Raw genomic sequence first — 56,225 nt, 5'->3', positions numbered from 1 at the left:
CCGTTCTCGAAGATCCGCCGGGCGATGGAAAACATGTATCCGGCCGGGCAGGGCGCGTTGGGCGAGCTGAGCGCCAATCAGCGCCTGGCCCAGCTGGCGCAGGTCGACAAGGCCGCCGGCCCGGTCTTCATGCGCTCCTATGCCAACATGATGATACCGGCCAGCTGCACGCCGGCCAGCGTGCAGCGGCTGCAGGCGGCGGTCGCCAAGTTGAAGGACTTGTCGGCCGGCACCCGGCGCGCGCTGCTGGTGACGCATCAGGAAGACGAACGTTGCGTGGCCATCAAGAAGGCGATGACGGTCAACTAACCTCGACAGCTGAAAAAAACGACCCGCGCGCCGCAAGGCCCGCGGTTTTTTTTTATGGCTGGGCGTTTTCCAGGTTCAACACGCAGTGGCCGGCGCGGCAGACGGCGCCGGGATCCACCGCCAGCATGCAGTTCGACAGCATGTGGCCGCGCTTGTCTTCCTCGACGCGGGCGGCGGCGTGCTGCGCGACCAGCTGCTTGAGTTGTGCGCCATCCTGCGCGCGCTCGGACCAGGCGATGTAGCGCTCCGGTCCGCCGCAAGCCTTGGCGCCGACGGCGATGCTGTGGCATTGGCTGTCGCGGTCGCAGCCGGTGTCGGCGTTCCGGGCCTGGATTTTTTGCCACAGCGATGCGGCGCTTGGGGGGGCGGGCGGCGCGCTGCCGCAGGCGGCGGCGATCAGCATCAGCGCGCCGGCGGCGGCCAGGCGCAGGGGGAGGAGGTTGGTTTTCATGTCCACATCATGATCCTGTCCGCCAGGCTTTACAAGCGCTCGCTCAAGCGGGCCTTGCGCGCCATGCCGTCCGGGCCGAACAGGATGACGAAGTCGGCATAGCGCGCTGCGCCATCCTTGGCCGGCCTGAGCGACGGATAGCGGTAGCGCCAGACCTGGTAGCCGCTGTCGAAGCGGATCACGCTGGCCGGTCCCAGCGCGGCCTGCATCTGCTGCGTGCTGCGGTGGTCGTCGGCCACGGCGATGTCGGCGGCGCCGGGCGGATCGTCCTGGTAGCTCAACTCCAGCAGCGTGTCGTCGGACCAGCCGTGGTCCCACAGCGGCGCGTAGAAGCTGCGGTCCAGCAGCACCTGGCAATCGCAGTAGGGCAGGGTGGCCGGCGTCTGCGTGCCGCCGGCGTACAGCAGGTCGAACGGCAGCGCTGCGCTGCGGGCGCCGTCGTGCAGCGTGATGGCGAACAGGGGACGCTCGCTGAAGAACAGGTAATTGCCTTGCGGCGTAGCGCAGACGCGGTCGGCGTCGGTGAGCAGCTCGCCCAGCCAGGCGAACAGCTGGTCGTTGTTCGACAGCAGCCCGGCCTGCACGCCGACCTTGCATTCCAGCCGCAAATCGCCCAGCCGCCGCATGCCGGCCGGCACGCTGGGACTGCGCACGCGGGCGCGCCAGGTCAGCGTGCTGGTCTTGCTGCTGGCGACCAGGGCGGCGTCTTCCTTCAGCGCCTGGGTGTTGAGTTCCAGCGTGAAGGTGTGGTCGGGCGCCACCGGCACCGGCAGCGACACTGTGTCGCCGGCCACGCGCAGGGTGATGCCGGCTAGCCGGGTGGTGGGCAGGCGCGGCAGCAGTTCGAAGCGCAGCGCGGCCTGCGGCGCCAGCGCATGCTCGCGCTCGAAGCGCTGCATGCCGGCGATCATCTTGCGGTAGGATTTGTCGACCGGGTCGCGCGTGGCCGTGACCGTCACGCGCGGCGGCGCGGCGTCCTGGCCGTGGGCGGCGCCGGCCAGCGCCGCGGCCAGCAGCCATGCAAGGACTGGATTGCGCATCGCCGCTTTCTCCGTCTAAAACCCGATGGTAGGGCGTTGTACGGTTCGGCGGCGCACCGCACGCCTGCTTAGATGTGGTTCAACTGCCAGGTGCCGGCGCCGCCGCCGGGCATGCTCCACGTGCCCTGGATGCTCAACGGCGAGTCGAACTTGCCGCCGAACGAGGGACCCGAAGCGCCGCCCGCGCCCAGCGAGAACGTCACGTTGCCATTGGCGTCGATCAGGCCATGGATGGTGAACTGGCCGCCGCCGCAGGATGCGTCCAGTACGCCGTCGGGAGAGATCTGGCCGGTGCAGCTGCCGCTGTAAGGGCCCGCATAGGAGCCGCTCCAGCCGCCGGCGAAACGCTGGACATTGAGCAGGCTGCGCCCGCTCCCGGCCTGCGCATAGCCTTGCAGTTCCACCACGGTGCTGGACGAACCGACCTTGCCGGTCGCCGAGGTGCTGGTCCTGATGTTGCTGGTTTTGATGAGGCGATGGCTGTTCGTGTCGAGCCAGTTGGTGCTTTCATCGACCAGCGTCGCGCCGTTGGCATACTTGTAGCTGGAGCTGAGGGATACTTTCGCGGTCTGGAAGGTGCCGGCCGCTACCGTCACCGATTCCATCGCGAGCACGGTGGTGTTCGATATGGCGGAGGTCAGCGGGCTGCCGGTGCAATTGCCCGCAACGGCGGCGACCATGGTGCGGGTCCAGCTGGCGCCGGCCACCAGCTCGCGCTGGCTGGTGTTGTAAGTCGACTGGTAGCTGCGCGTACAGCCGCTCTTGGCGCTGCTGTCGGCGTCGCCGTCGGCCAGGACGTGCTCCAGCATGTGCGGCGCGGCCGGGCTTTCCTCGACGTCGGTTTCGGTCCAGGCGCCGTTCGCTTCCACCTCGGTCACGACGGCGGTGTACCAGTAGGGCGTGCTGGTTGGCGTGCTGGCGCCGGTGGTGGTGTAGATCTCTTTGTAGGAATAGAAGTCGCCCAGCGATGGCGTCAGGCGCGCCGGCGTGCGGGTGTCGAGCGCCGGAGCGGTGGAGGCGCCGCCGCCGCAGGCGCTCAGCAAGGCGGCGATGCCCAGGATGGAAATGGTGCGTAACATGATGCCCTTTTGTAGAAAGGGCGCCATCTTAAAGGCTGGCCTGCGGATTGTCTAGTTTGCAACCTGCTGCTCGATCCAGCGCAGCAGCTCGCGGCCGAACACGCGGGTGCGGGCGGTGTCGAGCTGGCGTTTCTTGTAGGCGTCGTGGCTGGCCGGGCCGGTCAGGCTGCGCTGGTAGCTGGCCTCGTCCATCAGCTGGATCTCGTACTCGAAGAAGAAACCGACGTCGTAGTCCTGCTCCGGCCCGGCGTCGAGCTGCTGCACGTGGATCATCTTGCGCACCGTGACCTGGATGCTGTTGAAGCCGCTGCCGCTGTGCGGATTGTCGCAACGGGTCTGCGGCTGCGCCAGTTCGGCCAGTTCGGCGTCCATGGTTTGCAGCAGTTCGGCCGGATACTGGTCGCTGTGCTCGAGCTGGGCGCGGTATTTGTTGAAGATCAGCTTGGCCGCCTCCAGGTCCAGCAGGGTGTTGCGGGTGCGCTCGGCGTCGACGTTGGTGACCGACAGCAGGTGCGCCCGCTGCAGCGTGCGCAGCGCCAGCAGGCATTCGAAGCGGGTGGCGAACACCAGCCGCACGCCCAGGTGGTCGAAGATGTCGGCCGCCAGGTAGGCGGCTTTTTGCAGCAGCTTGAGCAGGATGCTGCTGCGGCCCTTGTTGTCCTTGCGGTCGTAGTGCAGCATCGGCAGGCAGACTTCGCCGTCGGTCAGGTAGTGGCGGTCGCCGTCATGGCGTATCACCTCGTCCAGCGAGCCGAACACCTGGGCGCGGATGGCGTGGAAGTGGCGCAGCTTGAGGTTGTTGTCGATGTAGAAGATGCCGTGCATGACCTTCAGCACCGCGCACGACCACATGCGCCGCACGTCCACATGCTGGCCGCGCAGCGAGGCATACACCAGCAGCTCCAGCGGGTCGTCGGGGTGGCTGACGTCGGCCGGAATCAACGCCGCCTGCTCGGGCGTGAGGAAGCTGCCGGTGATGAAATCGATGGCCTCGCGGTGGGCGCGCTGGATCAGCGCGGTCGCGGCCGGCTGGTCCAGGTCGAAGCCGTACTCGCGCACGAACTGGTGGGCGTCGTGCAGGTTGCGCAACGCCAGCGCCCCCAGGTCGATTGCCGACACCCCGTTGGCAATCGCGTTGAGATAACTCCAGTTGAGCGAGAACTTGCCCCCGCTCTTGAGCGAGGCTTTGAGTGCGGTCATGGCATCAGGCAAGGGCTGCGATGATTCAGTATCGCAGTCCGCTTGATCAGCGTCAATGCTGCACCGCCGCACGGTCCCTTACAGCGCCGGCCGCTTTTCCCAGTTGACGAATTCCTGCGTGAACAGGATTTTCGCGGTGTGGAAGAACACCGTGATCGAATAGTCCACCGTGAGCTTGGCCGGCAGGCTGCGGCCTTCGCTGTCGGTATGGTAGAGCACGGTGAAATTGATTGCTTTGATGCCTGGCATGGGAATATTGGCCAGGACGCCGGCCACCTTGACCAGCGCGCCGCTGGCCGGGTCCAGCCAGATCTTCGCGGTGATCGGCGCCTTGCCGTTGATGAAACGGCTGTGGACTTCATACAGGTTCAGCGCACGATTGTCGATGGACGCCGCTCCCAGCGAGACGATGGATTCGGGCGTCTGCAGCAGTTCCTCGGGATGGTTGGCGAAGCGTTCGGCCAGCGCCAGCCCCATCGAGGATTTTTTAGGCGGCTCGCTGCCGTCGAGTGCCATACGGGCTGGCGTGCCATTTTTTTCCCAGCGCTGGATGTGGGTCCGGTAGGAACCGGTTTCCGGCACATCGTCGCCGGGCAGTTCGTAATTGGTGGCGATCTCGTTGCCCACCAGGCCGGTGTTTTTGTGCAGCTGGGTTTGCACCAGCGTCCACGGATCGGCGGCGCAGGCGCTGCGCATGGCCAAGGCGCAGAGAAAAAGCAGGGATATTTGCACGCAGCGTCGGTTCATTTTCATGCAAGCAAGTCTATCAGCAAAGATGTGTGAGTTGTGAAAAAATAAACCCGCGTTCCGCTGCCGCGCCAGCGCCGCCGACGCCGGTTTATCTCTACAATGTGCCGATCCCATTGAACGAAAGGAGTCCGCATGTCCTTCCTGATTGTGCTAGCCGCACTGGTGTTCCTGATGCTGGCCGCGTATCGCGGCTACAGCGTCATCTTGTTCGCGCCGGTGGCGGCGCTGGGGGCGGTGCTGCTGACCGATCCGGGCGCGGTGGCGCCGGTGTTCAGCGGCATCTTCATGGAAAAAATGGTCGGCTTCGTCAAGCTGTACTTCCCGGTGTTCCTGCTGGGCGCCGTGTTCGGCAAGCTGATCGAGTTGTCCGGCTTTTCCGAAGCCATCGTGGTGGCGGCGATCAAGTACATCGGCCGCTCGCGCGCCAACGCCGTCATCGTCGCCGTGTGCGCCTTGTTGACGTATGGCGGCGTGTCGCTGTTCGTGGTGGTGTTCGCGGTCTATCCGTTTGCCGCCGAGCTCTATCGCCAGAGCAACATCCCCAAGCGCCTGATGCCGGGCGCGATCGCGCTGGGCGCGTTCTCGTTCACCATGGACTCGCTGCCGGGCACGCCGCAAATCCAGAACATCATTCCCACCACCTTCTTCAAGACCACCGGCTGGGCGGCGCCGTGGCTGGGCGTGATCGGCTCGCTGTTCATCCTGGTGGTCGGCCTGAGCTTCCTGGAATGGCGGCGCCGCGCGGCCATGGCCAAGGGCGAAGGCTACGGCGCCAGCGCCGCCAAGGACGCCGTGCGCGCCGCCAGCACCGGCCTGCCGCACCCGCTGCTGTCGGTGGCGCCGCTGCTGCTGGTGGGCGTGGCCAACTTCATGCTGACCAAGCTGATCCCCGGCTGGTACGGCGACAGCTACGCGCTGACCATCGAAGCGCTGCCCGGCCTGCACGCGCCGGTGGCGGTGCCGATCAAGACCGTCATCGGCATCTGGGCGGTGGAGGGCGCGCTGTTGCTGGGCATCCTGCTGGTGGTGGCGACCGCCTTCGGCCGCATCCGCGGCACCTTCGCCGAGGGCACCAAGGCGGCGGTCGGCGGCGCGCTGCTGGCGGCGATGAACACCGCCTCCGAGTACGGCTTCGGCGGCGTCATCGCTTCGCTGCCGGGCTTCCTGGTGGTCAGCGACGCCCTGCGCAGCGTGCCCAATCCGCTGGTCAACGCGGCGGTGTCGGTCAGCTCGCTGGCCGGCATCACCGGCTCGGCCTCGGGCGGCATGAGCATCGCGCTGGCGGCCATGGCGGACGCCTTCGTCAAGGGCGCGCAGGCGGCCCATATCCCGCTGGAGGTGCTGCACCGGGTGGTGGCGATGGCCAGCGGCGGCATGGACACCTTGCCGCACAACGGTGCCGTCATCACGCTGCTGGCGGTCACCGGCCTGACCCACCGCGAATCCTACAGGGAGATCTTCGCCATCACGCTGATCAAGACCACGGCGGTGTTCTTCGTCATCGCGGTGTACTACCTGACCGGGCTGGTGTGACGCGCTAGCCGTCGAGCATGCCGTGCACGCTGTAGCTCATCATGGCGAGGAAGGCCACCAGCCCGAGGTAGAGCACGCCGTAGTTGATGCGGGTCTCGCGCGCCACCTCGTAGTACTGCGCGGGTTTGCCGGGATCGCCCCAGATCGCCGTCTTGATCTGCGGGTAGGCCAGCACGGCCACCAGGATCAGCATCGGGCTGGGACTGTAGAAGAACAGCGCCGCCAGCAGCGGCACGCCGGCCAGCCATACCTTGGGCGAGATGATGGCCGTGATGCGGCCGCCGTCCAACGGCGAGATCGGGATCAGGTTGAACAGGTTCAGCATGCAGCCCGAGTATGCCAGGGCCAGCAGCAGGCGGCTGTCGGTCTCGCGCGCCAGGAAATAGCAGGCCAGCGCGGCGGCGGTGCCGGCCAGCGGTCCGGCGAAGCCGATATAGGCCTCGGTCTCGACGTCGTGCGGCAGCTCCTTCAAGGCGATCCAGGCGCCGACGAAGGGAATGAAGGTGGGGGCGCCGACGTCCAGCCCGCGTTGTCGCGCCGCCACGTAATGCCCCATCTCATGGATGAAAATCAGCAGCACGAAGCCGACCGCGTAGCGCCATCCGAACACCCAGCTGTACACCACCATCGACACCAGCATGGTGCCGCAGGTGGTCAGCAGCTTGCCCATTTTGCCGGCGGCCAGCAGCCACACGATCAGCTTGCCCATCGCTTCAATCCCGCTTGCTCAGATCGACGCCCGGCGCTTCGCTGGCGGCCGCTGTCTCCCGCCGGCGGCCCAAGACCTTGTACACCCAGCTGCCGACGGCGGCGATGCCGATCAGGATGATTTTCTTGAACGCCAGCAGCAGCGCGAACATCTTGCCGAAGAAGCCCAGCTTGGCCGCGATGCCGCCGGCCACCAGCGCCGCCAGGCCGTACTCGGCGACCTTGTCGGTCTTGCTGTCGAAGTCGCTGTAGCGGTTGCCCGGCGTGAAGTCGGTGAAGGCGGTGACGTTTTTCATTTCGTTCTTGACCTGTGCGATCTGCTCCATGCCGGCCACGGCGTTGAGCACCAGCACGCCCTCGCGGCCCAGCACGCGAATGTTGTAGTTCAAGCCGTTTTCCTTGCTGCCTTCGGTATGCAGCTCCTTGGCCCAGTACAGCTTGTGCTGCGCCTTGCTGTAGCTGGGCGGCTCGGCCCAGCCGATCAAGGTCATCGCCGCATAGCCCTGTTCCTTGCGCGCGGTGTTGTTATCGGCGATGCCTTCCTTCATCTGCGTCAGCAGCTCGGCGTAGTTGATGCTGTCGGCGTCGTCGTCCTTGACGTGCCCGTCCTTGTCGTAGGTGACGATCACGCCCCAGCCGGCCGCGCTCAGCGGGTCTACATCGGCCGGCAAGATCATGCCCAAGGTCTGCGCGCCCGGCGGATTGCCCCAGCCGTCGACCAGCACCTTGCTGGTGTCCTCCGGCGTCAGGTAGCGGAAGCTGGGTGGCAGGTCCAGCGTGGCGATATTGCCGGGCAGGGTGATTTTTCCGGTCTGGAAATGCAGCCCGGCCAGGAATTCCTGGGCCGTCACTTTGGGGGCCGGGGCCGCGTCGGGCGCGGCGGCAGCTGGCAGCTGCGCGCCCAGGGTCAGGCTCAACAGGGTTGCGAGGATCAGGCGCATCGTTACTCCTTGTAAGAAAGGCTATATCTTACAGGAAACTATTGCGTATTTGGTAATTACTTCCAGTGGCGCCAAGTGTGGAAAAAAGGGTACGCGCCACCGGATTGCTCGCTAGTTGATTTCATGTCAGTATTGCCTCGCAGTTTAATTAAAATAATTTCGGAGACAGATTTGAAAAACACCATGTTCATTTGTTCGCTGGTCGCCGCCGCTACCGCACAGGCAGCCGGCGTTCCGGAGTTCGATGCCAGGCATTTGTCGCAAGACGTCAAAGTGCTGGCGTCGGATGAATACGAGGGCCGCGGCCCGAATACGGCCGGCGAAACCAAGACCGTCAACTACCTGATCGAGCAATTCAAGGCGGCCGGACTGCAGCCGGCCGGCGACCTGCTCAAAGGCCAGAAGACCCAGCGCAGCTGGACCCAGGATGTGCCGCTGGGCCGCTTTGAAATCAAGGGCCCGGTCAAGCTGGTGCTCAGCGACGGCGCCACCCGGCAGGAACTCAGGCAGGGCGACGACATGGCCGTGCGCGCCGCCATGAACGGCAGCAAGCAGGTCGACTTCCGCAACGCGCCGCTGGTGTTCGTCGGCTACGGCGTCAACGCGCCCGAGCGCAAGTGGGACGACTTCAAGGGCTTCGACCTGCGCGGCAAGCTGGCCGTGGTGCTGATCAACGATCCCGATTTCGAGACCGGCATCGGCGACTTCGGCGGCAAGGCCATGACCTACTACGGCCGCTGGACCTACAAGTATGAAGAGATGGCCCGCCGCGGCGCGCTGGGCACCATCATCGTGCACGAGACCGCGCCGGCATCCTACGGCTGGGCCACGGTGAAGAACTCCAACACCAACGTCATGTACGACATCGTGCGCAAGCAGCCGGCCATGGCGCACGCGCCTATGGAAGCGTGGATCCAGCGCGACCTGGCCATCGACCTGTTCAAGCGCGGCGGCCAGGACTTCGAGGCGCTGAAGAAGCTGGCGCAGACCCGCAACTTCAAGCCGGTGCAGCTCAAGGGCGTGAACCTGAGCGCCAGCTACGCGGTCGATACGCAAACCATCGTGTCGAAGAACGTGGCCGGCCGCGTGATCGGCAGCAGCGCGCCGGAACAGACCGTGCTCTACAGCGCGCACTGGGACCACCTGGGCGTCGGCCTGCCGGACGCCAAGGGCGACAAGATCTACAACGGCGCGGTCGACAACGCCACCGGCATCGCCGCCTTGCTGGAACTGGCGCGCGCCTACGGCAAGGCGCCGGCGCCGCAACGCAGCGTGGTGTTCCTGGCGGTGACGGCCGAGGAGAAGGGCTTGCTCGGCTCCGAGTACTATGCCGCCTATCCGCTGTATCCGCTGGCCGAGACGGCCGGCGTGATCAACATGGATGCGCTCAGCCCGTACGGCCCGGCGCGCAACTTCACCATCTCCGGCAGCGCCAAGCTGGACCTGCTGGACCAGCTGATCGCCAAGGCCAAACAGATGGACATGGCCTACGCGCCCGATCCGAAACCGGAAGCGGGCCACTTCTTCCGCTCCGACCACTTCCCGTTCGCCAAGCGCGGCGTGCCGGCGATTTCCTTCGGCTCCGGCGACGACTGGATCGACGGCGGCCTGGCGGCCGGCCACAAGGCGGAAGAGGACTACAACAGCAACAACTACCACCAGCCGTCGGACGAGTGGAGCGCGGCCTGGCCGTTCACCGGCATGGCGCACGACCTCGGCCTGTTGTACGGCCTGGGCCGCGACCTGGCCGATTCCGGCGCCTGGCCGAACTGGGCCCAGGACGCCGAATTCCGCGCCACCCGCGACGCCAGCTCGGCCAAGCGCAAGTAGTCGCCAATTTAACTAAAAAGCAATAGAATGCTTGCGCACCCGCTTCAATGCCGGTGCGCTTTTTTTTGCCGCCCGCCTTTCCTACCGAGGAGATTCCGCATGACCCTGTCCTTACGCCGCACCATCCTGGCGGCTTCGATTGCCCTGTTGTCCGCCGGCGGCGCGCTGCACGCCGCCGAGCCGGCCAAGTCCGTCAAAGCCGAGATCGCCATCCCCGATATCCCGTACACCAAATTCGTGCTGAAGAACGGCCTCACCGTACTGGTCCATGAAGACCACAAGACGCCGGTGGTGGCGGTCAACACCTGGTACCACGTCGGTTCCAAGAACGAGAAGGCCGGCAAGACCGGCTTCGCCCACCTGTTCGAACACCTGATGTTCAGCGGCAGCGACCACTTCAACCAGGGCACCTTCATCAACGCCATGGAGCGCATCGGCGCGACCAACCTGAACGGCACCACCAACAGCGACCGCACCAACTATTTCGAGAACGTGCCGACCTCGATGCTGGACTACACCCTGTTCGCCGAGAGCGACCGCATGGGCCACCTGCTCGGCGTGCTGGATCAGAAAAAGCTGGACCTGCAGCGCGGCGTGGTGCAGAACGAAAAGCGCCAGGGCGAGAACCAACCCTACGGCGTGGCCTACCAGCTGCTGACGGAAAACACCTGGCCGGCCGGCCACCCGTATTCGTGGACCGTGATCGGCTCGATGAAGGACCTGGACGCGGCCTCGATGACGGACGTGCAGGAATGGTTCAAGACCAACTACGGCCCCAACAATGTGACCCTGGTGCTGGCCGGCGACATCACGCCGGAACAGGCGCGCGAGAAGGTCGAGAAATACTACGGCGAGATCCCGGCCGGCCCGCCGCTGGCCAGGCATGAAGCGTGGATCGCCAAGCGCAGCGGCACCCACCGCGGCACCGTGCAGGACCGCGTGCCGCAGGCGCGCATCTACCGCGTGTGGAACGTGCCGGGCGCGAACACCGCCACCGAGCCGCTGCTGGACCTGGCCGCGCACGTGCTGGGCGGCGGCAAGACCTCGCGCTTCTACAAGCGCCTGGTGTACAAGGACCAGCTGGCCACAAGTGCCAGCGCCGGCAACGACTCGTCGGAAATCGCCGGCCAGTTCGACCTGACGCTGACCGCCCGTCCCGGCGTCGACACCCGCAAGCTGGAGCAGGCCGCCGACGAAGAGCTGCGCGCGCTGATGAAGTCCGGCCCCACCGCGGCCGAGCTGGAGATCGCCAAGACCGCGCTGCTGGCGCGCTACACCCGCATCGTCGAGCGCGTCGGCGGCTTCGGCGGCAAGAGCGACCTGCTGGCCTCCTGCGCCACCTACACCGGCAAGCCGGACTGCTACAAGGACTACCTGAAGGCCATCAAGGCGGCCACGCCGGCCGCCATCAAGCAAGCCATGAACGAATGGCTGGCCGACGGCGACTACGTGCTGGACGTGCAACCTTTCCCGACCAACCTGTCCGCCGGCGCCAAGCTGGACCGCAGCGCGGCGCCGGCCCTGGGCCAGCCTGAATCGCTGAAGCTGCCGGCCATGCAGAGCGCCACGCTGTCGAACGGCCTGAAGGTGGTGCTGGCCGAGCGCCACAGCGCGCCGGTGGTCAACCTGTCGATGATGGTCGACGCCGGCTACGCCTCCGACTCGCAGGACCTGCCCGGCCTGGCCAGCCTGTCGCTGCGCATGCTGGAAGAGGGCACGCCGGCGCGCGGCTCGCTGAAGATCAGCGAGGAGTTCGAGGCGCTGGGCGCCGAGTACTCCGCCTACAGCAACCTGGACGGCGCCTTCGTCCAGCTCAACGCGCTCAAGGCCACGCTGCCGAAAGCGCTGGACATCTACGCCGACGTGCTGCTGCATCCGGCCTACGCCCAGAACGAGCTGGACCGCCTGAAGAAGGACCGGCTGGCGGCGATCGCGCGCGAGAAGAGCAATCCGCAACTGATGGCGCTGCGCGTGATGCCGGGCCTGATCTACGGCCAGGGCCACGCCTACGGCCTGCCGCTGACCGGCTCCGGCACCGAGGCGGCCGTGGCGCGCATGACGCGCGACGACCTGGTCAAGTACCACCAGAGCTGGTTCAAGCCCAACAACGCCACCCTGCTGGTGGTGGGCGACACCACGCTGGCGGACATCACGCCGCTGCTGGAAAAAACCTTCGGCGGCTGGAAGGCCGGCGCGGTGCCGAAGAAGAACGTGGCCCAGGTCGCGCCGGCCGACCAGCCGGTGGTCTACCTGATGGACAAGCCGGGCGCGCAGCAAAGCGTGATCTACGCCGCGCAGCTGGCGCCGCCGCGCAACGCGCCGGAAGCGGTGCCGCTGCAAGTGGTCAACAACATCTTCGGCGGCAGCTTCAGCTCGCGCATCAATATGAACCTGCGCGAAGACAAGCACTGGTCGTATGGCGTGAACGCCAGCCTGCAGCCGGCGGTGGGCCAGCGCCTGTACCTGAGCACCTCGCCGGTGCAGACCGACAAGACCGGCGCGGCCTTGCAGGAACTGGTGCAGGAGTACGCCAACATCGCCGGCGCCAAGCCGATCACCGCGGCCGAGCTGAGCAGCGCGCAGGAAAACGAGACCCTGCGCCTGCCTGGCTCGTTCGAGACCGCCGGCCAGCTGGCCGGCGCCTACGGCACCATCCTGCAGTACCGGCTGCCGGCCGACTATTTCAACACCTTCACCGGCACCGTGCTGGCGATGACGCCGGAGCAGGCCAACGCGCTGGCGGCGCGCACCATCACGCCGGGCAAGCTGACCTGGCTGGTGGTGGGTGACATGAGCAAGGTTGAAGCCGGTGTGCGCGCCCTGAACCTGGGCGAAGTGCGCAAGATCGATACCGACGGCCATCCGCTACCCTAAGCGCCTGGCGCGCTAGCGTCCCCGCCGGCCCCGGCCGCGTCGCCTGACGTGTCCGGGGCCGGTTTTTTTTGTGGCGCGGATGCAGCGGAATATTTACTACATTGCAAATTTCATTGTATTTTGATAATTTTAGTGTACAAAATGCATCAAATATGATCTACTTGGATCTCTTGGCCTCATCCGGTTTTTGTCCCACTTCGCAAGGAGTACCAGTTATGAACAAGACGATACGCGCCGCGCTAGTAGCGGTCTCGGCAACACTGAGCATGGGTGGCGCCGCGCAGGCGGCCAACCTGGTGGTCAACGGCAGTTTTGAAGATCCCGGCTTCGCCTTGCCGGCGGGCTCCTACTGCTACCTGGGCGGCCCCTACGATTGCGGCAGCGTCAACGGCTGGACCGGCGGCTTCCCGCTGATGCTGTCGAACAGCGGCCCATGGGGCAATCCCAACACGCCGGACGGCAATGTGCTGATCGGCATCCAGGGCACCAGCTTTATCCAGCAGACGCTGAACCTGGCACCCGGCACCTACAAGCTATCCTGGATGGACGCCGGCCGCGGCAATTATGGCGGGCCGACCGAGACCTACCAGGTCGTCGTTGGCGGCAACGTGATGAGCGTCGAGTCGGTCAACTACGGTGCGGGCTGGACGGCCAAGTCGCTGACCTTCAGCGCGACCGGCGCCACCACCTTGAGTTTTGCCGGCCAGACCAACTACGATGCCACCGCCTTCATCGATAAGGTGGAGGTCAACGCCGTGCCGGAACCGCAAACCTACGCCATGCTGCTCGGCGGCCTGGGCCTGGTAGGCTGGGCGGCGCGCCGCAGGACCCGCGCCGCAGCCTGAGCACGACGCTGTCGCCGGTCAACGCCGTCCAAGCCCGTCAGCCGAGTACCGGCTTGCGGGCTTTTGTTTGGGCGCGCGGACGCCAGGCCGATACCGAAGCGCGTATCGGCGGCGCTAAAAATGTGATTGGAGGGATTTTCATTCGCCCCGTAGCATGCGATGAAAACATAACGAGAATTGCCCCTCAATCGCAACGGAGACAACCATGAAGCGTCTACTGTCTTGCCTGGCCATGCTGCTCGGCCTGGCCTGTTCCACCTTGTCCGCGCACGCCGCCATCACCATGAACACCAGCGTGCAATACCAGATCAAGAACGTCAACAGTGGCCTGCTGCTGGGGATAGACGGCGCCAGCCAGGCCGCCGGTTCCAAGGTGGTCCAGTGGGCCGACAACGGCACCGCCGACCATCTGTGGCACTTCATGCCGATGGGGAATGGCCAGTACAACATCGAGAACATGCTGACCCACCAGGTGCTGGGCGTGGCCAACGCCGGCACCGCCGACGGCGCGCAAATCGTCCAGTGGGCCGACAACGGCACCAGCGATCACCTGTGGATCGTCACCCAGGCCGCCAGCGGCAACTTCCTGATCCAGAACGTCAACAGCGGCAAGTACCTGGAGGTGTACCAGGCCAGCAACCTGAACACCGCCACCATCGACCAATGGGCGTCGACCGGCTGCACCTGCCAGGAATGGCAGCTGGTCAATACCAAAGTCAGCCCCTACCCGGCGCCGCGCACCGTCAGCGGCGACGGCAGCTTCGTCCACGACCCCTACATGTTGCGTGACGCCGGCGGCAAGTACTGGCTGTACGGCAGCCACCAGACGCTGGCCACCTCGACCGACCTCAACACCTTCACGCCGTACACCAGTTGCACCACCACCCAGATGGGCGGCTATGCGCCGAACTGCCCGCCGATCGGGCCGGACTTCAGTTCCTGGAGCGGCCTGCAGACGCCGAAGGGATGGAACAGCGGCGCCAACACCGACATCTGGGCGCCCAGCCTGCTGCTGGTGAACGGCACCTATTACCAGTACTACTCGATTCCCTACCTGCCCAGTTCGGGCGCCGAGGCGGTGATCGGCGTCGCCACCAGCAGCGCGCCGCAAGGGCCGTGGACCGACCGCGGCTTCGTCACCAAGTCCTGGACCAGCAGCACCACGCCGCCGTCCGGCTTCACCACGACCACCGACAACGCGATCGATCCGGCGCCGTTCACCGACGCCAGCGGCAACTGGTGGATGGCCTGGGGCTCGTGGACCGACGGCACCCACCTGATGCAGCTCAATCCGGCCACCGGCCTGCAGTCGACCAGCAACACCACGGTCTACACGATCGCGCGGCGCGGCGCGCCGACGTCGGCCGAGGAGGGGCCGTTCATCTACTACTACAACGGCTACTACTATTACTTCGCGCCGATCAACGCCTGCTGCAGCAGCACCTCGCCTTACCGCACCATCGTCGGCCGCTCGACCAGCGTGACCGGGCCATATGTCGACCGCGGCGGCGTCGCGCTGACCGCCGGCGGCGGCACGATACTGCTCAGCACCCACGGCAACATCATCGGGCCCGGCGGCGGCAGCGTGTTCACCGACGCCGGCCACAACAACCAGCCGACCTTCGTCTATCACTACTACGACGGCAACAACAACGGCCGGCCGACGCTGGGCATCAATCCGCTCGGCTTCACCAGCGACGGTTGGCCTTATGTGATGTCGAACTAAGCCGGCCGCGCGGGCGGCGGCCTACAGCGTCTTGCTGCACAGCCGGAAGTCCGGATCGTCCTCGTAGGGACGGATCTGGAAACCCAGGCTGGCCATCAGCTTGAGCATGCCGCTGTTCTTGCACAGCACCAGGCCGTCGATCTCGCTCAGGCCCTTGTCGCGCGCCACGTCCATGATGCCCAGCATCAGCCGCGTGCCCAGGCCCTGGCCGCTGTAGCGGTCGTCCACCAGCAGCGAGAATTCGCAGCTGCTGAGGTCGGGATTGGCGATGTAGCGCGACACGCCGATGATGCTGTCGGTGTCGACGAAGTCGCCGTCCGGTCCCGGCGCGCGCTGGGTCAGCACCGCCACCAGCGCCATCTCGCGGTCGTAGTCGATCAGCGTGTAGCGCGCCAGCATCGGCACCGACAGCTCGCGCAGCGACGAGGCGAAGCGGTAGTAGCGCGATTTTTCCGACAGCCCGCGCACCAGCTCCTGCAGCATCGAGGCGTCGTCCGGCTGCACCGGGCGCAGCGTGTACTGGCCGCCGCCGCGCATCGGCCATTCCTGGGTGTAGCTGGACGGGTAGGGCAGGATCGCCAGGTGGCTGTAGCCGTGCGCCGACGGCGGCGCGGCGTCGATCACGATGCGGGCGTCGACCGCCAGCGCGCCGTGCTCGTCGACGATCAGCGGGTTGATGTCCATCTCGCGCAGCTGCGGCAGCGCGCACACCATTTCCGACACCCGCAGCAGCATCTGCTCGACCGCCTCGCGCTGCACCGGCGGCGCGCCGCGCCATTCGCCCAGCATCCCGGCCGAGCGCGTGCGGCCGATCAGGCGCTGCGCCAGGAACAGGTTGAGCGGCGGCAGCTCGACCGCGCGGTCGTTGATCAGCTCGATCATCGTGCCGCCCGCGCCGAAGGTGATCGCCGGCCCGAACAGCTGGTCGGTGACGACCCCGATGTACAGCTCGCGGCCGTGGCGCTTGCCGGCCATCTTCTGCACCGTGACGCCGTTGATGCGCGCCTCCGGCAGCAGGCGGCGCACGGTGGCCATCATGTCGCCGTAGCCGTCGCGCACGGCGGCGGCGTTGAGCAGGTTGAGCACCACGCCCTGCACGTCGGACTTGTGGGCGATGTCGGGCGAGTCGATCTTCAGTGCCACCGGGTAGCCCAGCTGGCTGGCGATCAGCATCGCCTCGCCGGCGCTGCGCGCCAAAATCGTCTGCGTGATCGGGATGTGGAAGGCCGCCAGCAGCGCCTTCGATTCCATTTCGGTGAGCACCTTGCGGCGTTCGGCCAGCACGCCCTCGATCAGCAGGCGGGCGCCGTCCAGGTCCGGCTGCGCCAATTGCGACAGCGGCGGCGGGGTCTGGTGCAGCAGCTGCTGGTTCTGGTAGAACGAGGCGATGTTGGAAAAGCCGTCGACCGCCGCCTCCGGCGTGCGGAAGGTGGCCACGCCGGCGGCGTTGAGCAGCTGGCGCGCCTCGGCCACCTGGCGGTCGCCCATCCAGCAAGTCAGCAGCGGCTTGCCTAGGCCGGCGTTGAGGGCGCCGACCGCCCGCGCCACCGCCGCCGGATCGCCACCCAGCTTGGGCGAATAAATCACCAGGATGCCGTCCACCTGGCTGTCGTGGCCGCAGGCCTGGACCGCCGCGCCGAAGGCGGCGGCGTCGGCCTCCTCCGACAGGTCGAGCAGGTTGACCAAGGTGGCGTGCGGCGGCAGCGAGGGCGCCAGCGCCTGCGCGCCCGCTTCCGACAAGGTCGCCAGTTGCAGGCCCAGCTCGGCGATCCAGTCGGCCGCCAGCACGCCGGGGCCGCCGCCGTTGGTGACCACGGCCAAGCGCGGCCCGACCGGACGGTAGCGCGAGGCCAGGCACTTGGCGGCCGAGAACAGCTGCACGAAGGTCTTCACCCGCACCGCGCCGGTGCGGCGCAGCGCGGCGTCGAACACCTCGTCGCTGGCGACGATGGCGCCGGAGTGGGTCAGCGCCGCCTGCGAGGCGGCCGCCACCTTGCCGGCCTTGAGCACCACCACCGGCTTGGTGTTGGCGGCGCCGCGCAGCGCCGACAGGAAGCGGCGGGCGTCGGTCACGCCCTCCATGTAGATGACGATGCTTTGCGTGGCCGGATCGGTGGCGAGGAAATCCAGCGTCTGCGCCAGGTCGACGGCGGTGTTGGCGCCCAGCGAGACCACGGTGGAAAAGCCCACCGCGTTCTGGCTGCCCCAGTCGAGGATGGCGGCGGTCAGCGCGCCCGACTGCGAGATCAGCGCCAGGCTGCCCGGCTGCGCCAGCTGGCCGGCGACGCTGGCGTTGAGGTGCAGGCGCGGCCGCTGGTAGCCCAGGCAGTTCGGCCCCAGCAGGTGGATGCCGTGCTTGCGGGCGATGCCGTGAAGCTCCCTGGCCTGCGCGCCGTCGACGCCGGCCGACAGGATCAGCGCGGCGCGGCACTGGATGCGGCCGGCCACTTCCAGCGCGAAGCTCAGCTCGTCGTTGGGCAGGGCGATCACGGCCAGGTCGGCGCGCGAGTGGGCCAGGTCGGCCAGGGTGCCGCTCATGCCGACGTCGAGGTAGGTCACCGGCCCGGTGTAGCCGCCTCGCTCCAGCTGGGCGCGGATGCCGCGGCCGTAGCAGGTCTGGCGCTCGGGCCGGTCCTGGCCGGCGAACACCACGATGGACTTGGGTGAGAACAGCGGCGTCAGGTAGTGGGTTTCCATGGGGGCATTCGTGGTGGGTTAGTCGTCCATGCCCAGCAGGACCTTGACATGGGCGGCGGCGCTGCGCGCCAGCGACGACAGCTGGTAGCCGCCTTCCAGGCAGGAGACGATGCGGCCTTGACTGTGGCGCGCGGCGACCGCGACGATCTGTTTGGTGATCCATGCGTAGTCCGCTTCGACCAGGCCGAGGTTGCCCATGTCGTCGTCGCGGTGGCCGTCGAAGCCGGCCGAGATGAAGATCAGCTGCGGCCGGAAGCGCTCCAGCGCCGGCAGCCATTGCTCGCTGACGGCCCGGCGCATCGGCTCGCCGCCGGAGCGGGCCGGCAGCGCCACGTTGACCATGTTGGCGCCGCGCGGCGTGTTGCCGCAGAACGGGTACAGCTTGTCCTCGAAGATGGAGCACATCAGCACGCGCTCGTCGTCGCGCAGGATGTCCTCGCTGCCGTTGCCGTGGTGGACGTCGAAATCGACCAGCGCCACCCGTTTCAGCCCGTGCACATTGAGCGCGTGGTGGATGCCGACGGCGACGTTGTTGAAGAAGCAGAAGCCGCCGGCGGCCGCATGCTCGGCGTGATGGCCGGGCGGGCGCACGTTGCAGAAGGCGGTGCCGGCGCCCTCGGTCAGCACCAGGTCGGTGGCCAGCACGGCGGCGCCGGCGGCGCGCAGCGCGGCCCGGTAGGTGTGCGGGTTCATGCTGGTGTCCGGGTCCACCTGCACCGTGCCTTGCTTGGGCGACTGCGCGGCGATGCTGTGGATGTACAGGCTGGAGTGCGCCTGTGCCAGCTGCTGTTCGGTGGCCAGCGGCGCCTCGCAGGGTTGCATGAAGTCGAGCAGGCCCTTGATCAGCAGCATGTCGCTGACCGCGCCGATGCGCTCCGGACATTCGGGATGTTGCTCGCCCATGGCGTGTTTCAGGCAGTCCGGGTGCGAGATATAGGCTGGCAGCATCGTGGCCTTGGTTGCGTTGACGAGGATGTAACGAATATAACTTGAATCGAGTGTAATGAGCGCTATCAAATTTTTCGTTGATCCAAGTCAAAGCCTACCTACGGAAACGTGCTTTCGCGCTGCAAGTGGCAAATCTTGACGCTGTACTCGGAAAAAAAGCTGCCGCGCCCTAGCTTTTTGGCGGCCACGTGCTCGGGGTGTGTCGCCCAGGTGCGCATGGCCTGCTCGGTTTCAAATTCGACGATGGTGACGCGCTCGCCGTCCTGGGCGGTAAAGCCCTTGTGCGACACATGGCCGGGGATGCCCTTGGCCAGCATGCTCATCCGGGCAGCCCATTGCTGGTACTCGGCCTGGTGCTCCGGGTTCAAACGCGATCTGAAGACGACGACAATCATTTTCCTGCTCCTTGGTTGAGGTGTTGCAAGAATGATAGGCAGCGGCGAAGAATAAGGAAAGCGAATGATTTTGATAGAATCAATCAATTATCTTGATGGGCTGGCGACATGGAAAACGATATCGACATCGCGCTGCTGCGTGCCTTCCTCGCCATCGCCGAAGGGGGCAGTTTCACGGCCGCTGCGCGCCGGCTGAACCTGACGCAGTCGGCGGTCAGCATGCAGATCAAGCGCCTGGAAGACATCGCCGGCGGCGCGCTGTTCGAGCGCAATTCCCGCAACGTGATGCTGAACCGGCGCGGCGAGCTGCTGCACAGCCACGCCCGCCGTCTGGTCGCGCTCAACGATGAAACATTGGCCCGGATGCGCGACGAGACCTTTACCGGACTGGTCAGGGTAGGGGCCATCGAGGACTACGCCGTGCATGTCTTGCCGGACATCCTGGCGCAGTTCATGGCGGCCCATCCGACGCTGGCGGTGGAAGTCGAGACCGGCTTCAGCCGCGCCCTGCTCGATCGCCTGGGCGATGAATTCGACCTGGTGCTGGCGATGCACCCGGCCGGCGCGGCGCGCGGCGAGCTGGTGCGCAGCGAGCGCGCGGTATGGCTGGGGGCGCGCCACCATGCCTGTCATGCGCAGGCCGTGCTGCCGCTGGCCTTGCATCCCGCCGGTTGCCAATTCCGCGCGGCGGCCCTGGCGGCGCTGGACCAGGCCGGGCGGCGCTGGCGCCTCGCCTACATGTCGCAGAGCCTGGGCGCGATCGACGGCGCGGTCGCGGCGGGGCTGGCCGTCACGGTGGGCAAGGCGGGATTCCCGGAGCAGGGCCTGGACATCCTGAGCGAGGCCGACGGCCTGCCGCCCTTGCCGTCGTTCGAGATCGCCCTGCACCGCGCGCCGCGGCGACAAAACGCCGGCGCCAACGCGCTGGCCGGGCTGCTGCTGACCCGCCTGCAATCGATATAAACGATATGGCTCACATCGGCTGCGGCGCCTCGGTCGGCAAGGTCAGCCGGAAGGTGGTGCCGCCGCCGGCCGGCGACGCCACCTCGATCACGCCGCCCAGCACGTTGGTGGTGATGCGGTGGGCGATGTTCAAGCCTATGCCCGAGCCGCCCCGTCCCAGCGTGGTGGTGAAGAAGGGATCGAACACCCGCGACAGGTATTGCGGCGCGATGCCGACGCCGTCGTCGGCCACCGTCAGCACCACCTGCTGGCTGCTGTTGCGCACGGCGGGGCCGCTGGCGCCCTGGATCGTCACCAGGCCATGCTCGCGCCCCTCGAAGCCGTGGCGGATGCTGTTGTTGATGATGCTGTAGATGACCCGCTCCAGCGGTCCGGGGTAGCTGTCCATCAGTATGCCTTGCTCGACGTCGACCGCGAACTGCCACGGGGCGTCGCGGAAGCCGGGCCGCATGGTGGCGAGCGTCTCCTGCACCACGGCCGCCAGGTCGAACTGGCGGCGCTTCTCCGAGGTCTGGTCCAGCGCCACCTGCTTGAAGTTGGTCACCAGCTCGGTGGCCCGGTCCACCGAACGGAACGCCAGGTCGACGATGTCGCTGCCTTCGCCGAAAAATTCCATGATCTTGTTGCGGGTCAGCGTGCCGCCCTCGTAGCTGCGGCTGACTTCCTGCATGCGGTCGCGCATGGTCGAGACCGCCAGCTTGGCGTTGCCCAACGGCGTGTTCAGCTCGTGCGACACGCCGGCCACCAGCGAGCCCAGCGCGGACAGTTTCTGCGATTGCAGCAGGTGTTCCTGGGTGATGCGCAAATGGTGCAGGGCCTCGGTCAGGCGCATCTCGCGGTCCTGCAGATGCTGGTAGTTGCGCACCCGGTTCAACAGCATATTGTCGTCCAGCGGCTTGGTCAGGTAGTCGACCGCGCCCACCGCGTAGCCGCGCTGCACGAACTCCTCGGCCTTGAAGACGGCGGTCAGGAACACGATCGGGATGCTACGGGTGCGCTCGGTCATTTGCAGGATCTTGGCGGTCTCGTAGCCGTCCATGCCCGGCATCTGCACGTCCAGCAGGATCAGCTGGATGTCGAATTCGACGCAGCGCCGCAGCGCCTCCTCGCCGGACGCGGCCTCGATGACCTTGACGCCGGCCAGCTTGCCGAGCAGCTCGCGCAGCGTGTAGCGGTTGCCGGCGTTGTCGTCGACCACCAGGATGGTGAAAAACTCAAACATGCTCGCCTCCGTCGTTCAGACGATAGATGTGCTGGGATTTGGCGTAGGGGACGAAGCCGGCCGCGCGCGCGACCTGGCCTATGCCGTCTTGCGGCCCCAGCACCAGAAAGCCGTCGCGGTGCAGCGAGTGCGCGAACAGCTCGAGCACCTTGCGCTGGACGTCGGGATTGAAATAGATCAGTACGTTGCGGCACATAATCAACTGGAACTCGTTGAAAATGCCTTCGTCGACCAGCGAGTGCCGGTGGAACAAGGTGGCCTTGCGCAGCCGGTCGGCCACGCCCAGGTAGTGGCTGCCCGGCGCCAGGAAGGCGTCCAGGGTGCGCGCGCCGCCGCTGTGCAGATAGTTGCTGCGGCCGGCCTCCAGGCACTTGCGGGGAAAGCGGCCGTTCTTCGCCTGGGCCAGCAGGTGGGCGTTGAAGTCGGTCGCGAACAGCCGGCTCTTGGTCTGCAGGCCCAGCTCCTCCAGCAGGATCGCCAGCGAATACGGCTCTTCCCCGGTGGCGCAGCCGGCCGACCAAAGTTTGATGGCGGGAAAACTGTCCAGATAGGGCAGCACCTGTTCCCGCAGCAGCTTGAACTGCTCGGGGTGGCGGAAGAAGCCGCTGACGCCGACCGAGATCTCGGCCACCAGGCTGTGCAGCCAGCTGCTGTCGGCCAGCACCGCGCACTGGAAGTCGAACAGGGCCGGCATGCCGGATTGCTTGAGGATGTTGCCGATGCGGCGCGCCAGGCTGGGCCGCTGGTAGCCGCGGAAATCGACCCGGAACTGTTCCCACAGCGCCTCCAGGAACAGGTCCAGCGTCGGCCCCGGCGCCACCGTCAGCGGGTCCGCCTGCAGCGCGGCCGCCACCACGCTGGCGATCGCCGGCAGCTTCAGCACGTGGCTGTAGTTGGCGGCCTGGCGGCAGGCGTCCGGCATGGCGCGGGCGTCGCCGCAGTCGTCGCCGTCCTCGACCAGCACGATGGCGCCGGCCGCCTTGAGCTCGCCGCAGCCGGCCACGCCGTCGCGGCCGTAGCCGCACAGCAGCACGGCCAGGGTGTCGGCGCCGTACTCCTGCGCCAGCGAGGAAAACAGCACGTCGATCGACGGCCGCGCGTATTCGACCACCTTGTCGCGCGTCAGGTAGACCAGGCCGTGCGCGACCTTCATGTGGTGGCCGGGCGGCGCCACGTAGATCGTGCCCGGCGTCGCCGGCACCAGGTGGTGCGGCATCAGCACCTGGTAGTGGGTGTGGATGCGCAGCAGCTTGTCGAGCAGGTTGTCGGCGCCCTCCATCACGTGCTGGACGATGAACACCGCCACCTCGTGCAGCGGCAGGTGGTCGACGATGTGCAGGATCTTGTCCAGGCTGTTGGCCGAGCCGGCCAGCGCCACCGCCCGCAGCGCGCCCTGGCGCGGCCGCCGCAGCGGCGCCGCGGTCTGCTGCACCGGCAGGTCCAGCCGCAGCAGGCCGTGCGTCAGCAGGGCGCGATAGCTGATCAGCTTGACCGGCGCGGCGCGCGCGCAGCGCTGGGCGATGGCGTCGAGCACCTCGGCGGGCAGGGTGTCGGCGTCGTAGAACTCCAGGCGCAGCAGCAGCGCCGGATCGGCCTGGGCGATCATGTCCCGCAGCTCGGCGCTCTCGGCCTGGCTGTCGAGGCCGCCCAGCACGCCGATGCAGCACTGCTGGCCGGATTTGTGCAGAGTCAGCCCCATGGCCGGCTCAATGCTTTTTGCTGCACCATAGCGCCGCCATATTGTTCAGCACGTCGTAGGACACCGGCTTGGACAGGTAGTCGTCGGCGCCGATCTCCAGGATGTTGCGCTGGTCCTGCGGCATGGCCTTGGCGGTTAGCGCGATCACCGGCAGCGCCGCCAGCGCGGGGTGGGCGCGGATCGCGGCGATGGTCTGGTAGCCGTCCATCTCCGGCATCATGATGTCGGTGATGACCAGGTTGACGGCGGTGGTTTCCAGCATCGCCAGCGCGCGCTTGCCGTTGAGCGCGCTGAGCACGTGGGCGCCTTCCTGCTCCAGCGCCGCGGTGACCACGAAGATGTTGCGCGGATCGTCGTCGATCACCAGGATGCGCTGCCCGGCCAGGCGCTTGCCGCGCTCCTTGGTCAGCCGCAGTTCGGTCGGCGCGGGCGCCGGCGGCGGCACCGTGCGCAGGAAGCGCTCGATGTTTTCCAGCAGCCGCTGCTTGGCGCGCGGCGAGGTGACGATGATGCTGTCGCTGTAGCCGCGCAGGCTCGCTTCGTCGTCCTCGCTCAGGTGTTCGACGCCGCAGAACAGCAGGGCGGCGCCGGGCTTGGCGGCCAGCACCGATACACCGATGGCCTGGCCGTCGCTGGCCGCCAGCCCCGCCAGGCTGACGATCACGATGCTCCAGTGTGCCTCGGCCAGGGTTTGCGCCAGCGCCTCGCCCGGCGTGGCGACGCCGATCTGGCGCTGCGCCAGTTCCAGCCGCGGCCGCAGCACGGCGGCCACCGATTCGGCCTCGGCCAGGTCGCCGGCCACGATCAGCACGCCGCCTTGCGGGGTGGTGGCGATCACCGCCAGCAGGGCCTTTTCGGCGTCGGCGATCTGCTGGGTGTCGACCGGTTTCTGCAGGTAGCCGACGATGCCCTGGGCGCTCAGCGTGGCGTCGTGGTCGTGCGCCGACACCACGTACACCGGGATAGCGGCCAGCTCGCTGCTGGCCTTGATCTCGTGCAGCACGCTCCTGCCGTCCATGTCCGGCAAGCCGAGGTCGAGCAGGATGCCGGCCGGGCGGTACTGGCGCGCCAGCGCCAGGCCCAGCGCGCCGGTGCCGGCCACCACGGTCTTGTAGCCGAGCAGATGGTTGATGCCGACCACCGCCGTGCCGAAGTCGACGTCGTCGTCGATCAGCAGGATCACCTTGTCGTCCGGGGCCAGCTGGTGGCGGTCGTCCAGAACCTGCATGCCGCTCACGCGCGCCGGCGCGGTGGCGCTGGTTGGCGCGCTCGGCGCCGCCGCTGGCGCCGGCGCCCGGGCCGTGGCCGCTGGCGCGTCGGGCAGGCACAGCGTGAAGGTGCTGCCCTGGCCCGCTTCGCTCTGTAATTCGATGGTGCCGCCCAGCAGCTCGGCGAAGCGCAGGCTGATCGTCAGCCCCAAGCCGGTGCCGCCGTACTCGCGCGAGCTGGAGCCGTCGACCTGGCGGAAGGCTTCGAAGATGGTCTCCTGTTGCGCCTGCGGGATGCCGATGCCGGTGTCGCGCACCAGGAAACGCACCGGCAGCGGACCGTTGGCGGCGCGCTCGATGCGCAAGGTCACGCTGCCGGCGGCGGTGAATTTGATGGCGTTCGACAGCAGGTTGCGCAGGATATGGTCGAGCTTGTCCGGGTCGCTGACGAACGGGGCCGTCATGCGGTTGTCGAGGACCAGTTCGATGCCACGCGCCTGCGCGCTGGAGGCGAACAGGTCTTCCAGCTCCAGCACCACCAGGCCGGGATCGATGGGCTTGCAGCTCAGGTCCATGCGGCCGGCCTCGACTTTGGACAGGTCGAGCACGTCGTTGATCAGGTGCAGCAAGTCCTCGCCGGAGCGGTGGATCACGCTGGCGCGCTTGACGTCGTTCTCGTCCAGGTGGCCATCGTGGTTGTCGGCCATCATCTGCGACAGCAGGATGATGGCGTTGAGCGGCGTGCGCAGCTCGTGCGACATATTGGCCAGGAACTCGGATTTGTAGCGGTTCGACTGTTCCAGCTGGGTGGCCTTGTCGTCGATGTCGGAGCGCGAGCGGCGCAGTTCGGAATTGCTCCGCTCCAGCAATTGCTGCTGCTCTTCCATCTGCGCATTGGTTTGCTGGAGCTCCTCGGATTGCTGCTGCATCTGCTGCTGCTGTTCCTCCATCTGCGCATTGGACTGCTGCAATTCTTCAGCCTGCTGCTGCAATTGCTGCTGCTGTTCTTCCATGCGGGAGTTGATTTCCTGCAGCTGCAGATTCTGGTTGCGGACATCGCGTTCCGCCTGCTCCGCCGCGTTCAGCAGTAGCCGGATCTGGCCGCGCTGTTCGGCGATGTACAGGAAGGACGAGATCACCTCGCCGGCGCCGCCAAGGAATTCCAGCTGCACCTCGTCGTATTTTTCGCAGCTGGACAGCTCGAACACGCCGAGCAGGATGCCGTCGCGCAGCAGCGGATAGGTGTAGGTGTAGCGCGGCGGCAGGCAGCTGGTGCCGGTGACGATGGGCGCGGCGTCGGCCGCGATCGAGGTCAGGATGATGGGCTTTTTCTCGCGCGCCGCCTGGCCGATCGCGCCTTCGCCGAATTTGAAGCTGCTGCCGGTCTGGGCGCGCTCGGTGTACATATAGCTGCCGAGCAGATCGAGGACCTCCTCGTTTTCGCGCAGCACATAGACCACGCCGCGCCCGGCGCCCAGGTGGCGGCCCAGCACGCCGATGGCGGTGTCGGCCACGTCGGCCGGCGAATAATCGCCGGTCAGGGCGGCCGACAGCTTGCGCTTGCCCTCGCTCAGCCAGTTGGTGCGCTGGTCCGATTCCCTGGCCGTGCGCAGCGCCTGCAGCATATTGCGGATCGCCTGGCCCAGCCGGTCCTGCGGCGACAGCACTTCGACGTCGGCGTCCAGATTGCCCTTGCTGACGCCGTCGGCGCGGTTGGCGACGCGCTCCATGTTGGCGATCAGCACCTTGATGCGGGCCATGAGGCTGCTGTTGTCGCCGTCGCGCAGGACGATGTTGCTGGTCAGGTCGCCGACGGCGATCTGGCTGGCGATGGCGGCCGCTTCTTCCGGCTCGCCGCCGAGCTGGCGCAGCAGGGTGCGGGCGTTGGTAAAGCCCAGGATGGCGATGCCGGCCAACATCAGCCCGCCCAGGCCCAGCATCAGGACGCCGACCTGGGACTTGATCTCGACGGCGTTGTCGGCCGATTGCCTGGCCAGTTCGGCGTTGTAGGAAAAGTGCTGGGCCATCAAGTCGAAGAACTTGGCTTCGTCGAAGGTGTGCATCAGCATCTGCCGCGCGTTGGCCGCGCCGGCTGCGCCTTTCCGCGATTCGGCCAGCAGCGTGCCGAGCTGGGACTCGAAGGCGCTCCACAGCGTTTTTTCCTGCTCGAGATAGTCCTTGTCCCGGCTGTCGGCCACACACGATACGCCGAGGCAGGCGTCGGTTTCGTAATGCAGAAAAGCGGCCTTCAAGCCGGTCTTGTAGCCCTCGAGCAAACCTTCCAGGCGGAGTTTTTCCGCCTCTTCGTTTGCAAGTAAGTGTTGGTATAGTACGACACGGGCCAGCACATAATTTCTGCGCAACTCGCCGAGTACGACCATGCTCGGCACGGCATTGAGATTGGCGAAATTCGCCTTGCCATAGACCTTGTCGGTCATGTAGCGGCTGGCGACCGTCATCAAGGCCACGCCTAGCAGGGCGGCGGCCGTCACCAGCGCCATTCTACGAGCAACTGTCAATCTCATGCGGACCCCCACGGGTAGGCGATTAACCGAGGCGCCCGCTTTGCGCGGTAGGGCGAAAACCGGTCTTCGCGCCCATACAAAGATGCTCTTAGGCATGCGAAATGTCAAATAGAAATTCCCCATGTCAAGCCGGCGTCGACAAGCGCCCAAGCGCCCGGCGACGCCCGCCGTGCTACTATTTTTGCAATCTTTCCCAACCCATGTAGGAAGTTCCATGCTGCCTAAAAAATACCTCGCTGTTTTGCTTTGCCTTCCTTGTCTTGCCGGCTGGGCGAATACCGAAGAGGCCAACAAATCGGCCCGGCAATTGATACAGCGGGCGATGAAGGAGCAAGGCATTCCCGGCTTGCAGTTCGCGGTCATTAAAGACGAGCAGGTGGTGTTGTCCGAAACCTATGGTCTGGCGAATGTCGAGAACCATGTGCCAGCGACCAGCACGACGCTGTTCCCCATCAATTCCGCGACCAAGACCTTTACCGGCGTCGCCATGATGCAGTTGGCCGAGGCCGGACTGGTCGATCTCAACGCCCCGGTCTCGCGCTACCTGGGTGAGCTGCCGGAGGCCTGGCGCGGCATCCGCATCCGCCAACTGCTCGGCCACACGTCGGGACTGCCCGACATCGTCGACCAGAAAGGCTTGATCGGAGGCGGCGGCGAGCGCGATGCGTGGCAGGCGGTGAAGGCGCTGCCGATGGCTGCGGCCGTTGGTGCGCAATTCGCCTACAACCAGACCAACTATGGATTGCTGGCGCAGGTCATTGCCAGGCAAGCAAAAGTCCCGTATGAGCAATATCTCGCACAGCATCAGTTCGGGCCGGCGAACATGCCCTTGTCGACGTTCGGCGACAGCTACGACCTGGTGCCCAATGCGGCGACGATCTATAGCTACTCGCCACGGGGAACCTTGGCCAAGGACGACGACCATCGATTGTCACGTTGGATTTACGATATGCCGTACAGCCTGTGGGCGGGGGGCGGCATGCAAACCACCGCGGATGAAGTCGCGCGCTGGCTGATCGCGCTTTCGAAGGGCAAACTGATCAGCAAAGCCCACGTCAGGGCGATGTGGATACCGGAAAAACTGAACAGCGGAGCCGACGGCGACTGGGCGGCAGGATGGCCGGTCTTGCAAACCGCTCCTGCGCGGCAGGTAGCGGGCATCGGCGGCGCCCGCGCGGCGTTTATTGTTTATCCGGATGAGGGCTTGGCCATCATTGTGCTGACCAATCTTGCGGGAGCGAATCCCCAGCGTTTGATTCCGCAAATAGCCAAGCTCTACAAGGATTAGTTCGGACACGCGTCGGACCAGTCGACAACCTTCATGTCCTTGATTTTCTCGCCAATGGTGTACACGGTGAGGCAGGCAAGGAGATTGCGAGCAACGGAAAATGGCAAGTTTTTCTGAAGGGCGGCAGGGGTCGCATATGCGATCAATGGAAACAAAGTTAGAAGAATGATGAAACGTGACGTGGCGATCATTTGACTGTGCCTCCAAAGCGCTTATAGTTCGACTCGAATGACTCATAGGATACTGAATGTTGCTTTGGATAAAATCCCGGCTTTCCTTTTCCTTGGGGGAGCGATGACCAACGATGGGATGCCTTATTCAATGCAGCGTTGATGTCGCCAGATTCGATAGTGTCGATGACTTTAATCACTCGAAGGATTTCTACGGCGATCAGGTCTTGTGTCTCGGGCGTGAAGTCGCTCAGCCCCATGTTTCCGCCCATCTCACGCCAGGTTTCGATGTTTTCTTGATACATTCCCGCGGCGGTTGTTTTACCGTCGACTCCGACGCCGGGGTGGGTCGAATAGTCTGTGAAGCGCCAAGGATCATTCCGCTTCCCTCTGATAGCACCGTACTTGAAATCATACGCGCCGCCTTCGGCTTCCGCGATGGCCTTGAGAAATGCGAGTACATTTGAGTTCTTTAAATATTCCCTGTTGTCGGCCAGTCGCTGCTCTTTGGATAATTTGATGCGCACCGCCTAAGCTTCTGCATCCTCTCGAGGGGTTGTTGTTTTGGTTGCCCGATGATGAAGCACGCGCCCTGATGGGGATGTCAACGTTGTAGTCATGTTTGCCTCACGAGTAGATTTCAATGGATTCAGCCTGCCAGTGCCGTCATCGATCAGGATAAATTTGTCGTCGAACAGCGAGCTGGTGGATGCAGATGTTGCCGCTGATTTCGATGTACCCGATGTCTCACCAATAGTCTGATACCTAAGCGATTGGCTCGGTACCAGACGCGGAGGGCTGGGGCAGCCGCAGATGCATAGATCGTCTTCCAACGCGACATTCTTGCCATTCCAAGTCTCTGGAATTCGAGGGTCGATGCATTTAATTTTTCCCTGTGACTTGCATGCAGGGCAAAAGATCACATCGTCTTCCAGCGCTATCTGGACGCCGTTAATGCTGCCATTGCTGCAGGCGGAAATGACCTTTCCGCCTGCCGAGGTCGATGCCCCGAGCGTGATCGTGTGGCGTTTCATCTTGGTTTCCGTGACAGGGGAGGGAGTAAGACCGTCCGGAAATTATTGATCGCTGGAATAATTTGGAATTGTGGAAGCGCAAGAATATAGTCTGGCGGCTCGGTTCAGAATCGGATAGCAGATCGGTGGCAAGTGCCGCGTCAACCTATTGGAATGGCGTAGCGCATCTGCGAGCGCTCGGACAGCGGATCGAAGCTGGCGTCGTAGATTTCCAGGTCGGGGCCGCCGCTATAGCGGTAGTCGGATTGGCAGAGCCAGTTCGAATAAATGAAATCGACAGTACGGTCGACCAGCTTGCCCAGGCCGCAGTGCAGGAACGTCGCATACTGCGCAGCCGGGATCGCTATCCGCTGCATGCCGGCAGGCAGCGAGTCCGCCTGCCGCACTTCGATGGCGGCGTAGTACTCCAGTTCGTCGGAGTCGCCCGACACGGGTAACACCACGCCATAGCAACTGCCTCGCACGGTATGCTCCACCTCGCCTAGCCGCGCGATGAAACTTTCCCACAGGCGGGGCAGCTGCTGGCCCAAATTGTTCTTGTCCGAGTCGCTGCCGTAAAAGCGCGTGTGCATGCCCACCAACAGCATCGCCGGCCGCGTGACCAGCTCCGGCGCCGGCGCCATGTTTTGATGCAGGTGGCGCAGGTAGTCGGTGTCCATCTTCAGCTTGCGCACGATGAGATTGCGCCGTCCGCGCCGGCGGAATTCGCTGGGCGTCTGCGCATAGCGATCCTTGAATGCCCGTGTGAACGCTTCATGGCTCTGGTAGCCGGCCAGGAGGGCGATATCGAGTATACCCAAGCGCGTTTCCAGCAATTTTTCGACGGCGTTGGCGAGGCGGCGCGCGCGGATATAGTCCTTGAGCGTTTCCCTGGTCAGGGCCTTGAAGATGCGCTGGTAGTGCCACAGGCTCAAGCCCGCCTCCCGCGCCACGTTCGCCAGCGGGATGTCTTCCTCCAGATAGGTTTCGATAAAGTCGACGCCTTGCTGGATCTGGTTCAAGTAGTTCACTGGCGCTCCATGGTCGCTTCAGGTATCGAAGAAGCCCGTCACTGTCATCAGCCGGCCCGCGTCATTGTAATGGCCTACGCTGACGCCGTCGCCTATGACCTGGCCTTGTGCATCCTGCATATCCCACTGGGCGACACTCTGCCCGTTGTGGTAGCGGAAGCGGCGCGTGACGAAATGGCCGCCGGGCACTTGCCGGTGGAAATCCGCCATATAGGCCAGCAGTTCGTCCCAGCCGCTGGTTTTGGCCAGCGGATCCTGATAAGCGCATTCACGCGCCAGACTGGCGCCGATCAGGGCGCGCTTTTCGTCGACGCTTTCCGCCTTCCAGGCCGAGGTGTAGGTTTCCCAAATGTGTTGATGATCGACTTGCATGATGGCTTCCCGGTTGATAGGCAACGCAGGCATGATGCGGCAAGGCGGCGTTTCGGTTTTGATATTTTGTGCTGTGGATCTGGCTGAACTGCATCCTATTCCCCAACCCGCGCATAGCTGATGGTGTGGTGCGCCAACAGTTGCCCCTCGACGTTGGTACATTCGGCGGTGCCGTAAGCAGTCCGCTTGCCAAGCTTTAATATCCGCGCCACGCACAGCACGTCCTCCTGCCGCGCGCTACGCAGGAATGCCGTCTTCATGTCGGTCGTGACCCATTGTTCTTGCGCACCGCGCGCGGCCATGATGGCCAGCCACATGGCAACGTCGGCGGCACCCATGATGGTCATGCCGCTGACGATGCCGCCCGGCCGCTCCAGGCTTGTGCTGAAGGGAACGATGAGCGTGCATAGTCCCTCTTCGCAAGAGCGCACGGAAAACCCATACGGCGCCAGGAAGGCCGACTGCGCCAGGACCGCGTTCAGCTGATCGACCGACATGAGCGGCGACGCCGAATTTGACGACGATTTTTTCATGTCTTATTCCTGGATGGGCGCTGCGAAATCGGCTTGACTTATTGCAAATTTATCATAATCTGGACTCACAAAAAAGGGTCCGCCACGCCTCGTTGCCTCGACAATAACGTCAATTATAAGGAGAGCAATCATGTCCCGTTGCCATGCAGTCGTCGCTGTCGCACTATGGTCTTCCATTTTGATCACCGCCTCTCCGGCCTTGGCTCAGCCCAGCAGTCCAGGCAAGCCGGTCGTCAAGGAACTCGAACAGAATGACAAGGTGCGTGTATATGAAGCAATCTTCAAGCCGGGCGACGTCTCTGCCAGCGCCAAGCGCCCGATGCGGGTGGTGTACGCAGTGAAGGGTGGGGTGCTGGAACGTACCTACGCTGACGGCACTAAGGAAAAAATCATCTGGAAGAGTGGCGAGACCCGGATCATGCAAGAGGAAAGAGACTACGCAATCAAGAACGTGGGCAAGACCAGGATAGACTTGATAGTGACCGCCCTGAAGTAGTTAAGGTAAGGAAATCGAGGGCGGGCCGAAAATGGACGACGTGTTTTGTCGCATCGCATCTCGATGCGACATCCTTTGTAATAATTTCAGTTTCGGCATTCACAGGCTTTGGAAGCGCCATGTCGCCAAGCGGGTCAGCTAAGTCGGAACTAACGGTGTCTTTTTTCGAAAAATCAGGCGCTGTATCCGCTTACCAGAAGATGCGCTGATGACGTCTTCCTCGAAAATCACATCGCATTGTTCGGTCGCCGGCAGGATGACGAGTTGTCGATCAAACGACGAATAGAGGCGGCCAGCCTTATCGCGTAGTGATTCATGTTCCGTGACTCGCCAACTGACATAGAGTGTTCCACCTGGACGCAGCAAGTCGATCAGCGAGGCTATGGCGTCGCTGATCCTTGCCGGTTCTAGATGCATGATCACGGTCTCACAAAGCACGTTTTGATAGATGCCTCGCTTGAGCCCATCAAGTTCCGGCAGGCTCTCTTGTTGAAACGCGAGGCCTGGGTAGGCTGCCCGCGCCTCATCCAACAAGCCCTGCGAAGCGTCGATGCCTATTGCTTGGAAGCCTTTTTCAAACAGCCACGCGGTATCCCGGCCTGCACCGCATCCAATGTCTGCGGTAAGTCCCGGCGTAAAATATCGCTCCAATAGCTCGTACATGTCGCAGGGTACATCTTGTTCAAGCCATTCGCGGGCATAGGATGCGGCACGCTTATTGTAGGCATCCATTGTTTCTGAATCCATGTAGACACTCCTTTGCAGCTTTTATCGCCAAGTATATGGCTCGATATCGGATTCTAAGCATAAAGTCCGAAACCCGCATTTGTAGGGCGCAATTGTTGATTTGCACCGAAAACCACCCCACGTTTAGCAAACAATCCTACTTGTCAGAATGAGTAGGGGATAGTCGAGATAGAGTATCTCGCTTGGGCGTTTCAAACACGTGACAGTGATGCGGAGAATTGGTAAGCAGACGATGCGCTCACTCAGTTACCGCCTCCGCCGTAATCAGGCTAGCGTCGCGGCGACGACGACAGCAGTAGCGGCGATGATCGCCGTAGCGAGGGGGGGGGCGGCCGAAATGATGGACGTTTGGACGTTTGGGTAGCCCTTCGATGCGAAGTGCCAGTGCCGGAGATAGACCGGATACAAGGACTACGAACCTCAGAAACGACAACGCCCACTGGCATGAGTGGGCGTTGGGTGAACTATGTTCTTGGTGGCCCGGGGCGGAATCGAACCACCGACACAAGGATTTTCAATCCTCTGCTCTACCAACTGAGCTACCAGGCCAAGGAGCAGAATTATAGCAGGCTTGAGCGGAATTGCAAGGACGTATTTTTCAGGCCGGATTTTTTCTGGTGGGCGGTGGCGCTGCGGTGAAGGTCACGCTCACTGTCAGGCCGTTGCCTGCGCCGCCGTCATCCAGCGCGATGCGCGCGCCGTTGCGGGCCGCAGCGCGTTCGGCGATCGCCAGTCCCAGGCCGCTGCCCGGCTGCTCCTGGCCGGGAATCCGGTAGAAGCGTTCGAACACCTTGCCGCGCAGTTCGGGCGCGATGCCCGGTCCCTGGTCGGCGATCACGACCCGCGCCGCGCCGTCCACGTCCGCCAGTGTTACCGCGATCCGGCCGCCGTCGGGCGAATACTTGATGGCGTTGTCGACCAGGTTGTCCAGCATGGCGACTAGGCTTTCCCTGTGCAGCGGCATGACACAGGGCGCCTCGGCGTCCAGTTCGATGTCCACGCCGCGCTGCATCGCCAGCGGCGCCGCATGGGCCAGACGCTCACGTAGCAGGTGGCGCAGTTCGATCGGGTGCTCGCCGTCGCCGGCGCTGTCGCTGCGGGCGCGTTCCAGTGCAAGCAACTGGTGCACCGTGTGCGTGGCGCGCTCCACGCCCAGGCGCAAGCCGCGGTCCGCATCCCGCAGCCGGTCGGCGTCGCGGCGATGATTGAGCAGCAGGTGGGCATTGGCGCGGATGACGGACAGCGGCGTTTTCAAGGCGTGCGCCGCGTCGGACAGGAATTCGCGGTCGCGCTCCACGCGCTCCGTCAGGCGCTGCATCAAGCCGTTGACGGAGGCGGCCAGCGGCGCCAGTTCGCGATAGCCGGACGGCGGCAGCGGTTGCAGGTCGCTGCCGGAACGCCTTTCGATCTCCGCCACCATGGTTTGCACCGGCCGCAGGCCGCGCCGCACGATGAGCCACGCGGGCAGCGCCAGCAAGGGTAGGCTGTAAAGCAGCGGGGTCAGATAGTAGGCCGCGCCGGAACTGGTCAGCAGCCAGCTCGTATCGTGCATGGCGTCGCGCCGGACCACGACGCCGCTCGCCGCATCGGTGGCGGTGGCGCTCGACCAGTCCGCACCAAGCGCCGGATCGTGCGGCGCCGGCAGTGACCGCGCGCCGGGCAGCTCGCCGCCGGAACGGTAGACGCGCTGCCCGTGCAGCCACACTTGTAGCATCACGGGCTTGGGCCAGTAGTTCACTTCGCGCAGCATGTCGGCGCGCAGCGCTTCCACCTGCGCGGCGACGCGCGCCACTTCGGCCGGGTCGTGCGCCACCGAGCGCAGGTTCAGCAGGATCTGGCGCGTCCAGCCCCGGTTCTCGGCCGCCGTGTGGCGCGCCTGCAGCACCGTGTTCTCGTAGATCGCCATGGCCACGACGGCCAGCCAGACCAGGATCACCACGGCGAGGAAGCCGCCCAGCAGGCGGCGGAACAGCGAGCGTTGCGCCGTCATGGCGCGATCATGTAGCCGACGCCGCGCACGGTGCGCACGCGGTGCTCGCCGATCTTCTTGCGCAGGTTGGACATGTGTACGTCCAGCGTCACGCTTTCGCTGCCGGCCAGCGCGCGGTCTTCCAGCTCGCCGCGGGTCAGCACGCGGTCGGCGTCCTGCATCAGCGCCAGCAGCAGGTTGAATTCGGTGCGCGACAACGCCAGCGGACGTCCGTCGCAGCTGACAGCCTGGCGCCGCTCGTCGAGCGACAAGCCGGCGCGCGTCCACAGGCCCTGGCCGGCCGCCTCCGGGCGCGAGCGGCGCAGCACCGCGCGCAGGCGTGCCAGCAGTTCCGCCATGTCGAAAGGTTTGACGAGGTAGTCGTCGGCGCCGTCCGCAAAGCCGGACAGGCGGTCGCTCAGGCTGTCGCGCGCCGTGATCAGCACCACCGGGATCTGCTGGCCGGCGGCGCGCAGCTGGCGCATCAGCGCCATGCCGTCGCCGTCCGGCAGGTTCAGGTCCAGCACCACGGCGGCGAAGGCGCCGGTGTCCAGCTGGCGCTGGGCGTCGGTCGCCAGCCGCACCCACGTGGCCGCGTAGCCGTCGTCATGCAATACCGCCCGCAGTGCGCGGCCCAGTTCCAGGTCATCTTCCACGAGCAGGATATTCATGCCGAAAGTATAACAGCGGCAGCCTTGCCACGGCCTATAGAAAGCCTGAAGCTTGGCGCGGCGCGGCGCCGCTACAATCGCCGCTGGCCCACCTGGAGGTACGATAGATGCGATTCCTGATGTCGATGTTTGCCCTGATGGCCGCGCTGCATGCGTCGGCCGCCGACCTGTCGTCGCTGCGCCTGCGGGCGACGATAGCCCTGCACGCGCAAACGGTGTCGAGCCCCGTGATCGCGCAGGGGCTGTTGTACATCGGCACCGAGGACGGCAACCTGTATGCGTTCGATGTGGCGAGCCGCAAGCTGGCGTGGCTGCACCATGCCGGCGCCGGCATCGCGTCGACGCCGGCGGTGGATGACGGCATGGTCTACTTCCTGGCCCGCGATGGCCGCTTGCATGCGCTCGATGCGCGGACCGGCGTGCAGCGCTGGAGCTTCTCCACCCAGGGCGAGGCGCGCTTTGCCGCCTACGGCCTGTATGGCATGGCGAAGGGCGCCGCGCCGTCGCCCGATCCGTGGGACTTCTGGCTGTCGTCGCCGCTGGTGCACGAGGGCAGGGTGTACATCGGCAGCAGCGACGAGCGGCTGTACGCGCTCGACGCCAGGACGGGCGCCGTCCTGTGGGCTTTCAAGAGTGGTGGCATGATCCACGCGCGTCCCGCCATCGCCGGCAAGGCGATCGTGTTCGGCAGCTGGGACGGCGCGGTCTACGCACTGGACGCCGCCACCGGCAGCCAGTTGTGGCGCTACCAGACCGAGACCGAGCAAAAGACCAGCACCCTGTTCGGCGTGCAGGCGCCGCCGCTGATCGATGGCGACACGGTGTTCATCGGCTCGCGCGACGCCTGGTTCTACGCCCTGGAGCTTGCAAGCGGCAAGTTGAAATGGCGTTATCCCGGCCGCGGTTCGTGGATCATCTCCGGCGCCGTGGCGGACGCCGAGCGGGTGTACTTCGGCACCTCCGACACCAATCTGCTGGTCGCGCTGGACAAGCGCACCGGCAAGGTGGCGTACGAACACGATACCAAAGTGTGGACTTACGCGACGCCGGTGCTGGCCGAGGGAGCCGTCATCGGCGCCACCATGCGCGGCGAACTGTTCGCGCTGGAGGCTGCCGGCGGCAAGCCGCAATGGTCGTGGCGCACCCCGGAAAGCAGGGCGGACGAATTCCGCCTGCTGGACGCCGCCACCGGCAAATTCGACTCCCGGCGCCTGTACGAAGGCGATCAGACGGTGATGACGTCGATCGAGCACGTGAAACGGCTCGGGGCGTTCATCGCCACGCCGTTGTGGCACGATGGCCAGCTGATCGCCGCCACCGCCGACGGCCGCTTGCTGTTCTTCTCGAAGTAATTCCCGGCGAGCCGTGTCTTAGCCGTACAAACGCTATAATGTTTGGATGACTAATCCATCCTCCCCCGCTGCGCTGCGCGTTATCGAGAGTGATATTTGTATCGTTGGCAATGGCGCTATTGCCAAGACCGCCGCGCTGGGCCTGGCCCAGGCCGGTTTTAGTGTAACCCTGCTCGGTCCACCGTCGCATCCGGCCGCCCCGGCCGCCGATATCGGCTGGGATGCGCGGGTCTATGCACTGAACCACACCGCCCATCATCTGCTGTCGTCCCTGAAGGTATGGCATGCGCTGGACCAGGCGCGCGTGGCGCCGGTGGACGCGATGATCGTCCACGGCGACGGCGCCAACGCCGGCGGCCTGGCCTTCGACGCCTATGGCGCCCACACCGGCACGCTGGCCTGGATCATGGAAGACCGCAACCTGGGGCAGGCGCTGGACGCCGCCCTCAAGTTCGCGCAGAACGTGCGCTTCGTCGAAGGCCGCGCCACCGGTCTGCTGCGCGCCGACGACAGCGCCACCGTGCACCTGGACGACGGCACCTGCATCAAGGCCGAGCTGGTGGTCGGCGCCGACGGCGCCCAGTCCTGGGTGCGCGGCCAGTGCGACATCGGCCTCGATTACCGCAGCTACAACCAGCGCGCCGTGGTCTCCAACTTCGCCTGCGAGAAGCCGCATCACGGCGCCGCCTGCCAATGGTTCACCGGCGCCGAAGGCATTGTCGCGCTGCTGCCGTTGCCGGGCAACCAGGTGTCGCTGGTGTGGTCGGCGCCGGAAGCGCTGGCCGATACGCTGCGCGCCGAGTCGGCGCAGCAGATCGCCGACCGCCTGGCCGTCTACGCGGCCGACCGTCTGGGCGCGCTGACGCCTTTGCAGCCGGAGCTGGTGCGCGACTTCCCATTGCGTTTGCTGCGCCCGCACGCCATGAGCGCGCCGCGCGTGGCGCTGGTGGGCGACGCCGCCCACGTGGTGCACCCGCTGGCCGGCCACGGCATGAACCTGGGCTTCGCCGACGTCGCGCAACTGATCAAAACCCTGAGCGAGCGCGAAGCACAGCGCGGCATCGGCGACACCCGCGTGCTGGCCCGCTACGAGCGCGCCCGCAAGGAAGACGTGCTGCTGATGCAGCTCACCACCGACGGCCTGGCGCGCCTGTTCGGCGCGGATATGGAGCCGCTGCGCGTGGTTCGCAATTTGGGATTAAACTTGCTGGATAAATTACCGGTGCTGAAGCGCCGCCTGATCTCCCACGCAATGGGAAAGTAGGCCGGCGCAGTCGGTTCGTCTGTAGTCATTGGAGATGTTATGAGAATGAGTAAGACCGTTTTGCTGTTGTTGTCGGCGCTGATGGCGTCCTGCGTGGGCGCGGAAACCCCGTCCACGGAGGCGATCAAGAAGCTGGTCGAGCCGCGCCTGGGATCGAACGTCAAAGTCGATTCGATCAAGGAAACGCCCTACGCCGGCCTGTATGAAATCCGCGTCGGCAACGACATCCTCTACACCGACAAGACCGGCACCTATCTGTTCTCCGGCCACGTGTTCAACCTGACCACCAGCACCGACCTGACCAAGGAACGGCTGGAAGAGATCAACAAGATCAAGTTCTCCGACCTGCCGCTGGACAAAGCCATCAAGACCGTCAAGGGTGACGGCAAGCGCGTGATCGCGGTGTTCGAAGATCCGAACTGCGGCTACTGCAAACGCTTCCGCCAGACCACGCTCAAGGAAACCGACAACATCACGGTCTACACCTTCATGTACAACATCCTGGCCGATGATTCGTTCACCAAGTCGAAGAATATCTGGTGCGCGCCGGACCGCAGCAAGGCCTGGGAAGACTGGATGGTCAACAACAAGGCGGCGCCTGCCGCGGCGGAGAAGTGCGAATCGCCGAACGACCAGGTGCTGGAGCTGGGCCACAAGCTGAACATCTCCGGTACCCCGGCCATCTTCTTCGCCGACGGCACCCGCGTGCCGGGTGCGATCGACACCAAGGGCCTTGAAGAGAAGCTCGCCAAGATCAAGCAGTAAGTCTTAGCCAACCAGCGCATCGTCCACAGGAGAACTGAATGATTACATTGAACATCAACGGTAAAGACATGCAGGTAGACGCCGATCCTTCGACGCCGATACTGTGGGCCTTGCGCGACAACCTGAATATGACCGGCACCAAGTTCGGTTGCGGCGCGGCGCTGTGCGGCGCCTGCACCGTGCACCTGGGCGGCCAGCCTATCCGTTCGTGCGTGACGCCGATTTCGGCCGCCGCCGGCCAGAAGATCACCACCATCGAAGCGATGGAATCCGATAAAGTAGGCAAGGCCGTGCAGGAGGCGTGGGTCAAGCTGGACGTGCCCCAATGCGGCTACTGCCAGAGTGGCCAGATCATGAGCGCGACCGCTCTGCTGCGCACCAACAAAGCCCCCTCCGACGCCGATATCGACAACGCCATGAGTGGCAACATCTGTCGATGCGGGACGTACCAGCGCATCCGCGCAGCCATCAAAGACGCAGCCAAAACCATCGCCTAAAGGAGAATGTCATGCGGATCGAATGGCTCAATCAGGAATCGATGGCGGGTGTAGAGACTTCCGGCGGCGTGTCGCGCCGCAGCTTCATGAAGGCCGGCGCGGTGGCGGGCGGCGGTTTGGTGCTGGGCTTCTTCATGCCTGGCGCGGGACGCTTCGCCAATGCGCAGCAGCCTGCGGCCAAGGTGTATGAACCAAACGCTTTCCTGCATATCGCGCCGGACAACAGCGTGACGGTGCAGGTCAACCGGCTGGAGTTCGGCCAGGGCGTGCAGACTTCGCTGCCGATGCTGATCGCGGAAGAACTGGACGCGGACTGGTCGAAGATGAACGGCGCGCTGGCGCCGGCCGGCGACCAGTACAAGGACCCGGCGTTCGGCATCCAGATCACCGGCGGCTCGGGCAGTATCGCCCACTCCTACACCCAGTACCGCGAGATCGGCGCCAAGGCGCGCGCGATGTTGATCGGTGCCGCGGCCCAGGAGTGGAAGGTGGCGCCGGACCAGATCAAGACGTCGAAGGGCACGCTGATCGGGCCTACTGGCCAGAAGGCCACCTACGGCGCCATGGCCGATGCGGCGATGAAGCAGCCGGTGCCTGCCACCGTCAAGCTGAAGGATCCCAAGGACTTCAACTTCATCGGTAAGCCGACCAAACGCCTGGACGCGAAACTCAAGTCGACCGGCAAGCAGGTCTTCGGCATGGACTACAAGGCGCCGCACAGCAAGGTCGCCGTGGTGGCGAGGCCGCCGGTGTTCGGCGCCAAGGTCGCCAAGTTCGACGCCTCGAAAGCCAAGGCGATCAAGGGCGTGATCGAAGTGCTGGAAGTGAAGACGGATCGCGGCGGCAGCGGCGTCGTGGTGGTGGCCGACGGCTACTGGCCGGCCAAGATGGGCCGCGATGCGCTGGTCATCGACTGGGACACCAGCGGCGTCGAAAAGGTCAGCAGCGACAAGCAGCTGGCCGAGTACAAGGCGTTGGCGCAGAAGCCCGGCCTGCCGGTGCGCAAAGCCGATACTTCCAAGCTGGCCGGCGCGGCGAAGAAGATCTCCGCCGTATATGAATTCCCTTACCTGGCGCACGCGCCGATGGAGCCGCTGAACTGCGTGGTCGATCTGCGCCCGGACGGCTGCACGGTGTGGGCAGGCTCCCAGTTCCAGACGATGGACCAAGGCGCCATCGCCGCCACCGCCGGCCTGAAGCCGGAGCAGGTGGTGCTGAACACGATGATGGCCGGCGGCGGTTTCGGCCGCCGCGCCGTGCCGACCTCCGACTACCTGGTTGAAGCGGTCAACATCGCCAAGGTGTGGCAGGCCACCGGCAAGAAGGACCCGGTCAAGGTGATCTGGAGCCGCGAGGACGACATCAAGGGCGGCTACTATCGTCCGTCGCATGTGCACCGCGCCGATATCGGCATCGACGACAAGGGCGATATCGTGGCTTGGGATCACGTCATCGTCGGCCAGTCCATCATCGCCGGCACGGCGTTCGAACCGATGATGATCAAGGACGGCATCGACGTGACCATGGTCGAAGGCATGGGCGAACCGTATGAAGTGCCGCTGAACCTGAGCGCGCACTCCGTCAAGGCCAATGTGCCGGTGTTGTGGTGGCGCTCGGTCGGCTCCACCCACACGGCCTTCGTGATGGAGACGCTGATCGACGAAGCCGCCCACGCGGCCAAGATGGACCCTGTCGCCTATCGCAAGAAGCTGCTGGGCGAGAAGGGCAAGCGCCACATGGCCGCGCTGGACCTGGCGGTCGCCAAGTCCGGCTACGGCAAGAAGGCTTTACCTAAAGGCCAGGCTTGGGGTGTGGCGGTGCATCAGTCGTTCAACACCGTGATCGCGTATGTGGTGGTGGCGTCCGTGAAGAACGGCACGCCCAAGCTGCACAAGGTCACGGCGGGTGTGCATTGCAACCAGGCGGTCAATCCGTTGACGATCGAAGCGCAGATCCAGGGCGCGGCGTTGATGGGCCTCGGCATGACCTTGCCGGGCGCCGCGATCACGCTCAAGGACGGCGTGGTGGATCAGCAGAACTTCAGCGACTATACGGTGGCGCGCATGACGGACATGCCGGTGATCGACGTTCATATCGTGCCGTCGAACGATCCGCCGACCGGCATGGGCGAACCAGGCCTGCCGCCGCTGGCGCCGGCGTTCGCCAACGCGCTGTTCAAATTGACCGGCAAGCGTCTGCGCAAGCTGCCGTTCGATCTGGCCAGCGCCTGAGCTGAATGGCACTGGTAGGGATATTGCTGGCAGCCGGGCGGGGTAAGCGGTTCGACCCGTCCGGCGTACAAAACAAATTGCTGCAACCGTTGAAGGATGGCGACGCCGTGGTCGTCGCCAGTGCTAAAAATATGCTGGCCGTGCTGCCGCGCGTGATTGCCGTGGTCCGCTCCGGCGACGACCAGGTGGCGGCGTTGCTGGGCAAGCTGGGATGCGAAGTGCGCGTCTGCGCGGATGCCGATCTGGGCATCGCCGCCTCGCTGACGATGGCGGTCGACCACACCAAGGGCGCGGAAGGCTGGCTGATAGGCCTGGGCGACATGCCCCATGTGCAGCCGGAGACCATGCGGTCCCTGGCCGCGACGATCGAACGGGGCGCGCGCATCGCGGCGCCCGTTTTTGAAGGGCGACGCGGCAATCCGGTCGCCTTCAGCAGTTATCATTTGCCGTTGCTGCTGGCGCTGGAAGGCGACCAGGGCGCGCGCGACATATTAAAAAGCCATGCGGTGAGCGAGCTGATAGTCGACGATGTCGGCGTGGTGCGCGATATCGATACGCCGGGCGATTTGTAAAACAAGGATAGAGATGAAGAAAACGAACAAGAACAATCCCGCGATCGCCTACAGCATCGTCGGACATGATCTGGCCGCCCACCTGTTCCACGTCACGCTGACGGTGGACGCGCCGGCCGAAGGCGGCCAGGTGTTCGCGCTGCCGGCCTGGATACCGGGCAGTTACATGATCCGCGAGTTCTCGCGCAACATCGTGCGCATCCGCGCCGAGTCGGACGGCCAGCCGGTGGCGCTGGCCAAGCTGGATAAGCACTCGTGGCAGGCCGCCCCGCTGAAGGACCATGCGGCCTCGCTGACGGTGCATTACGAAGTCTATGCCTGGGACATGTCGGTGCGCGCCGCGCATCTGGACCAGAACCATGCCTTCTACAACGGCACCAGCGTGTTCCTGCGCGTGCTGGGGCAGGAAGACCAGCCGCACGTGGTGGACATCCAGCGGCCGGACGATGAAGCGGCCAAGACCTGGCGCGTGGCGACCTCGCTGCCTGAGCTGAAAGCGAAACGTTATGGTTTTGGCACTTACATCGCGTCCAACTACGACGAGTTGATCGATCACCCGGTGGAGCAGGGCGACTTCGCGCTGGCCACGTTCAAGGCGCATGGCATCCCGCACGACATCGTCATCAGCGGCCGGGTGCCCAACCTGGACCTGCCACGCCTGAGCGCCGACCTGAAAAAGATCTGCGAAACCCAGATCGCCTTCTTTGAACCGAAGGCCAAAAAGGCGCCGATGGACCGCTATGTGTTCATGACGCTGGCCGTCGGCGACGGTTACGGAGGCCTGGAACACCGCGCCTCGACGGCGCTGATCTGCGCCCGCGCCGACTTGCCGAGCACGGCTGCGGCCAGCAAAGATATCAGCGACGGTTATCTGCAATACCTCGGCCTGTGCAGCCATGAATATTTCCACACGTGGAATGTGAAGCGCATCAAGCCGGCCGCATTCGCGCCGTATAACCTGCAGGTCGAGAATTATTCGCCCTTGCTTTGGCTGTTTGAAGGCTTCACCAGTTATTACGATGATTTGATGCTGGTGCGTGCCGGCGTCATCGCCGAACCGGCTTATTTCAAATTGCTGGGTAAAACCATCGCCAGCGTATTGCGCGGCAGCGGCCGCACCAAGCAAAGCGTGGCCGATTCCAGTTTCGACGCCTGGGGTAAATATTATCGCCAGGATGAAAATGCGCCGAATTCGATTATCAGCTATTACACCAAGGGTTCCTTGATCGCGCTGGCTTTGGATTTGAGCATCCGCGCTAAGACCGGCGGCAAGAAATCGCTGGATGATGTGATGCGCGCATTATGGCAACGTTATGGCCGCGATTTTTATCAAGGCGGCGGTCGCGGAGTTACTCCAGCCGAAGTGGAGGCATTATTCGATGAAATCAGCGGCGGCCGGTTCAAGCCATTCTTCGATAAATATATCCGTGGAACCGAAGATTTGCCGTTGGCTAAAATGCTGGCGCCATTCGGTGTTAAATATAACGATGAACGTAAATTGGCCAAGCCTAGCCTGGATGCGAATCTCGGCAAAGAAGGTAATGATTGCAAACTATCCAGCGTGCATGAGAATGGCGCCGCGCACCAGGCTGGATTATCGGCCGGCGATATATTGATGGCGGTCGATGGATTGCGCGTCACCGGCGCCAATTTGGAAACGCTGCTTTCCCGCTACGGTGTCGGCTCGGAAATAGTAATACATGCGTTCCGCCGCGACGAGTTGATGACATTCACCGCGACATTACAAGGCGACCGGGTTCCCGGTATTAGCCTGTCGCTGGACCCGGCCGGCAAGAAATCCGCTGGCCCCTTGCGGCCCAGCGCGGCACGTTAATTCCAGAGTCCGGGGCGAGTCCCCGGATTTTTTTGCCCTATCCATGCCAGATTTTGGCGCGTACTAACCAAATTCCAGCGTGTACTGGAGCTCTGCGGTGTTGTCGGCAGTTTAATTTTACGCGGTGGTCTTGTTCTGGTTTAGAATTTGGCTGAGTTTTTGCCAGAGGACAGACCCGCAAGTGATACTGCTTGATCCCACCACGATTATCCTGATGTCGACGCTGATGGCCGGCGCGATGAGTGTCGTCCTCTATTCCGCCCATTTGAGTTTCCCCACGGAGATTAAAGGGCTGAATTATTGGGCGGCGGGATTGATAACGTTGGCGTGCGGCGCGGGCTTATTCAGCCTCAGATATAGCCCGCTAGGCGAAACCTTTGCCCTGCTCAGCGCCAATTCCGCCCTGATCTGGGGCGTGGGCTTAGGGATGATCGGTACTCAGATATTTTATGGCCGGTCGCCGTCGTGGTGGTTATTCCATTTGGTTTGGACGCTGGCGATGTTGGGCGTCGGATATTGGTTGATTATCCAGCCGCATTTCGCCGCCCGTGTTGCCGTATTCTCTTTCCTGATCTCCGCTTTTTATATAAACCAGATGGTGATGGTGTGGCGTTATGGCGAGCGCCATTTCTCCACCAAGTTCTTTGGTATATTGCTCTTGTTGCAGGCGCTGGTAGTATTAACGCGTGGCGTGTTGGCCGTATTATACGGCGGCGCACAGGTTAATTTAATGAGTATGGGGCCATTCCAGAGTCTTTATCTGGCCGCCGGTCATTTCATGGTGCTGCTGCTGGCGGTCAGCTTTAAAGCGGTTGCAACCCGCCGCTTGCAAGGAATACTGGAACGCCGATCCACGCTCGATCCACTGACCCAGGTATTAAACCGTCGCGGTTTCGCCGATATTTATGCCAAAGAGCATGCGCTAATGCGGCGTGAATCCACCGCCATGACCATGCTCAGCATCGATCTGGATTATTTTAAGAGGATTAACGACTGCCACGGACACGCCACCGGCGACCGGGTTTTAATCGACGTGGCGGCTGTGATTGGCAACGCGCTTCGGGTATCCGATCACGTGGCGCGATTTGGTGGGGAAGAGTTTATTGTTTTGCTTCCAGTTACCGGTCTGGACCGTGCGCACCATATCGCGGAGCGCATCCTGAGTGCCGTGCGCGAACCCGGCCGGCCAGGGTTGCCGGCTTATACCGTCAGCATAGGGGTTGCCTGCCAGACAAGTATCAACGAGGATCTGGACGCCATCCTGATGCGGGCGGATGAGGCGCTGTATCGCGCCAAGGAACGTGGACGCGACCGTATCGAGATCGCGTCCGGGCCGGTGCCGCCTTTGCAGGCGATACAGGCTTAGTTGAACAGGCGCGCCAGTTCGGCGCCTGGATCGGCCGCGCGCATGAAGGCTTCGCCGACCAGGAAAGCGTGCACATTGGCCTCGCGCATGCGTTTGACGTCGTCCGGCACCATGATGCCGGATTCGGTGATGACCAGTTTTTCTTCCGGAATGCGGTCCAGCAGGGCCAGCGTATTCTCCAGCGAGACCTCAAACGTCCGCAAATTGCGGTTATTGATGCCCAACAGCGCGGTTTTCAGGCGCAGCGCGGCGGTCAGTTCGTCGCCGTCGTGGGTTTCCACCAGCACGCCCATGCCCAGTTCGTGGGCGCAGGCCTCCATTTCCGCCATCAGGCCGTGGTCCAGCGCCGAGACAATCAACAGGATCGCGTCGGCGCCCATCGCGCGCGCTTCGTAGATCTGGTACATGTCGATCATGAAATCTTTACGCAGCACCGGCAGCGTGCAGGCGGCGCGCGCCTGCTGCAAATACGCCACCGAACCCTGGAAGAACTGCTCGTCCGTTAGCACCGACAGGCATGCGGAGCCGTTGGCCTCGTAGCTGGCGGCGATGTCGGCGGGGCGAAAGTCGGCGCGCAGCACCCCTTTCGACGGCGAGGCCTTTTTCACTTCGGTGATCACGCCGGCATGGCCGGCGGCGATCTTTTCGCGCAGGCTGGCTTCGAAGCCGCGCAGGCCGGCGCGCAGTTCGGTGTTGCTTTCCACGTCGGCGCGCAAGCTTGCCAGGTTGCGGTGTTTCTTGGCGGCGGCGACTTCGTCGGCTTTGACTGCGAGGATTTTGTTCAGGATGTCGGACATGATAAGCCTAAGATGAATGTTGTTCGGCCAGCGCCAGGCGCAGGCCGAGTGCCAGGAACAGTCCGCCCGTCACGCGGTTCAGCCACAGCGCCACCAGCGGCTTGACCTTCAGCCGCGCGCTGGCAAAGGCGGTGAAGACGGCCAGGCCGTTGCACCACAACATACCGTTGAAATTGAAAATGCAGCCAAGGACGATGAAGGCCAACGGCTTGCTGGTGGAATCGGCCGAGATAAACTGCGGCACGAACGCCAGGAAGAACAAGGCCACCTTCGGGTTCAGCACATTGGTCAGGAAGCCCTGGAAGAAGATTTTGCGATACGCCAGTGGCTGGGCCGCGGCGCGCGCGGCCGTTTCGGCGGCCGCCACGTCATCGGCTTCGGCCCGCAGTTTCGCGCGCAGCATGCCGATGCCGACGTAGACAATGTAGGCCGCGCCGATCCACTTGACGGCCGTGAACGCGGTGGCGGACGTCGCCAACAGCGCCGACAAGCCCAGCGCCGCGGCGAAGATGTGGATCATGGTGCCGGCGCCTATGCCCAATGCGGCGGCCGAACCGGCGCGCCAGCCCTGGGTGGCGCTGCGCGTCATGATCAGCAGCGTATCGGGACCGGGCATGATATTGAGCAGCAGCCCGGAGATTACAAACAGCGTCAGGTCGTGGATGCCGAACATGCTGGCCTCCCTTAGTTGGTTTTGCCGAGGTTTTGCGTGACCTCGACAAACTGCTGGACCTTGCGCATCGCATCGCCGGAGGTGATGGCCGCGCGCGCGCGCGCCAGGCCATCCTCGATCGAGCTGGCCACGCCGGCCGCGTACAGCGCGGTGCCGGCGTTGAGCGCGACGATATCGTAGGCCGCGCCAGGTTCGCCGCGCAGCGCTTCCATCATCTTGGCTTTCGACTCGGTCGCATCGGCCACCTTCAGGTTGCGGCTGGCGATCATCTGCAGGCCGAAGTCTTCGGGATGGATTTCGTATTCGCGGATCTCGCCGTTCACCAGTTCGCCCACCAGGGTTGCTGCGCCCAGCGAGACTTCATCCATATTGTCGCGGCCATAGACCACGATGGCGTGTTGCGCGCCCAGGCGTTGCAGCACGCGCACCTGGATACCCACCAGGTCGGCGTGGAACACGCCCATCAGAATATTCGGCGCGCCGGCCGGATTGGTCAGCGGACCCAGGATGTTGAAGATGGTGCGCACGCCCAGCTCGCGGCGTACCGGCGCCGCATGCTTCATCGCCGCGTGATGGTTCGGCGCGAACATGAAGCCGATGCCGGTCTGCGCGATCGATTGCGCGATCTGCTCGGGCTTCAGGTTGATGTTGGCGCCCAGCGATTCGATCACGTCGGCGCTGCCGGACGACGACGACACGCTGCGGCCGCCATGCTTGGCCACGCGCGCGCCGGCGGCGGCCGCGACGAACATCGACGCGGTGGAGATGTTGAAGGTATGCGCGCCGTCGCCGCCGGTGCCGACAATGTCGAGCAGGCCGGTGGTGTCGGCCATCGGCACCTTGGTGGAGAACTCGCGCATGACTTGCGCGGCGGCGGCGATTTCGCCGATGGTTTCTTTTTTCACGCGCAGGCCCATGGTCAGGGCGGCGATCATGGTCGGCGACATTTCGCCGGACATGATCTGGCGGAACAGGTGCAGCATCTCGTCGTGGAAAATCTCGCGGTGTTCGATGCAGCGCAGCAGTGCTTCTTGATGGGTGATAGGCATGGCAATTCCTTCTTCAATTTGGACGCGGATTGCAGCTAAAGGAGGCGCGCGCGGGGCGCACCGGCGTCTTTAGCGGACCAGGAAGTTCTTCAACAGTGCGTGACCGTGCTCCGACAGGATGGACTCGGGGTGGAACTGCACGCCCTCGATGTCGTATTCCTTGTGGCGCACGCCCATGATTTCACCGTCGTCCGTCCATGCCGTCACTTCGAGGCAGGACGGCAGCGAGCTGCGCTCGATAGCCAACGAGTGATAACGGATCACTGTGAAGGGGGAGGGCAGACCCTTGAAGACGCCCACGCCTGTATGCGCGATGAGAGAAGTTTTGCCATGCATGACCTGCTTGGCGCGGATAACCTTGCCGCCGAACGCTTCGCCGATGGCCTGGTGGCCAAGGCACACGCCCAGTATCGGCTTCTTGCCGGCGAAGTGCTTGAGCACTTCGATCGAGATGCCGGCTTGCGACGGATCTTTCGGACCTGGCGATATGCAGATGTGATCCGGGTTCAGTGCTTCGATTTCCGCAATCGTGATTTCGTCGTTGCGGTACACGCGTACATCCTCACCCAGTTCGCCGAAGTACTGCACGATGTTGTAGGTGAAGGAGTCGTAGTTGTCGATCATTAGCAGCATCTCAGAACTCCCCATCCAGGCCATCTTGCACTTGTTCGGCGGCGCGCAGCACGGCGCGCGCCTTGTTTTCAGTTTCCTGCCATTCCATCTCCGGTATCGAGTCGGCGACGATGCCGGCTGCGGCCTGCACGTACAGCATGCCGTCCTTGATCACGCCGGTGCGGATCGCGATCGCCACGTCCATTTCGCCGCCGAAGGACAGGTAGCCGCAGGCGCCGCCGTAGATGCCGCGCTTGGAGATTTCCAGTTCGTCGATCACTTCCATCGCGCGCACTTTCGGCGCGCCGGTCAGCGTGCCGGCCGGGAAGGTGGCGCGCAGCACGTCCAGGTTGGACAGGCCGGACTTCAGCTTGCCCTCGACGTTGGAGACGATGTGCTGCACATGCGAGTATTTTTCGATGACCAGGCGGTCAGTGACCTTGACGCTGCCGATCTCGGAGATGCGGCCCAGGTCATTGCGCGCCAGGTCGATCAGCATCACGTGTTCGGCGATCTCTTTCGGATCGGCCAGCAGTTCCTTGGCCAGTTCGGCGTCGCGCTCCGGCGTGGCACCGCGCGGACGGGTGCCGGCGATAGGACGCAGCGTGACTTTCTTCTCGCCGTCCGGCAGCGTCTCGTTGCGGACCAAAATCTCCGGCGAGGCGCCGACGATCTGCATGTCGCCGAAATTGTAGAAGTACATATACGGCGACGGATTGAGCGAACGCAGCGCGCGGTACAGCGTCAGCGGCGAATCGACGTAGGGCTTGCGCAGGCGCTGGCCGATCTGCACCTGCATCAAGTCGCCGGCCATCACGTATTCGTGGGCCTTGGCGACGGCCTTCAGGTATTCCTCTTTCGGGAAGTCGCGCGTGATGTCGGTGCGTACCGAGGCGCTGGTCACCGGCGCGTCGACGCCACGGCGCAGCATCATGCGCAGGTCTTTCAGGCGCTGGCGCGCGTTGGAATACGACTCCGGCTGCGTGGTGTCGGCGTAGACGATCAGATACAGCTTGCCGCTCAGGTTGTCGATGACGGCCAGTTCTTCGGTCACCATCAGCTGGATGTCGGGCAGGCCCAGGTCATCCTTGGGCTGGGTGTTGGCCAGCGTTTTTTCGATGTGGCGCACGGTGTCGTAGCCGAAGTAGCCGGCCAGGCCGCCGCAGAAGCGAGGCATGCCGGGACGCAGCGCGACCTTGAAGCGCTTCTGGTAAGCCTCGATGAATTCGAGCGGATTGCCTTCGTGGGTCTCGATCACGGCGCCGTTCTTGACGATCTCGGTGCGCGTGCCAAAGTTGCGCAGCACGGTCGTCGCCGGCAGGCCGATGAAGGAGAAGCGGCCAAAACGCTCGCCGCCGACCACCGATTCAAGCAGGAAGGTGTTCTTGCCGGCGTTCTGGGTCTGGGCCAGTTTCAGGTACAGCGTGAGCGGGGTTTCGAGATCGGCAAAGGCTTCAGCGATCAGTGGAACGCGGTTGTAGCCGTCGGTGGCCAACGATTTGAATTCGAATTCGGTCATGTCTTCTCTCCATGCCGCCAAGGCTGTGGGTGTGGGTTTGGCGGTGGTTTGTCAAAAAACCTGTCGGGTGCGCGTGCACAAACGACAGCAATCAGTTTGGCTGAGTTTGCCAGGATTGCCAGCGTCGCCAAAGCCAGGCCTCAATCGAGCCGGTTTGGGTGACATTGTGTTTTTTGGTGAAAGACATTTCGGTCAGAGTGGTTCAGCTAATGGTTAATTATGCGAACGGATCAAATTTGCGGCGTCGAGCAGCGTGGCTACTATACCATCGGAATCGGTTTTGTGTATAGCCTCTCCATGATTGTAACCGTAAGGCACAGTCAGCACCGGGCAGCCCGCAGCCCGCGCGGCTTGCGCGTCGTTCGAGGAGTCGCCGATGGCCACCACCTGCGCCGGCGCCAGGCCGAAATCGGCGCACACGGTTTGCAGCGGCAGCGGATCGGGCTTCTTGCGCGGCAGCGAATCGCCGCCGTAGACCACCTCGAAGAAACCGTCCAGGCCTTTGAGCTTGAGCAGCGGCGTGGTGAAGGATTGTGGCTTGTTGGTTACACAGGCCAGGCGCAGGCCTTGTGCCTTCATTGCCGTCAGACCTTCGATCACGCCCGGATACAGGGCGCTGTGGTTGCCGTTGATGCTCAGGTAGTGGCGCTGGTAGGCGTCCATCGCGGCCTCGAAATGCGCTTCCACGCGGGCCGCGTCCCAATCCAGCCCCAGCACGGAGCGGATCAGGTTTTCCGAGCCCTTGCCGACCATCAGCGCGATCTGGTCTTGCGAGATCGGCGGCAGGTCCAGTTCCGCGCGCATGCCGTTGAGGGCCACGTGGAAGTCGGGAATCGTGTCCAGCATGGTGCCGTCGAGATCGATGATTGCGGCGCGCACGCCTGCCAGCACGCTCATGCTTACGCCATCGCCAGCTGGGCGCGCATGGCGTCGATGACGGCCTTGTAGTCCGGCTTGCCGAAGATGGCGGAGCCGGCCACGAAGGTGTCCGCGCCGGCTGCGGCGGCGGCGGCGATGTTGTCGATCTTGATGCCGCCGTCCACTTCCAGCAGGATGTCGCGGCCGGATTCGTTGATCAGGCGGCGCGCTTCGGCGATCTTCTTCAAAGCCTGCGGGATGAAGGACTGGCCGCCGAAGCCTGGGTTGACGGACATGATCAGGATCATGTCGATCTTGTCCATCACGTGTTCCAGGTAGCTCAGCGGGGTGCCAGGGTTGAACACCAGGCCGGCCTTGCAGCCGTGGTCGCGGATCAGCTGCAGTGAGCGGTCGATGTGGTCCGACGCTTCCGGGTGGAAGGTGATGATGTTGGCGCCAGCCTTGGCGAAGTCCGGGATGATGCGGTCGACCGGCTTGACCATCAGGTGCACGTCGATCGGCACTTGCACATGCGGACGGATCGCTTCGCATACCAGCGGGCCGATGGTCAGGTTGGGAACGTAATGGTTGTCCATCACGTCAAAGTGAATGATGTCTGCACCGGCGGTGACGACGTTGCGGACCTCTTCACCCAGGCGGGCGAAATCGGCGGACAGGATGCTGGGAGCGATGCGGAAAGTGGTCATGGCGTTGGGCTGGCAAGAAAAAGATGCGCTATTTTACGCTGCCCGGCGCGACTGTACCGGTTTTGCGGCGGTTTTCAGCCGCGCCGTCCTTGCATACGGGGCGGATTTGCGGTGCAATGGGGGTCTGACGATATACAATCGCCAATTTTGCATAGAGCGATTACGCTTTTACCAAGCTTTAAGGAATCTCGATGGCCACTTACGAATTTACTGTGTCGGTCAGAACTCAGTACCTGCCGGATCAGTCGGACCCGGAACGCACCAACTTTGTGTTTACCTATTCAATCACGATCAAGAACACCGGCACGGTGGCTGCGCAGCTGATCTCGCGCCACTGGGTCATCACCGACGCCAACAATCATGTGGAAGAAGTGCGCGGACTGGGCGTGGTCGGCCATCAGCCGCTGCTGCAGCCCGGCGAGCATTTCGAATACACCAGCGGCACGGCGCTGCAAACCCAGCAGGGCTCGATGTTCGGCGAGTACTTCTGCGTGGCCGAGGACGGCCACCAGTTCGAAACCAAGATCCCGGAGTTCGTGCTGTCGCTGCCGCGCACGCTGCACTGATTACTCTTGTTCGTTTTCCTTGGCCGGCGGGGGCAGCTTTTTAGCTTTGCCCTTGCCTTGGTACATGGTCCACCAGACGATGAACACCAACAGGAAAAACGCCACGCATGCTTCTATCATCAATACCCACATAGCCATCCTTATGTCATTAACACGCCGTAGTCTACTCGTTCCGCTGACCGTCGTCGCGGTTTCGCTGGCCGCCTGTACCACCACGCCGCTGCCGCCCGATAAAACGCCGGCGCCGAGCGTGACGCCGCCGGCGCCGGTCGTGCCGCCGGTGCCGCCGACGCCGGTGCCGCCCAAGCCGACCGCGCTGCAAATGGTGCCGACCACCTTCGCCTCGCTGCCTGGCTGGGACAAGGACGACGTGCGCGCGGCTTGGCCGGCGTTCATGTCCTCGTGTTCGGTGCTGGTCAAGCAGCCGAGCTGGAAGGAGTCGTGCAGCATCGCGCGCACCGTCAATGGTGGCGACGAACAGGCGATCCGCACCTTCTTCGAAGCGTTCATGGAGCCGAACCAGGTGATCGCGCCGGATGGCGCCACCGACGGCCTGATTACCGGCTACTACGAGCCGCTGCTGCGCGGCGCCCGTAAAAAGGGTGGGCCATATCAGACCCCGCTATATAAGGTGCCGGACGATATGCTGACCATCGACCTGGCCAGCGTCTACCCGGAGCTGAAGGGCATGCGCCTGCGCGGCAAGCTGGTTGGCAAGAAAGTGGTGCCGTATGCGACCCGCGCCGATATCGAGAAGGCCGATTTCGGCGGCAAGGAGCTGCTGTGGGTGGACGATCCGGTGGAGTCCTTCTTCCTGCAGGTGCAGGGCTCCGGCCGCGTGCAGCTGACCGACAGCCAGGAAACCGTGCGCGTGGCGTATGCGGACCAGAACGGCCATCCATATAAATCAATCGGCAAATACCTGGTGGAGAAGGGCGAGCTGACGCTGGAGCAGGCATCGGCGCAGGGCATCAAGGCGTGGATCGCCGGCCACCCTACGCGCATGCAGGAGCTGTTCAATGTGAATCCGAGCTATGTGTTCTTCAAGGAGGAGCGGCTGCCGGATCCGAAGGTCGGGCCTAAGGGCGCGCTGGGCGTGCCGTTGACGCCGTCGCGTTCGGTGGCGATCGATGCGTCGCAGCTGCCGCTGGGCGCGCCGGTGTTCCTGTCGACCACGATGCCGAACAGTGATATCCCCTTGCAGCGCCTGGTCATGGCGCAGGATACCGGGGGCGCGATCCGTGGCGCGATCCGTGTCGACTACTTCTTCGGCTTCGGCACCGAGGCCTCGGAGAACGCCGGTCGCATGAAGCAGCGCGGCAATGTCTGGGTGCTGCTGCCGAAGCAGCCGCTTTGACTTAGCACCTAGCGCAATACCATCACGGGCAGCGTGGTATGGGCGAGCACCTTCTGTGTCTCGCTGCCCAAAAACAGCCGGTTCAGGCCGCGCCGTCCATGCGACGCCATCATGATGATGTCGCATTCAAACTTCTTCGCCGCCTCGACGATCTCCTCGTAGGGGCTGGGCGACATCGTGATCACTCCCTCGAACGGAATCTCGGCGGCATGCGCGGCGGCGGCTACCTTGTCGATATGGTGGCGCGCTGCGTTCTGCATCTGCGTGGCGAACTGGCCGGAATCGATCACCGCGCCGCTGTCGCCCATGGAGGCAAACGGCAGCGGTGTGATGATGGTGATGGCGACGATGCGCGCGTGATTGAGTTTGGCAAACTGGACCGCCATCGCGGTCGCTTTGTCAGACAGCTCCGAACCGTCGGTGGGCAGCAGGATGGACTTGAACATGACGCTCTCCAATGATGGGCACTGAATCCAGCCTAATGATTTAGCTGGATCGGCGGCGCACGTTAGGAGGCGGCCGGCGCCGTTTGATGCTGGGCGTTGCGCATCGCCGAGGACAGCGCCATCGCCACCGACAGCGCGACGCCGCCCACGGCGACGCAGGCCATGCCGGTGCGGATGCTGAAGTGCTCGCCGATATAGCCGGCCGTCAGCGCGCCGAGCGGCGCCGTCGCCACGGTCAGGAAGCGCATGGTCGACACCATGCGGCCCAGGTAGGCATCGGGCGTGACCTTCTGGCGCATCGTCATATAGGGCATAAAGAACAGCATCACGCCGCAATCGAGGAATAGCGACAAGCCGCCGCACGCCACCGCGCTGGCGGTCGGGCTGCCGAACAGATTGGCCGGGATCATCGGCATGGCGGCAAACGCGAAGGCGGTCAGGCCCAGGCCGATCTGCATGGTGATGCCGGCGCCGAAGCGCGTGTTCAGCGGCTTCAGCAGCAGGGAGCTCATCAGCACGCCGACGCCGCCGACCATTTGGGCCGCGCCCAGCATGCCGGCCGTCATGCCCAGTTCGCGCGTGGCGAACAGTACGCTGAGGGCGGCAAAGCCATAGAACAGCATATGCCACACGCCCGCGCCCCAGGCCAGCGTGCGCAGCAGCGGCTGACCCCAGATGAACAGCAGGCCGTCGTGGATGTCGCGCAGCGGATGTTTGTGGGACGGCGCCGGTTTGGGGTCGGTGGCCTTCAGATTGCGCAGCAGCAGGATGGAGGCCACAAAGCCGATGGCGTTCACCAGGACAGCGAACGGCGCGGTCAGCCATTGGATCAGGATGCCGGCGATGCCAGGCGCGATCAGCCGCGCAGCCGAATCGGTGGCGGCAAACTTGGATTGCGCATCGGTCAGGCGGTCGCGCCCGATCAGGTTGGTGAGGAAGATCTGCTCCGCGCCGCCACCCACCACCGAGCAAGCGCCGCCGATAAAGGAGATCACATACATCCATTCGATGGAAAGCAGGCCCAGCCAGTAGGCCAGCGGAATGCTGCCCAGCGTCACGGCCATGACCGCCTTGCTGCCCAGTAGGACCGGCAGTTTGCGGTTACGGTCGAGGAAGACGCCGGCCGGCAGGGCGAGCAGCGCGAACGGAATCGCCGCCGACGCGCCCAGCATGCCCATCTGCGCCGGCGTCGCGTGCAGCAGCAGGACGGAACACAGCGGCAGGGCCAGCGCACTGATATAGCTGCCGAAGCCGTTGAGGATGGAGCTGGACCAGTAGCGCATGAATTCGCCGTTGCGCAGCAAGGCGTCGTGATCCAGATTATTGCTCAGGCGGCGGCGTAAGGCGGTAAAAATAGGAGGCTCTTTAAAACAGGTTGCTGTCTATCAATAATACCAGCGCGGGAGTTAGGCGCTACAATCCTTCAGGAATATTCCACTGTGAAGGAGACACCTTATGCAATATGAAGATCTGATCGTTGAAGTGCACGACAAAGTTGCCCTGATCCGCTTGAACCGTCCGAAGGCGCTGAATGCGCTGAACGACCGCATGATGAACGAGCTGGGCGATGCCTTATATAAGTTCGACGCCGATCCGGCCATCGGCTGCATCGTGCTGACCGGCAGCGAGAAAGCCTTCGCCGCTGGCGCCGATATCGCCGCCATGGCGGACTACACGTATGTGGATACTTATCGCGACAACTACATTACCCGCAACTGGGAGCACATCCTGCGCATCCGCAAGCCGGTGGTGGGCGCCGTGGCCGGCTATGTGCTGGGCGGCGGCTGCGAACTGGCGATGATGTGCGATTTCCTGATCGCGGCCGACACCGCCAAGTTCGGCCAGCCGGAAATCAAGGTCGGCGTCACGCCGGGCGCGGGCGGCACGCAGCGCCTGCCGCGCACCATCGGCAAGGCCAAGGCCATGGACATGCTGCTGACCGCGCGCACCATCGACGCGGCGGAAGCGGAGCGCATCGGCCTGGTGTCGCGCGTCGTCCCTGCCGACAAGCTGATCGAAGAAGTGCTGACCGCGGCGAAGCAGATCGCATCGATGCCGACCTCGGTCGCGATGATGATCAAGGACTCTGTCAACCGCGCCTTCGAGACCACGCTGACCGAAGGTGTCAATTATGAACGGCGCCTGTTCCAGTCTGCCTTTGGTACGCCTGCGCAGAAGGAAGGCATGCAAGCTTTCCTCGAAAAGCGCTTGCCAAACTTCGACGGCCTTTGATATAGTTCGCCTCCCCGCAAAACGGTGCATGCAAATGCAGAGAACAGCGGGGAGCTGGGAAAAGTAGGGGTTGACGAAACGATCTAAACGCTTCATACTCTTTCTTCTTCGCTGACGGACACAACGCTCCGCAGCAAGCAAGCAGTACCGAATAAGTTCTTTAAAAATTTACAGTCGATAAGTGTGGGCGTTTGATGAAAGTGCACAGCAGGCTAGTCCTGCTGATACTTAAAATATCAAATGTTCACAAGAAGTAATGAAATAGGCGCTACGCAAGTAGTGGCCTGTCAGTATT

52 protein-coding genes and 1 tRNA gene (1 of these 53 running past the window's edge) are annotated in these 56,225 nt (G+C 64.1%); 21 read left to right on the top strand and 32 right to left on the bottom strand.

The window, feature by feature from the left end; genetic code table 11:
* A protein-coding gene (gene pepN, locus AC07OK_RS21200) for an aminopeptidase N (protein ID WP_494692142.1) crosses the window boundary here: on the top strand, positions 1-309 show its 3' end. Its footprint begins 2,328 nt before the window's first position; only the last 309 of its 2,637 coding nucleotides appear in the window; its start codon lies off the left edge, out of view; the stop codon is at positions 307-309.
* Positions 310-361: 52 nt separating this feature from the next.
* On the opposite strand, the gene AC07OK_RS21195 is transcribed toward pepN, so the two are convergent.
* From AC07OK_RS21195 to AC07OK_RS21175, 5 genes are all read right to left on the bottom strand, one after another.
* Positions 362-760, bottom strand: a complete 399-nt coding sequence (locus tag AC07OK_RS21195) for a hypothetical protein (protein ID WP_494692141.1) — start codon at positions 758-760, stop codon at positions 362-364.
* A gap of 29 nt (positions 761-789) precedes the next feature.
* A complete protein-coding gene (locus tag AC07OK_RS21190) occupies positions 790-1,800 on the bottom strand; it encodes a hypothetical protein (RefSeq protein WP_494692140.1) in 1,011 nt (336 codons plus the stop codon).
* Between the two features lie 68 nt (positions 1,801-1,868).
* Positions 1,869-2,879: a hypothetical protein gene (locus AC07OK_RS21185; RefSeq protein WP_494692139.1), complete on the bottom strand. Its 1,011-nt coding sequence runs from the start codon at positions 2,877-2,879 to the stop codon at positions 1,869-1,871.
* 51 nt (positions 2,880-2,930) lie between these two features.
* A complete protein-coding gene (locus tag AC07OK_RS21180) occupies positions 2,931-4,079 on the bottom strand; it encodes a TIGR04552 family protein (protein WP_494692138.1) in 1,149 nt (382 codons plus the stop codon).
* A gap of 78 nt (positions 4,080-4,157) precedes the next feature.
* A complete protein-coding gene (locus AC07OK_RS21175; RefSeq protein WP_494692137.1) occupies positions 4,158-4,775 on the bottom strand; it encodes a hypothetical protein in 618 nt (205 codons plus the stop codon).
* 186 nt (positions 4,776-4,961) lie between these two features.
* Here AC07OK_RS21175 and AC07OK_RS21170 point away from each other — a divergent pair, with 186 nt between their 5' ends.
* Positions 4,962-6,362, top strand: a complete 1,401-nt coding sequence (locus AC07OK_RS21170) for a GntP family permease (RefSeq protein WP_494692136.1) — start codon at positions 4,962-4,964, stop codon at positions 6,360-6,362.
* A 4-nt stretch (positions 6,363-6,366) separates the two neighbouring features.
* On the opposite strand, the gene AC07OK_RS21165 is transcribed toward AC07OK_RS21170, so the two are convergent.
* Together AC07OK_RS21165 and AC07OK_RS21160 are read right to left on the bottom strand one after the other, a co-directional pair.
* Positions 6,367-7,071 (bottom strand): site-2 protease family protein, encoded by a 705-nt coding sequence (locus AC07OK_RS21165; protein WP_494692135.1) that lies wholly within the window; start codon positions 7,069-7,071, stop codon positions 6,367-6,369.
* 4 nt (positions 7,072-7,075) lie between these two features.
* Entirely contained in the window at positions 7,076-8,011 is a 936-nt protein-coding gene (locus tag AC07OK_RS21160; RefSeq protein ID WP_494692134.1) for a DUF2167 domain-containing protein, read from the bottom strand.
* 183 nt (positions 8,012-8,194) lie between these two features.
* Here AC07OK_RS21160 and AC07OK_RS21155 point away from each other — a divergent pair, with 183 nt between their 5' ends.
* The 4 genes from AC07OK_RS21155 to AC07OK_RS21140 all read left to right on the top strand — a co-directional run bounded on the left by AC07OK_RS21155 (position 8,195) and on the right by AC07OK_RS21140 (position 15,286).
* Complete coding sequence (locus AC07OK_RS21155) at positions 8,195-9,841, top strand: M28 family metallopeptidase (RefSeq protein ID WP_494692220.1); 1,647 nt, start codon at positions 8,195-8,197, stop codon at positions 9,839-9,841.
* Positions 9,842-9,940: 99 nt separating this feature from the next.
* Complete coding sequence (locus tag AC07OK_RS21150; protein ID WP_494692133.1) at positions 9,941-12,715, top strand: M16 family metallopeptidase; 2,775 nt, start codon at positions 9,941-9,943, stop codon at positions 12,713-12,715.
* A gap of 215 nt (positions 12,716-12,930) precedes the next feature.
* A complete protein-coding gene (locus AC07OK_RS21145; RefSeq protein ID WP_494692132.1) occupies positions 12,931-13,560 on the top strand; it encodes an FxDxF family PEP-CTERM protein in 630 nt (209 codons plus the stop codon).
* A gap of 205 nt (positions 13,561-13,765) precedes the next feature.
* Positions 13,766-15,286 carry a family 43 glycosylhydrolase gene (locus AC07OK_RS21140; RefSeq protein WP_494692131.1) on the top strand — a complete coding sequence of 507 codons (1,521 nt, stop codon included), beginning with the start codon at positions 13,766-13,768 and terminating at the stop codon, positions 15,284-15,286.
* A gap of 21 nt (positions 15,287-15,307) precedes the next feature.
* Here the strand turns inward: AC07OK_RS21140 and AC07OK_RS21135 are convergent, their stop codons facing one another.
* The 3 genes from AC07OK_RS21135 to AC07OK_RS21125 all read right to left on the bottom strand — a co-directional run bounded on the left by AC07OK_RS21135 (position 15,308) and on the right by AC07OK_RS21125 (position 19,326).
* Positions 15,308-17,983 (bottom strand): bifunctional acetate--CoA ligase family protein/GNAT family N-acetyltransferase, encoded by a 2,676-nt coding sequence (locus AC07OK_RS21135; protein WP_494692130.1) that lies wholly within the window; start codon positions 17,981-17,983, stop codon positions 15,308-15,310.
* Positions 17,984-18,001: 18 nt separating this feature from the next.
* Positions 18,002-18,931, bottom strand: coding sequence for a histone deacetylase family protein (locus AC07OK_RS21130; RefSeq protein ID WP_494692129.1), 930 nt, complete (start codon positions 18,929-18,931; stop codon positions 18,002-18,004).
* A gap of 98 nt (positions 18,932-19,029) precedes the next feature.
* Positions 19,030-19,326, bottom strand: a complete 297-nt coding sequence (locus AC07OK_RS21125; protein WP_494692128.1) for an antibiotic biosynthesis monooxygenase family protein — start codon at positions 19,324-19,326, stop codon at positions 19,030-19,032.
* A gap of 108 nt (positions 19,327-19,434) precedes the next feature.
* Here AC07OK_RS21125 and AC07OK_RS21120 point away from each other — a divergent pair, with 108 nt between their 5' ends.
* A complete protein-coding gene (locus tag AC07OK_RS21120) occupies positions 19,435-20,289 on the top strand; it encodes a LysR family transcriptional regulator (protein WP_494692127.1) in 855 nt (284 codons plus the stop codon).
* 10 nt (positions 20,290-20,299) lie between these two features.
* On the opposite strand, the gene AC07OK_RS21115 is transcribed toward AC07OK_RS21120, so the two are convergent.
* Genes AC07OK_RS21115 through AC07OK_RS21105 form a run of 3 tightly spaced genes read right to left on the bottom strand, consistent with a single transcriptional unit; the run spans position 20,300 to position 26,943 of the window.
* Positions 20,300-21,511 (bottom strand): sensor histidine kinase, encoded by a 1,212-nt coding sequence (locus tag AC07OK_RS21115; protein WP_494692126.1) that lies wholly within the window; start codon positions 21,509-21,511, stop codon positions 20,300-20,302.
* Positions 21,504-23,210 (bottom strand): chemotaxis protein CheB, encoded by a 1,707-nt coding sequence (locus tag AC07OK_RS21110; RefSeq protein ID WP_494692125.1) that lies wholly within the window; start codon positions 23,208-23,210, stop codon positions 21,504-21,506. The genes AC07OK_RS21115 and AC07OK_RS21110 overlap by 8 nt, the downstream gene beginning before the upstream one ends.
* Before the next feature lie 7 nt (positions 23,211-23,217).
* On the bottom strand, positions 23,218-26,943 hold the full coding sequence (locus AC07OK_RS21105) for a response regulator (protein ID WP_494692124.1): 3,726 nt from the start codon (positions 26,941-26,943) through the stop codon (positions 23,218-23,220).
* 214 nt (positions 26,944-27,157) lie between these two features.
* Between AC07OK_RS21105 and AC07OK_RS21100 the strand changes: the two genes are divergently transcribed.
* On the top strand, positions 27,158-28,231 hold the full coding sequence (locus AC07OK_RS21100; RefSeq protein WP_494692123.1) for a serine hydrolase domain-containing protein: 1,074 nt from the start codon (positions 27,158-27,160) through the stop codon (positions 28,229-28,231).
* Here AC07OK_RS21100 and AC07OK_RS21095 read toward each other — a convergent pair.
* The 6 genes from AC07OK_RS21095 to AC07OK_RS21070 all read right to left on the bottom strand — a co-directional run bounded on the left by AC07OK_RS21095 (position 28,228) and on the right by AC07OK_RS21070 (position 31,350).
* Positions 28,228-28,422, bottom strand: coding sequence for a hypothetical protein (locus AC07OK_RS21095; RefSeq protein ID WP_494692122.1), 195 nt, complete (start codon positions 28,420-28,422; stop codon positions 28,228-28,230). The genes AC07OK_RS21100 and AC07OK_RS21095 overlap by 4 nt on opposite strands.
* Entirely contained in the window at positions 28,419-28,928 is a 510-nt protein-coding gene (locus tag AC07OK_RS21090; protein ID WP_494692121.1) for a lysozyme family protein, read from the bottom strand. Before AC07OK_RS21090 ends, AC07OK_RS21095 begins: the two co-directional genes overlap by 4 nt.
* A 3-nt stretch (positions 28,929-28,931) precedes the next feature.
* Positions 28,932-29,435, bottom strand: a complete 504-nt coding sequence (locus tag AC07OK_RS21085; protein WP_494692120.1) for a PAAR domain-containing protein — start codon at positions 29,433-29,435, stop codon at positions 28,932-28,934.
* Positions 29,436-29,575: 140 nt separating this feature from the next.
* A complete protein-coding gene (locus AC07OK_RS21080; protein WP_494692119.1) occupies positions 29,576-30,445 on the bottom strand; it encodes a helix-turn-helix domain-containing protein in 870 nt (289 codons plus the stop codon).
* Between the two features lie 18 nt (positions 30,446-30,463).
* Positions 30,464-30,817 carry a nuclear transport factor 2 family protein gene (locus AC07OK_RS21075; RefSeq protein WP_494692118.1) on the bottom strand — a complete coding sequence of 118 codons (354 nt, stop codon included), beginning with the start codon at positions 30,815-30,817 and terminating at the stop codon, positions 30,464-30,466.
* A gap of 95 nt (positions 30,818-30,912) precedes the next feature.
* Positions 30,913-31,350 (bottom strand): PaaI family thioesterase, encoded by a 438-nt coding sequence (locus AC07OK_RS21070; RefSeq protein ID WP_494692117.1) that lies wholly within the window; start codon positions 31,348-31,350, stop codon positions 30,913-30,915.
* 130 nt (positions 31,351-31,480) lie between these two features.
* Here AC07OK_RS21070 and AC07OK_RS21065 point away from each other — a divergent pair, with 130 nt between their 5' ends.
* Entirely contained in the window at positions 31,481-31,846 is a 366-nt protein-coding gene (locus tag AC07OK_RS21065) for a hypothetical protein (protein ID WP_494692116.1), read from the top strand.
* Between the two features lie 31 nt (positions 31,847-31,877).
* A complete protein-coding gene (locus tag AC07OK_RS21060; protein WP_494692115.1) occupies positions 31,878-31,988 on the top strand; it encodes a class I SAM-dependent methyltransferase in 111 nt (36 codons plus the stop codon).
* Here the strand turns inward: AC07OK_RS21060 and AC07OK_RS21055 are convergent.
* The 4 genes from AC07OK_RS21055 to AC07OK_RS21040 all read right to left on the bottom strand — a co-directional run bounded on the left by AC07OK_RS21055 (position 31,985) and on the right by AC07OK_RS21040 (position 35,233).
* Complete coding sequence (locus AC07OK_RS21055) at positions 31,985-32,593, bottom strand: class I SAM-dependent methyltransferase (protein WP_494692114.1); 609 nt, start codon at positions 32,591-32,593, stop codon at positions 31,985-31,987. The genes AC07OK_RS21060 and AC07OK_RS21055 overlap by 4 nt on opposite strands.
* Positions 32,594-33,066: 473 nt before the next feature.
* Positions 33,067-33,142: transfer RNA gene (locus AC07OK_RS21050), tRNA-Phe, on the bottom strand.
* A gap of 49 nt (positions 33,143-33,191) precedes the next feature.
* Positions 33,192-34,583 carry a sensor histidine kinase gene (locus AC07OK_RS21045; protein WP_494692113.1) on the bottom strand — a complete coding sequence of 464 codons (1,392 nt, stop codon included), beginning with the start codon at positions 34,581-34,583 and terminating at the stop codon, positions 33,192-33,194.
* Positions 34,580-35,233: a response regulator transcription factor gene (locus tag AC07OK_RS21040; RefSeq protein ID WP_494692112.1), complete on the bottom strand. Its 654-nt coding sequence runs from the start codon at positions 35,231-35,233 to the stop codon at positions 34,580-34,582. Before AC07OK_RS21040 ends, AC07OK_RS21045 begins: the two co-directional genes overlap by 4 nt.
* Before the next feature lie 107 nt (positions 35,234-35,340).
* On the opposite strand from AC07OK_RS21040, the gene AC07OK_RS21035 reads away from it, so the two are divergent.
* From AC07OK_RS21035 to AC07OK_RS21000, 8 genes are all read left to right on the top strand, one after another.
* Entirely contained in the window at positions 35,341-36,585 is a 1,245-nt protein-coding gene (locus AC07OK_RS21035; protein ID WP_494692111.1) for an outer membrane protein assembly factor BamB family protein, read from the top strand.
* Between the two features lie 46 nt (positions 36,586-36,631).
* Entirely contained in the window at positions 36,632-37,849 is a 1,218-nt protein-coding gene (locus tag AC07OK_RS21030) for an FAD-dependent monooxygenase (protein ID WP_494692110.1), read from the top strand.
* 39 nt (positions 37,850-37,888) lie between these two features.
* Positions 37,889-38,614: a DsbC family protein gene (locus AC07OK_RS21025; RefSeq protein WP_494692109.1), complete on the top strand. Its 726-nt coding sequence runs from the start codon at positions 37,889-37,891 to the stop codon at positions 38,612-38,614.
* 38 nt (positions 38,615-38,652) lie between these two features.
* Positions 38,653-39,111 (top strand): (2Fe-2S)-binding protein, encoded by a 459-nt coding sequence (locus AC07OK_RS21020; protein ID WP_116992558.1) that lies wholly within the window; start codon positions 38,653-38,655, stop codon positions 39,109-39,111.
* 11 nt (positions 39,112-39,122) lie between these two features.
* Positions 39,123-41,342 (top strand): xanthine dehydrogenase family protein molybdopterin-binding subunit, encoded by a 2,220-nt coding sequence (locus AC07OK_RS21015; protein WP_494692108.1) that lies wholly within the window; start codon positions 39,123-39,125, stop codon positions 41,340-41,342.
* A gap of 5 nt (positions 41,343-41,347) precedes the next feature.
* Positions 41,348-41,914 (top strand): nucleotidyltransferase family protein, encoded by a 567-nt coding sequence (locus AC07OK_RS21010; protein WP_494692107.1) that lies wholly within the window; start codon positions 41,348-41,350, stop codon positions 41,912-41,914.
* A 13-nt stretch (positions 41,915-41,927) separates the two neighbouring features.
* Complete coding sequence (locus tag AC07OK_RS21005) at positions 41,928-43,748, top strand: M61 family metallopeptidase (RefSeq protein ID WP_494692106.1); 1,821 nt, start codon at positions 41,928-41,930, stop codon at positions 43,746-43,748.
* A 214-nt stretch (positions 43,749-43,962) separates the two neighbouring features.
* The gene (locus AC07OK_RS21000; protein ID WP_494692105.1) at positions 43,963-45,114 is read left to right on the top strand and encodes a GGDEF domain-containing protein; all 1,152 of its coding nucleotides are present in this window, start codon (positions 43,963-43,965) and stop codon (positions 45,112-45,114) included.
* On the opposite strand, the gene trpC is transcribed toward AC07OK_RS21000, so the two are convergent.
* The 7 genes from trpC to rpe all read right to left on the bottom strand — a co-directional run bounded on the left by trpC (position 45,111) and on the right by rpe (position 51,329).
* On the bottom strand, positions 45,111-45,911 hold the full coding sequence (gene trpC / locus AC07OK_RS20995; RefSeq protein ID WP_494692104.1) for an indole-3-glycerol phosphate synthase TrpC: 801 nt from the start codon (positions 45,909-45,911) through the stop codon (positions 45,111-45,113). The genes AC07OK_RS21000 and trpC overlap by 4 nt on opposite strands.
* A gap of 7 nt (positions 45,912-45,918) precedes the next feature.
* Positions 45,919-46,584, bottom strand: a complete 666-nt coding sequence (locus tag AC07OK_RS20990) for a LysE family translocator (protein ID WP_494692103.1) — start codon at positions 46,582-46,584, stop codon at positions 45,919-45,921.
* Positions 46,585-46,595: 11 nt separating this feature from the next.
* A complete protein-coding gene (gene trpD, locus AC07OK_RS20985) occupies positions 46,596-47,633 on the bottom strand; it encodes an anthranilate phosphoribosyltransferase (protein WP_494692102.1) in 1,038 nt (345 codons plus the stop codon).
* Positions 47,634-47,702: 69 nt separating this feature from the next.
* Positions 47,703-48,266 (bottom strand): aminodeoxychorismate/anthranilate synthase component II, encoded by a 564-nt coding sequence (locus tag AC07OK_RS20980; protein ID WP_026334934.1) that lies wholly within the window; start codon positions 48,264-48,266, stop codon positions 47,703-47,705.
* Position 48,267: 1 nt separating this feature from the next.
* Complete coding sequence (gene trpE / locus AC07OK_RS20975) at positions 48,268-49,764, bottom strand: anthranilate synthase component I (protein WP_494692101.1); 1,497 nt, start codon at positions 49,762-49,764, stop codon at positions 48,268-48,270.
* A gap of 213 nt (positions 49,765-49,977) precedes the next feature.
* Complete coding sequence (locus AC07OK_RS20970; protein ID WP_494692100.1) at positions 49,978-50,661, bottom strand: phosphoglycolate phosphatase; 684 nt, start codon at positions 50,659-50,661, stop codon at positions 49,978-49,980.
* Between the two features lie 2 nt (positions 50,662-50,663).
* Positions 50,664-51,329, bottom strand: a complete 666-nt coding sequence (gene rpe / locus AC07OK_RS20965) for a ribulose-phosphate 3-epimerase (protein ID WP_494692099.1) — start codon at positions 51,327-51,329, stop codon at positions 50,664-50,666.
* A 191-nt stretch (positions 51,330-51,520) separates the two neighbouring features.
* On the opposite strand from rpe, the gene apaG reads away from it, so the two are divergent.
* Both apaG and mltA read left to right on the top strand, forming a co-directional pair.
* Positions 51,521-51,895 (top strand): Co2+/Mg2+ efflux facilitator ApaG/CorD, encoded by a 375-nt coding sequence (apaG, locus tag AC07OK_RS20960; RefSeq protein WP_217942188.1) that lies wholly within the window; start codon positions 51,521-51,523, stop codon positions 51,893-51,895.
* Between the two features lie 142 nt (positions 51,896-52,037).
* Positions 52,038-53,252 carry a murein transglycosylase A gene (gene mltA / locus AC07OK_RS20955; RefSeq protein WP_494692098.1) on the top strand — a complete coding sequence of 405 codons (1,215 nt, stop codon included), beginning with the start codon at positions 52,038-52,040 and terminating at the stop codon, positions 53,250-53,252.
* Between the two features lie 8 nt (positions 53,253-53,260).
* Here mltA and AC07OK_RS20950 read toward each other — a convergent pair whose 3' ends face one another.
* Positions 53,261-53,698: a universal stress protein gene (locus AC07OK_RS20950; protein ID WP_494692097.1), complete on the bottom strand. Its 438-nt coding sequence runs from the start codon at positions 53,696-53,698 to the stop codon at positions 53,261-53,263.
* 62 nt (positions 53,699-53,760) lie between these two features.
* A complete protein-coding gene (locus AC07OK_RS20945) occupies positions 53,761-55,002 on the bottom strand; it encodes an MFS transporter (protein WP_494692096.1) in 1,242 nt (413 codons plus the stop codon).
* Positions 55,003-55,153: 151 nt separating this feature from the next.
* Between AC07OK_RS20945 and AC07OK_RS20940 the strand changes: the two genes are divergently transcribed.
* Complete coding sequence (locus AC07OK_RS20940) at positions 55,154-55,930, top strand: enoyl-CoA hydratase (RefSeq protein ID WP_217942185.1); 777 nt, start codon at positions 55,154-55,156, stop codon at positions 55,928-55,930.
* Positions 55,931-56,225 lie beyond the last annotated feature (295 nt).

The sequence above is a fragment of the Duganella sp. GW821-FHT07G03 genome (genome assembly GCF_059418605.1).
This window is presented reverse-complemented; position numbering and strand designations above follow the sequence as displayed.

Excerpts from the sequence above, each read along its gene's own strand:
- AC07OK_RS21195 (WP_494692141.1), bottom strand. The coding sequence starts at position 760 with ATGAAAACCAACCTCCTCCCCCTGCGCCTGGCCGCCGCCGGCGCGCTG.
- AC07OK_RS21190 (WP_494692140.1), bottom strand. The coding sequence starts at position 1,800 with ATGCGCAATCCAGTCCTTGCATGGCTGCTGGCCGCGGCGCTGGCCGGC.
- AC07OK_RS21185 (WP_494692139.1), bottom strand. The coding sequence starts at position 2,879 with ATGTTACGCACCATTTCCATCCTGGGCATCGCCGCCTTGCTGAGCGCC.
- AC07OK_RS21180 (WP_494692138.1), bottom strand. The coding sequence starts at position 4,079 with ATGACCGCACTCAAAGCCTCGCTCAAGAGCGGGGGCAAGTTCTCGCTC.
- AC07OK_RS21175 (WP_494692137.1), bottom strand. The coding sequence starts at position 4,775 with ATGCGCAGCGCCTGCGCCGCCGATCCGTGGACGCTGGTGCAAACCCAG.
- AC07OK_RS21170 (WP_494692136.1), top strand. The coding sequence starts at position 4,962 with ATGTCCTTCCTGATTGTGCTAGCCGCACTGGTGTTCCTGATGCTGGCC.
- AC07OK_RS21165 (WP_494692135.1), bottom strand. The coding sequence starts at position 7,071 with ATGGGCAAGCTGATCGTGTGGCTGCTGGCCGCCGGCAAAATGGGCAAG.
- AC07OK_RS21160 (WP_494692134.1), bottom strand. The coding sequence starts at position 8,011 with ATGCGCCTGATCCTCGCAACCCTGTTGAGCCTGACCCTGGGCGCGCAG.
- AC07OK_RS21155 (WP_494692220.1), top strand. The coding sequence starts at position 8,195 with ATGTTCATTTGTTCGCTGGTCGCCGCCGCTACCGCACAGGCAGCCGGC.
- AC07OK_RS21150 (WP_494692133.1), top strand. The coding sequence starts at position 9,941 with ATGACCCTGTCCTTACGCCGCACCATCCTGGCGGCTTCGATTGCCCTG.
- AC07OK_RS21145 (WP_494692132.1), top strand. The coding sequence starts at position 12,931 with ATGAACAAGACGATACGCGCCGCGCTAGTAGCGGTCTCGGCAACACTG.
- AC07OK_RS21140 (WP_494692131.1), top strand. The coding sequence starts at position 13,766 with ATGAAGCGTCTACTGTCTTGCCTGGCCATGCTGCTCGGCCTGGCCTGT.
- AC07OK_RS21135 (WP_494692130.1), bottom strand. The coding sequence starts at position 17,983 with ATGGAAACCCACTACCTGACGCCGCTGTTCTCACCCAAGTCCATCGTG.
- AC07OK_RS21130 (WP_494692129.1), bottom strand. The coding sequence starts at position 18,931 with ATGCTGCCAGCCTATATCTCGCACCCGGACTGCCTGAAACACGCCATG.
- AC07OK_RS21125 (WP_494692128.1), bottom strand. The coding sequence starts at position 19,326 with ATGATTGTCGTCGTCTTCAGATCGCGTTTGAACCCGGAGCACCAGGCC.
- AC07OK_RS21120 (WP_494692127.1), top strand. The coding sequence starts at position 19,435 with ATGGAAAACGATATCGACATCGCGCTGCTGCGTGCCTTCCTCGCCATC.
- AC07OK_RS21115 (WP_494692126.1), bottom strand. The coding sequence starts at position 21,511 with ATGTTTGAGTTTTTCACCATCCTGGTGGTCGACGACAACGCCGGCAAC.
- AC07OK_RS21110 (WP_494692125.1), bottom strand. The coding sequence starts at position 23,210 with ATGGGGCTGACTCTGCACAAATCCGGCCAGCAGTGCTGCATCGGCGTG.
- AC07OK_RS21105 (WP_494692124.1), bottom strand. The coding sequence starts at position 26,943 with ATGAGATTGACAGTTGCTCGTAGAATGGCGCTGGTGACGGCCGCCGCC.
- AC07OK_RS21100 (WP_494692123.1), top strand. The coding sequence starts at position 27,158 with ATGCTGCCTAAAAAATACCTCGCTGTTTTGCTTTGCCTTCCTTGTCTT.
- AC07OK_RS21095 (WP_494692122.1), bottom strand. The coding sequence starts at position 28,422 with ATGATCGCCACGTCACGTTTCATCATTCTTCTAACTTTGTTTCCATTG.
- AC07OK_RS21085 (WP_494692120.1), bottom strand. The coding sequence starts at position 29,435 with ATGAAACGCCACACGATCACGCTCGGGGCATCGACCTCGGCAGGCGGA.
- AC07OK_RS21075 (WP_494692118.1), bottom strand. The coding sequence starts at position 30,817 with ATGCAAGTCGATCATCAACACATTTGGGAAACCTACACCTCGGCCTGG.
- AC07OK_RS21070 (WP_494692117.1), bottom strand. The coding sequence starts at position 31,350 with ATGAAAAAATCGTCGTCAAATTCGGCGTCGCCGCTCATGTCGGTCGAT.
- AC07OK_RS21065 (WP_494692116.1), top strand. The coding sequence starts at position 31,481 with ATGTCCCGTTGCCATGCAGTCGTCGCTGTCGCACTATGGTCTTCCATT.
- AC07OK_RS21060 (WP_494692115.1), top strand. The coding sequence starts at position 31,878 with ATGGACGACGTGTTTTGTCGCATCGCATCTCGATGCGACATCCTTTGT.
- AC07OK_RS21055 (WP_494692114.1), bottom strand. The coding sequence starts at position 32,593 with ATGGATTCAGAAACAATGGATGCCTACAATAAGCGTGCCGCATCCTAT.
- AC07OK_RS21045 (WP_494692113.1), bottom strand. The coding sequence starts at position 34,583 with ATGACGGCGCAACGCTCGCTGTTCCGCCGCCTGCTGGGCGGCTTCCTC.
- AC07OK_RS21040 (WP_494692112.1), bottom strand. The coding sequence starts at position 35,233 with ATGAATATCCTGCTCGTGGAAGATGACCTGGAACTGGGCCGCGCACTG.
- AC07OK_RS21035 (WP_494692111.1), top strand. The coding sequence starts at position 35,341 with ATGCGATTCCTGATGTCGATGTTTGCCCTGATGGCCGCGCTGCATGCG.
- AC07OK_RS21030 (WP_494692110.1), top strand. The coding sequence starts at position 36,632 with ATGACTAATCCATCCTCCCCCGCTGCGCTGCGCGTTATCGAGAGTGAT.
- AC07OK_RS21025 (WP_494692109.1), top strand. The coding sequence starts at position 37,889 with ATGAGAATGAGTAAGACCGTTTTGCTGTTGTTGTCGGCGCTGATGGCG.
- AC07OK_RS21020 (WP_116992558.1), top strand. The coding sequence starts at position 38,653 with ATGATTACATTGAACATCAACGGTAAAGACATGCAGGTAGACGCCGAT.
- AC07OK_RS21015 (WP_494692108.1), top strand. The coding sequence starts at position 39,123 with ATGCGGATCGAATGGCTCAATCAGGAATCGATGGCGGGTGTAGAGACT.
- AC07OK_RS21010 (WP_494692107.1), top strand. The coding sequence starts at position 41,348 with ATGGCACTGGTAGGGATATTGCTGGCAGCCGGGCGGGGTAAGCGGTTC.
- AC07OK_RS21005 (WP_494692106.1), top strand. The coding sequence starts at position 41,928 with ATGAAGAAAACGAACAAGAACAATCCCGCGATCGCCTACAGCATCGTC.
- AC07OK_RS21000 (WP_494692105.1), top strand. The coding sequence starts at position 43,963 with ATGTCGACGCTGATGGCCGGCGCGATGAGTGTCGTCCTCTATTCCGCC.
- trpC (WP_494692104.1), bottom strand. The coding sequence starts at position 45,911 with ATGTCCGACATCCTGAACAAAATCCTCGCAGTCAAAGCCGACGAAGTC.
- AC07OK_RS20990 (WP_494692103.1), bottom strand. The coding sequence starts at position 46,584 with ATGTTCGGCATCCACGACCTGACGCTGTTTGTAATCTCCGGGCTGCTG.
- trpD (WP_494692102.1), bottom strand. The coding sequence starts at position 47,633 with ATGCCTATCACCCATCAAGAAGCACTGCTGCGCTGCATCGAACACCGC.
- AC07OK_RS20980 (WP_026334934.1), bottom strand. The coding sequence starts at position 48,266 with ATGCTGCTAATGATCGACAACTACGACTCCTTCACCTACAACATCGTG.
- trpE (WP_494692101.1), bottom strand. The coding sequence starts at position 49,764 with ATGACCGAATTCGAATTCAAATCGTTGGCCACCGACGGCTACAACCGC.
- AC07OK_RS20970 (WP_494692100.1), bottom strand. The coding sequence starts at position 50,661 with ATGAGCGTGCTGGCAGGCGTGCGCGCCGCAATCATCGATCTCGACGGC.
- rpe (WP_494692099.1), bottom strand. The coding sequence starts at position 51,329 with ATGACCACTTTCCGCATCGCTCCCAGCATCCTGTCCGCCGATTTCGCC.
- apaG (WP_217942188.1), top strand. The coding sequence starts at position 51,521 with ATGGCCACTTACGAATTTACTGTGTCGGTCAGAACTCAGTACCTGCCG.
- mltA (WP_494692098.1), top strand. The coding sequence starts at position 52,038 with ATGTCATTAACACGCCGTAGTCTACTCGTTCCGCTGACCGTCGTCGCG.
- AC07OK_RS20950 (WP_494692097.1), bottom strand. The coding sequence starts at position 53,698 with ATGTTCAAGTCCATCCTGCTGCCCACCGACGGTTCGGAGCTGTCTGAC.
- AC07OK_RS20940 (WP_217942185.1), top strand. The coding sequence starts at position 55,154 with ATGCAATATGAAGATCTGATCGTTGAAGTGCACGACAAAGTTGCCCTG.